General features: G+C 55.5%; 65 protein-coding genes and 1 pseudogene (1 of these 66 only partly in view). 24 read left to right on the top strand and 42 right to left on the bottom strand.

Translation table 11 applies throughout. The annotated features are described in order from the left end of the window. A protein-coding gene (locus AUQ42_RS04590) for a hypothetical protein (protein ID WP_068517923.1) crosses the window boundary here: on the top strand, positions 1-516 show its 3' portion. Its footprint begins 648 nt before the window's first position; the window shows 516 of its 1,164 coding nt (coding positions 649-1,164); the start codon falls outside the window, past its left edge; the stop codon is at positions 514-516. Positions 517-613: 97 nt separating this feature from the next. On the opposite strand, the gene AUQ42_RS04585 is transcribed toward AUQ42_RS04590, so the two are convergent. Genes AUQ42_RS04585 through AUQ42_RS04575 form a run of 3 tightly spaced genes read right to left on the bottom strand, consistent with a single transcriptional unit; the run spans position 614 to position 2,379 of the window. Continuing rightward, on the bottom strand, positions 614-1,273 hold the full coding sequence (locus AUQ42_RS04585) for a transmembrane anchor protein (protein ID WP_068517922.1): 660 nt from the start codon (positions 1,271-1,273) through the stop codon (positions 614-616). Positions 1,274-1,289: 16 nt separating this feature from the next. Next, the gene (locus AUQ42_RS04580) at positions 1,290-2,018 is read right to left on the bottom strand and encodes a HupE/UreJ family protein (protein ID WP_114113502.1); all 729 of its coding nucleotides are present in this window, start codon (positions 2,016-2,018) and stop codon (positions 1,290-1,292) included. A gap of 52 nt (positions 2,019-2,070) precedes the next feature. Further along, a complete protein-coding gene (locus AUQ42_RS04575; RefSeq protein ID WP_156480833.1) occupies positions 2,071-2,379 on the bottom strand; it encodes a hypothetical protein in 309 nt (102 codons plus the stop codon). 301 nt (positions 2,380-2,680) lie between these two features. Here AUQ42_RS04575 and AUQ42_RS04570 point away from each other — a divergent pair, with 301 nt between their 5' ends. The 3 genes from AUQ42_RS04570 to AUQ42_RS04560 all read left to right on the top strand — a co-directional run bounded on the left by AUQ42_RS04570 (position 2,681) and on the right by AUQ42_RS04560 (position 5,477). Continuing rightward, entirely contained in the window at positions 2,681-3,667 is a 987-nt protein-coding gene (locus AUQ42_RS04570) for an ABC transporter substrate-binding protein (protein WP_068517920.1), read from the top strand. 99 nt (positions 3,668-3,766) lie between these two features. After that, positions 3,767-4,546: an ABC transporter ATP-binding protein gene (locus AUQ42_RS04565; RefSeq protein ID WP_068517919.1), complete on the top strand. Its 780-nt coding sequence runs from the start codon at positions 3,767-3,769 to the stop codon at positions 4,544-4,546. A gap of 7 nt (positions 4,547-4,553) precedes the next feature. Further along, the gene (locus tag AUQ42_RS04560) at positions 4,554-5,477 is read left to right on the top strand and encodes an ABC transporter permease (RefSeq protein WP_068517918.1); all 924 of its coding nucleotides are present in this window, start codon (positions 4,554-4,556) and stop codon (positions 5,475-5,477) included. A 106-nt stretch (positions 5,478-5,583) separates the two neighbouring features. On the opposite strand, the gene AUQ42_RS04555 is transcribed toward AUQ42_RS04560, so the two are convergent. The 6 genes from AUQ42_RS04555 to AUQ42_RS04535 all read right to left on the bottom strand — a co-directional run bounded on the left by AUQ42_RS04555 (position 5,584) and on the right by AUQ42_RS04535 (position 11,648). Continuing rightward, complete coding sequence (locus tag AUQ42_RS04555; RefSeq protein WP_068517917.1) at positions 5,584-6,171, bottom strand: HupE/UreJ family protein; 588 nt, start codon at positions 6,169-6,171, stop codon at positions 5,584-5,586. A 143-nt stretch (positions 6,172-6,314) separates the two neighbouring features. Further along, a complete protein-coding gene (locus tag AUQ42_RS04550; RefSeq protein WP_231856681.1) occupies positions 6,315-8,636 on the bottom strand; it encodes a TonB-dependent siderophore receptor in 2,322 nt (773 codons plus the stop codon). A gap of 283 nt (positions 8,637-8,919) precedes the next feature. Continuing rightward, on the bottom strand, positions 8,920-10,026 hold the full coding sequence (locus AUQ42_RS04545; RefSeq protein ID WP_068517915.1) for a FecR domain-containing protein: 1,107 nt from the start codon (positions 10,024-10,026) through the stop codon (positions 8,920-8,922). Then, positions 10,026-10,172, bottom strand: coding sequence for a hypothetical protein (locus AUQ42_RS15765; RefSeq protein ID WP_156480832.1), 147 nt, complete (start codon positions 10,170-10,172; stop codon positions 10,026-10,028). Before AUQ42_RS15765 ends, AUQ42_RS04545 begins: the two co-directional genes overlap by 1 nt. After that, complete coding sequence (locus AUQ42_RS04540) at positions 10,169-10,651, bottom strand: sigma-70 family RNA polymerase sigma factor (protein WP_068517914.1); 483 nt, start codon at positions 10,649-10,651, stop codon at positions 10,169-10,171. The genes AUQ42_RS15765 and AUQ42_RS04540 overlap by 4 nt, the downstream gene beginning before the upstream one ends. Positions 10,652-10,916: 265 nt before the next feature. Then, positions 10,917-11,648 carry an enoyl-CoA hydratase-related protein gene (locus AUQ42_RS04535; protein ID WP_068517913.1) on the bottom strand — a complete coding sequence of 244 codons (732 nt, stop codon included), beginning with the start codon at positions 11,646-11,648 and terminating at the stop codon, positions 10,917-10,919. A gap of 232 nt (positions 11,649-11,880) precedes the next feature. On the opposite strand from AUQ42_RS04535, the gene AUQ42_RS04530 reads away from it, so the two are divergent. From AUQ42_RS04530 to AUQ42_RS04500, 7 genes are all read left to right on the top strand, one after another. Next, positions 11,881-12,267, top strand: coding sequence for a cytochrome c (locus AUQ42_RS04530; RefSeq protein ID WP_068517912.1), 387 nt, complete (start codon positions 11,881-11,883; stop codon positions 12,265-12,267). A 389-nt stretch (positions 12,268-12,656) separates the two neighbouring features. Further along, positions 12,657-13,379: a FadR/GntR family transcriptional regulator gene (locus AUQ42_RS04525; protein ID WP_068517911.1), complete on the top strand. Its 723-nt coding sequence runs from the start codon at positions 12,657-12,659 to the stop codon at positions 13,377-13,379. Next, positions 13,363-14,550, top strand: a complete 1,188-nt coding sequence (locus AUQ42_RS04520; RefSeq protein ID WP_068517910.1) for a PLP-dependent transferase — start codon at positions 13,363-13,365, stop codon at positions 14,548-14,550. Before AUQ42_RS04525 ends, AUQ42_RS04520 begins: the two co-directional genes overlap by 17 nt. Positions 14,551-14,582: 32 nt before the next feature. Then, on the top strand, positions 14,583-15,851 hold the full coding sequence (locus AUQ42_RS04515) for a sugar ABC transporter substrate-binding protein (RefSeq protein ID WP_068517909.1): 1,269 nt from the start codon (positions 14,583-14,585) through the stop codon (positions 15,849-15,851). Then, the gene (locus tag AUQ42_RS04510; RefSeq protein WP_068517908.1) at positions 15,848-16,789 is read left to right on the top strand and encodes a carbohydrate ABC transporter permease; all 942 of its coding nucleotides are present in this window, start codon (positions 15,848-15,850) and stop codon (positions 16,787-16,789) included. The genes AUQ42_RS04515 and AUQ42_RS04510 overlap by 4 nt, the downstream gene beginning before the upstream one ends. A 12-nt stretch (positions 16,790-16,801) precedes the next feature. Beyond that, positions 16,802-17,653 carry a carbohydrate ABC transporter permease gene (locus AUQ42_RS04505; RefSeq protein ID WP_068517907.1) on the top strand — a complete coding sequence of 284 codons (852 nt, stop codon included), beginning with the start codon at positions 16,802-16,804 and terminating at the stop codon, positions 17,651-17,653. A gap of 13 nt (positions 17,654-17,666) precedes the next feature. Continuing rightward, positions 17,667-18,779 carry an ABC transporter ATP-binding protein gene (locus AUQ42_RS04500; protein ID WP_068517906.1) on the top strand — a complete coding sequence of 371 codons (1,113 nt, stop codon included), beginning with the start codon at positions 17,667-17,669 and terminating at the stop codon, positions 18,777-18,779. A gap of 93 nt (positions 18,780-18,872) precedes the next feature. Here the strand turns inward: AUQ42_RS04500 and AUQ42_RS04495 are convergent, their stop codons facing one another. Beyond that, complete coding sequence (locus AUQ42_RS04495) at positions 18,873-19,790, bottom strand: arylamine N-acetyltransferase (RefSeq protein WP_082817730.1); 918 nt, start codon at positions 19,788-19,790, stop codon at positions 18,873-18,875. Positions 19,791-20,181: 391 nt separating this feature from the next. Here AUQ42_RS04495 and AUQ42_RS04490 point away from each other — a divergent pair, with 391 nt between their 5' ends. Together AUQ42_RS04490 and AUQ42_RS04485 are read left to right on the top strand one after the other, a co-directional pair. Further along, the gene (locus tag AUQ42_RS04490) at positions 20,182-21,036 is read left to right on the top strand and encodes a D-amino-acid transaminase (RefSeq protein WP_068517905.1); all 855 of its coding nucleotides are present in this window, start codon (positions 20,182-20,184) and stop codon (positions 21,034-21,036) included. A 153-nt stretch (positions 21,037-21,189) separates the two neighbouring features. After that, positions 21,190-22,062, top strand: a complete 873-nt coding sequence (locus AUQ42_RS04485; protein WP_068517904.1) for a DMT family transporter — start codon at positions 21,190-21,192, stop codon at positions 22,060-22,062. Positions 22,063-22,092: 30 nt separating this feature from the next. Here the strand turns inward: AUQ42_RS04485 and AUQ42_RS04480 are convergent, their stop codons facing one another. From AUQ42_RS04480 to AUQ42_RS04455, 6 genes are all read right to left on the bottom strand, one after another. Beyond that, the gene (locus tag AUQ42_RS04480) at positions 22,093-22,551 is read right to left on the bottom strand and encodes a pyridoxamine 5'-phosphate oxidase family protein (protein ID WP_068517903.1); all 459 of its coding nucleotides are present in this window, start codon (positions 22,549-22,551) and stop codon (positions 22,093-22,095) included. Positions 22,552-22,680: 129 nt separating this feature from the next. Continuing rightward, positions 22,681-22,875 carry a hypothetical protein gene (locus AUQ42_RS04475; protein ID WP_068517902.1) on the bottom strand — a complete coding sequence of 65 codons (195 nt, stop codon included), beginning with the start codon at positions 22,873-22,875 and terminating at the stop codon, positions 22,681-22,683. Then, positions 22,856-23,353: a hypothetical protein gene (locus AUQ42_RS04470; protein ID WP_156480831.1), complete on the bottom strand. Its 498-nt coding sequence runs from the start codon at positions 23,351-23,353 to the stop codon at positions 22,856-22,858. Before AUQ42_RS04470 ends, AUQ42_RS04475 begins: the two co-directional genes overlap by 20 nt. Before the next feature lie 81 nt (positions 23,354-23,434). After that, the gene (locus AUQ42_RS04465) at positions 23,435-24,319 is read right to left on the bottom strand and encodes a TIGR01459 family HAD-type hydrolase (RefSeq protein ID WP_068517900.1); all 885 of its coding nucleotides are present in this window, start codon (positions 24,317-24,319) and stop codon (positions 23,435-23,437) included. Positions 24,320-24,324: 5 nt separating this feature from the next. Next, positions 24,325-25,500, bottom strand: coding sequence for a quinone-dependent dihydroorotate dehydrogenase (locus AUQ42_RS04460; protein ID WP_068517899.1), 1,176 nt, complete (start codon positions 25,498-25,500; stop codon positions 24,325-24,327). A gap of 101 nt (positions 25,501-25,601) precedes the next feature. Then, positions 25,602-25,985 carry a helix-turn-helix domain-containing protein gene (locus tag AUQ42_RS04455; protein WP_101247586.1) on the bottom strand — a complete coding sequence of 128 codons (384 nt, stop codon included), beginning with the start codon at positions 25,983-25,985 and terminating at the stop codon, positions 25,602-25,604. A 210-nt stretch (positions 25,986-26,195) separates the two neighbouring features. On the opposite strand from AUQ42_RS04455, the gene AUQ42_RS04450 reads away from it, so the two are divergent. Beyond that, positions 26,196-27,308: an NADH:flavin oxidoreductase gene (locus AUQ42_RS04450; RefSeq protein ID WP_068517898.1), complete on the top strand. Its 1,113-nt coding sequence runs from the start codon at positions 26,196-26,198 to the stop codon at positions 27,306-27,308. Positions 27,309-27,669: 361 nt separating this feature from the next. After that, entirely contained in the window at positions 27,670-27,951 is a 282-nt protein-coding gene (locus AUQ42_RS04445; RefSeq protein WP_068517897.1) for a hypothetical protein, read from the top strand. A gap of 132 nt (positions 27,952-28,083) precedes the next feature. On the opposite strand, the gene AUQ42_RS04440 is transcribed toward AUQ42_RS04445, so the two are convergent. Then, entirely contained in the window at positions 28,084-28,452 is a 369-nt protein-coding gene (locus AUQ42_RS04440; protein WP_068517896.1) for a DUF952 domain-containing protein, read from the bottom strand. A gap of 37 nt (positions 28,453-28,489) precedes the next feature. Next, entirely contained in the window at positions 28,490-29,407 is a 918-nt protein-coding gene (locus tag AUQ42_RS04435) for a LysR family transcriptional regulator (RefSeq protein ID WP_068517895.1), read from the bottom strand. A 73-nt stretch (positions 29,408-29,480) separates the two neighbouring features. Here AUQ42_RS04435 and AUQ42_RS04430 point away from each other — a divergent pair, with 73 nt between their 5' ends. Together AUQ42_RS04430 and AUQ42_RS04425 are read left to right on the top strand one after the other, a co-directional pair. Next, a complete protein-coding gene (locus AUQ42_RS04430) occupies positions 29,481-30,392 on the top strand; it encodes a PhzF family phenazine biosynthesis protein (RefSeq protein ID WP_068517894.1) in 912 nt (303 codons plus the stop codon). 211 nt (positions 30,393-30,603) lie between these two features. Next, positions 30,604-30,990, top strand: a complete 387-nt coding sequence (locus AUQ42_RS04425) for a hypothetical protein (protein WP_068517893.1) — start codon at positions 30,604-30,606, stop codon at positions 30,988-30,990. Between the two features lie 12 nt (positions 30,991-31,002). On the opposite strand, the gene AUQ42_RS04420 is transcribed toward AUQ42_RS04425, so the two are convergent. The 14 genes and pseudogenes from AUQ42_RS04420 to AUQ42_RS04355 form a co-directional block, all read right to left on the bottom strand. Continuing rightward, a complete protein-coding gene (locus AUQ42_RS04420; protein WP_068517892.1) occupies positions 31,003-31,578 on the bottom strand; it encodes a PIN domain-containing protein in 576 nt (191 codons plus the stop codon). A gap of 6 nt (positions 31,579-31,584) precedes the next feature. Continuing rightward, positions 31,585-32,193, bottom strand: a complete 609-nt coding sequence (locus AUQ42_RS15990) for a helix-turn-helix domain-containing protein (RefSeq protein WP_231856680.1) — start codon at positions 32,191-32,193, stop codon at positions 31,585-31,587. After that, a complete protein-coding gene (locus tag AUQ42_RS04410; RefSeq protein ID WP_068517890.1) occupies positions 32,171-32,659 on the bottom strand; it encodes a 3TM-type holin in 489 nt (162 codons plus the stop codon). Before AUQ42_RS04410 ends, AUQ42_RS15990 begins: the two co-directional genes overlap by 23 nt. Positions 32,660-32,671: 12 nt before the next feature. Next, on the bottom strand, positions 32,672-33,148 hold the full coding sequence (locus AUQ42_RS04405; protein ID WP_068517889.1) for a cell wall hydrolase: 477 nt from the start codon (positions 33,146-33,148) through the stop codon (positions 32,672-32,674). Continuing rightward, positions 33,141-33,455 carry a hypothetical protein gene (locus tag AUQ42_RS04400; RefSeq protein WP_068517888.1) on the bottom strand — a complete coding sequence of 105 codons (315 nt, stop codon included), beginning with the start codon at positions 33,453-33,455 and terminating at the stop codon, positions 33,141-33,143. The genes AUQ42_RS04405 and AUQ42_RS04400 overlap by 8 nt, the downstream gene beginning before the upstream one ends. A 316-nt stretch (positions 33,456-33,771) precedes the next feature. Then, positions 33,772-34,077, bottom strand: coding sequence for a hypothetical protein (locus tag AUQ42_RS04395; RefSeq protein ID WP_068517887.1), 306 nt, complete (start codon positions 34,075-34,077; stop codon positions 33,772-33,774). A 291-nt stretch (positions 34,078-34,368) separates the two neighbouring features. Beyond that, positions 34,369-35,913, bottom strand: coding sequence for a phage terminase large subunit (gene terL, locus AUQ42_RS04390; protein WP_068517886.1), 1,545 nt, complete (start codon positions 35,911-35,913; stop codon positions 34,369-34,371). 156 nt (positions 35,914-36,069) lie between these two features. Next, a pseudogene (locus AUQ42_RS15985) lies at positions 36,070-36,364 on the bottom strand (type II toxin-antitoxin system RelE/ParE family toxin). Beyond that, a complete protein-coding gene (locus AUQ42_RS04380) occupies positions 36,354-36,599 on the bottom strand; it encodes a type II toxin-antitoxin system ParD family antitoxin (RefSeq protein WP_068517885.1) in 246 nt (81 codons plus the stop codon). Before AUQ42_RS04380 ends, AUQ42_RS15985 begins: the two are co-directional and overlap by 11 nt. Before the next feature lie 170 nt (positions 36,600-36,769). After that, positions 36,770-37,081 carry a hypothetical protein gene (locus tag AUQ42_RS04375; RefSeq protein ID WP_068517884.1) on the bottom strand — a complete coding sequence of 104 codons (312 nt, stop codon included), beginning with the start codon at positions 37,079-37,081 and terminating at the stop codon, positions 36,770-36,772. Positions 37,082-37,116: 35 nt separating this feature from the next. Then, the gene (locus tag AUQ42_RS04370; RefSeq protein WP_068517883.1) at positions 37,117-38,214 is read right to left on the bottom strand and encodes a hypothetical protein; all 1,098 of its coding nucleotides are present in this window, start codon (positions 38,212-38,214) and stop codon (positions 37,117-37,119) included. Positions 38,215-38,306: 92 nt separating this feature from the next. Beyond that, positions 38,307-39,755 (bottom strand): hypothetical protein, encoded by a 1,449-nt coding sequence (locus tag AUQ42_RS04365; RefSeq protein WP_068517882.1) that lies wholly within the window; start codon positions 39,753-39,755, stop codon positions 38,307-38,309. Between the two features lie 4 nt (positions 39,756-39,759). Beyond that, entirely contained in the window at positions 39,760-40,209 is a 450-nt protein-coding gene (locus AUQ42_RS04360) for a hypothetical protein (RefSeq protein WP_068517880.1), read from the bottom strand. Further along, on the bottom strand, positions 40,209-42,140 hold the full coding sequence (locus tag AUQ42_RS04355) for a hypothetical protein (protein WP_068517879.1): 1,932 nt from the start codon (positions 42,138-42,140) through the stop codon (positions 40,209-40,211). The genes AUQ42_RS04360 and AUQ42_RS04355 overlap by 1 nt, the downstream gene beginning before the upstream one ends. 122 nt (positions 42,141-42,262) lie before the next feature. On the opposite strand from AUQ42_RS04355, the gene AUQ42_RS04350 reads away from it, so the two are divergent. Continuing rightward, positions 42,263-42,937, top strand: a complete 675-nt coding sequence (locus AUQ42_RS04350) for a DUF3800 domain-containing protein (RefSeq protein WP_068517877.1) — start codon at positions 42,263-42,265, stop codon at positions 42,935-42,937. A 400-nt stretch (positions 42,938-43,337) separates the two neighbouring features. On the opposite strand, the gene AUQ42_RS04345 is transcribed toward AUQ42_RS04350, so the two are convergent. After that, on the bottom strand, positions 43,338-43,916 hold the full coding sequence (locus tag AUQ42_RS04345) for a hypothetical protein (protein WP_068517876.1): 579 nt from the start codon (positions 43,914-43,916) through the stop codon (positions 43,338-43,340). 135 nt (positions 43,917-44,051) lie between these two features. On the opposite strand from AUQ42_RS04345, the gene AUQ42_RS04340 reads away from it, so the two are divergent. Both AUQ42_RS04340 and AUQ42_RS15760 read left to right on the top strand, forming a co-directional pair. Next, positions 44,052-44,453, top strand: coding sequence for a hypothetical protein (locus AUQ42_RS04340; protein ID WP_156480830.1), 402 nt, complete (start codon positions 44,052-44,054; stop codon positions 44,451-44,453). Between the two features lie 57 nt (positions 44,454-44,510). Then, on the top strand, positions 44,511-45,143 hold the full coding sequence (locus AUQ42_RS15760) for a hypothetical protein (RefSeq protein WP_156480829.1): 633 nt from the start codon (positions 44,511-44,513) through the stop codon (positions 45,141-45,143). A gap of 15 nt (positions 45,144-45,158) precedes the next feature. On the opposite strand, the gene AUQ42_RS04330 is transcribed toward AUQ42_RS15760, so the two are convergent. The 8 genes from AUQ42_RS04330 to AUQ42_RS04295 form a co-directional block, all read right to left on the bottom strand. Then, entirely contained in the window at positions 45,159-45,434 is a 276-nt protein-coding gene (locus AUQ42_RS04330) for a hypothetical protein (RefSeq protein ID WP_068517873.1), read from the bottom strand. A 61-nt stretch (positions 45,435-45,495) separates the two neighbouring features. Further along, positions 45,496-46,311, bottom strand: a complete 816-nt coding sequence (locus AUQ42_RS04325; protein WP_068517872.1) for a phage capsid protein — start codon at positions 46,309-46,311, stop codon at positions 45,496-45,498. A 139-nt stretch (positions 46,312-46,450) separates the two neighbouring features. Further along, positions 46,451-47,152, bottom strand: coding sequence for a hypothetical protein (locus AUQ42_RS04320; protein ID WP_068517871.1), 702 nt, complete (start codon positions 47,150-47,152; stop codon positions 46,451-46,453). After that, complete coding sequence (locus tag AUQ42_RS04315) at positions 47,145-47,408, bottom strand: hypothetical protein (protein ID WP_068517869.1); 264 nt, start codon at positions 47,406-47,408, stop codon at positions 47,145-47,147. The genes AUQ42_RS04320 and AUQ42_RS04315 overlap by 8 nt, the downstream gene beginning before the upstream one ends. Continuing rightward, the gene (locus AUQ42_RS04310) at positions 47,405-49,042 is read right to left on the bottom strand and encodes a portal protein (RefSeq protein WP_082817729.1); all 1,638 of its coding nucleotides are present in this window, start codon (positions 49,040-49,042) and stop codon (positions 47,405-47,407) included. Before AUQ42_RS04310 ends, AUQ42_RS04315 begins: the two co-directional genes overlap by 4 nt. Before the next feature lie 2 nt (positions 49,043-49,044). Next, the gene (locus AUQ42_RS04305; RefSeq protein WP_068517867.1) at positions 49,045-49,284 is read right to left on the bottom strand and encodes a hypothetical protein; all 240 of its coding nucleotides are present in this window, start codon (positions 49,282-49,284) and stop codon (positions 49,045-49,047) included. Between the two features lie 300 nt (positions 49,285-49,584). Next, on the bottom strand, positions 49,585-50,076 hold the full coding sequence (locus tag AUQ42_RS04300) for a hypothetical protein (protein ID WP_068517865.1): 492 nt from the start codon (positions 50,074-50,076) through the stop codon (positions 49,585-49,587). A gap of 2 nt (positions 50,077-50,078) precedes the next feature. After that, positions 50,079-50,504 (bottom strand): hypothetical protein, encoded by a 426-nt coding sequence (locus AUQ42_RS04295; protein WP_068517862.1) that lies wholly within the window; start codon positions 50,502-50,504, stop codon positions 50,079-50,081. Between the two features lie 624 nt (positions 50,505-51,128). Here AUQ42_RS04295 and AUQ42_RS04290 point away from each other — a divergent pair. After that, positions 51,129-51,443 carry a hypothetical protein gene (locus tag AUQ42_RS04290; protein WP_068517861.1) on the top strand — a complete coding sequence of 105 codons (315 nt, stop codon included), beginning with the start codon at positions 51,129-51,131 and terminating at the stop codon, positions 51,441-51,443. 36 nt (positions 51,444-51,479) lie between these two features. Here AUQ42_RS04290 and AUQ42_RS04285 read toward each other — a convergent pair whose 3' ends face one another. After that, the gene (locus tag AUQ42_RS04285; RefSeq protein WP_068517990.1) at positions 51,480-52,514 is read right to left on the bottom strand and encodes a LacI family DNA-binding transcriptional regulator; all 1,035 of its coding nucleotides are present in this window, start codon (positions 52,512-52,514) and stop codon (positions 51,480-51,482) included. 149 nt (positions 52,515-52,663) lie between these two features. On the opposite strand from AUQ42_RS04285, the gene AUQ42_RS04280 reads away from it, so the two are divergent. The 3 genes from AUQ42_RS04280 to AUQ42_RS04270 all read left to right on the top strand — a co-directional run. Next, complete coding sequence (locus AUQ42_RS04280) at positions 52,664-53,674, top strand: TRAP transporter substrate-binding protein (protein WP_068517859.1); 1,011 nt, start codon at positions 52,664-52,666, stop codon at positions 53,672-53,674. Between the two features lie 132 nt (positions 53,675-53,806). After that, entirely contained in the window at positions 53,807-54,343 is a 537-nt protein-coding gene (locus AUQ42_RS04275; RefSeq protein WP_197460778.1) for a TRAP transporter small permease, read from the top strand. Further along, a partial coding sequence (locus AUQ42_RS04270) for a TRAP transporter large permease subunit (protein WP_197460777.1) occupies positions 54,340-54,876 on the top strand: 537 nt, incomplete at its 3' end. The genes AUQ42_RS04275 and AUQ42_RS04270, both read left to right, overlap by 4 nt.

The following is a 54,876-nucleotide window of genomic DNA, read 5'->3' as shown; positions in this document are numbered from 1 at the left end:
GGTTTATGGCTGCCCAGCCTGTTCCAGCCGCGCACCATGCGCGTCAAAAGCAGCAGCACCGGCCTGCCCTGGCGCGAAGCCAAACCGATCATTGAAAAAGGCTTCCACGATATCCTGACCGGCACCGCCCCCAGATTTGCCCGCCGCCAGATCGGTGATGCGCTTTGGCAAAAGGCCGCCCAGAACGGAGCCCCGGTCAAGGTCGAGGAATTCTACGTTGAATCCCGCGGGCTTGAGGCCCTTGGTTCCGGCGAATTCATGGCCCAGGCCGCCGCACGATATGGCTTTACCGGTGATTTTGATTTCAAATTGCTGGGCCAGGACAAGCTGGTTGACCTGCTGGGCACGCCTGACAGCCCGACCCTTCTTGGTGCCTTGCTGCCCTTTGCGGTGAACGGCCTTGCGGTTGGCCGCCCCGGCCCGCAAGGCACAACCGAATATGACGGTCAGTTGCTTCCAGATGGCCGGATCGTCGTTAACGGCCTGACAGTCTATCGCACGGCTGATGGCAGTTAGCCTGACTGCGCACCCATCTGAAAAATACAGTCCAATACATTCGCAAAAAAGGGGCAGACACCGTCTGCCCCTTCTCTTCATTCAGCGTCTGTGACAATCAGTAGGTCTTTTTCAATTCCACATAATCGCCTTTGACATACAGCGTTACAGTAACATTCTGTTTGTCGCGGTTACGCCAGAACCAGCCATGATAACCGTCAAATTTGGCGGTGACATTCCCCTCGTCCGACGGCAATGCCCGGCCTTTTTCATAGCTGACTGATTTGCCGCCCGGGCCATCGCCATGAAGATCGAAATTCACAACACCACCTTCGGCTTTCCACATGAAAGGCGCGACGGCACCCTCGGACATAACGAGTTTGTATTCGACGCCCTGCCCCGGTTCCAAAGTGAAGGTCACGGTATCTTTCCACCCATCTGCGGCATCTTGTGCCTTGGCCGAAGAAATGAACAGACCAACGAGTGTCTGCATCAGACTGGACTGGGTATCACCATCAGACTTGGTGCCGAACTGGCTTTCCATTTCACGCAGCATCTGCCGATCTGCTTCGGCTTCCTCTGCCAGTTGGGATTTGATTTCGCCCATATCGGTCAGGCCAAGCATGCTGCCGATGCGCGTCGGATCGATGCCATATTCTGCCGGAAGAATTACCGTGACCAGCAGAACAATCGCGATACCCGCAGCAGCAATGGTCGAACGGATCAATTGTGCACTGCTTGGCAATTCGTCCGCATTTGGTTTGTTTGCGTTATACATTTTGAAATTCCTGTTCTCAGGCTACAAAGTAGCCGGTCAATTGATACCCGATCAGCATGAATCCGGCTGACATCATCGCGACATTTGCGTTATAGGCGTGCCGCCAGAAACCTGGGGATTTCCGCCAAAAGCCCATAACAATCAGGATCATTGCCAAGGCAATTAGCTGCCCGATCTCGACCCCGACATTGAAGGCAATCAGATTTGGCAACAGCCCATCTGGCGCGATGTTGTATTCGAGAATTTTGGTCGCGAGACCCAATCCGTGGAAGAAGCCGAAAATCAAGGTCGCGGCCTTGGTGTTGGGCTGAAAACCGAACCACCGCTGGAATGCACCAAGATTGTCCAATGCCTTGTAAACGACAGACAATCCGATAATCGCATCAATCAGGTAACTGCTGACATTCCATTCAAAGAAGACACCCAGCAGCATCGTCGTGGAATGCCCGACAGCAAACAGACTGACATATATGGCGATATGCTTCATGCGATAGAGGAAGAAGATCACCCCGAACAGGAACAGGAGGTGATCATAGCCGGTGACCATATGCTTGGCTCCGAGATAAAGAAATGGAATCAGATTTATGCCGCTGATTTCCATAATGTATCCCTTGTCGCCTTCGGTGACGGCATGCGCAAGGGCGTCGGTTGCAAATGCAACCAACAGCAACGAGACGGCCAACAATCCTGCTGAACGCGGCGCGCGCGCAACAACAGAACAGGCAGCCCTTTTCAGACTGTTCATCTGTGAACTTTCTTTGTTTGAATCCTAGAAATTCCGAATATTCGAAACCGGATCAAACAATCGGCGGCCGCAGGTCGCGCTGGGCCTGCAACGTCCGGGCAAGCGGGAAGTCTGCCTGCCATGCATTTCCTTCCGGAACCACAAACGCATAGTTCAGATCAAACAACATCACCGTCGGGTGTTCGTGGTCGATCAAATCGTGCGTCGAAGGGATTTTGTGCCTGTCAGGTTCGCCCTGTTCATCCCAGTCATGGCTGTGACCATGTGCAATAATGTCGGCGAAGGCAATTTCTGAAGCATGATCCCCGGCAGGCAAAAACACCGACGGCGCCAGATGCCACTGCTGGGCTACAAAAGCCATAAGCAGCATCAGGCAGACACATAGTCGGCTGTTTGCTTTGCAAATGCGGGCCATATCGGACAGACGATCCTTCATGCTTCACCAGAAAGGTGCATTCTCATTCTTCTACTGTCCGCTCGTAAGAATGCAAAGTGGCAATTTGGTGACCGTGATCTTTCAAATTCCGGTGCGATGCGATTTCACGGCGTCAGCCAGCGTTCTCGTCGACATTCAGTTGACGGCCTGACCGGAACTTCGCATGATCCGCATTCAAGGTCGGCGCAGCGAATGCCGGCCCAAAAGAATCAGGGAGTTTCAGGTAATGAAAATGAACAAATCGGGCCTTCTTTCCGGACTGGTCCTGGCAGGCAGCCTTTTTGCGTCCGTCTCAAGCGTATCGGCCGAGGAAATCAAGGTCGGGATCGCCAATTTCGGCGAACATCCGCAGCTTAATGCCGCGATTGCAGGCTTCAAGGAAGCCATGGCTGAAAACGGCTTTGTTGAGGGCAAAGACGTTTCCTATTCCGAAAGCCACACCAACTTTGACGCATCCCTGGTGCCCCAGATGATCACCAAGCTGCAATCCGAGAATCCGAAACTGATCTACACGATCACCACCCCGGTTTCGCAGATTGCCAAACAGGCGCTGGCAGGATCGGGCATTCCGATCGTCTTTTCGGCTGTGACCGATCCGGTTGCTGCCAAGCTGGTCCCGTCATGGGAAGCCGGTGACGAGGGCATGACCGGCGCGTCCGATCTTCAGGATATCGCAGCGGTTCTGGAATTCACCCGCAAGCTTCTTCCGGATGCCAAACGCCTTGCCCTGCCCTACAACCCGGGCGAAGCCAATGACGTTGCCCTTCTTGAAAAGGTCGAAGCATTGGCACCGGCTGCCGGTTTCTCGGTCGTTGCGGTCGGCATTGATAACGTCAATGACATCCAGCAGCGCATCACATCGGTCGCAGGCAAGGCAGACGTCATCTATACCCCGGCATCGAACCTGATCCAGCCGGCCATTGCCGCCGTGTCGGCCGCAGCGCGCCAGATCGGCGTTCCGATTGTCAACTCTGACAGTTCGGCTGTTGCCAATGGCACCGTTCCGGCCAGCTTCTCGGTTGATTACAGCCAGGTCGGCCTGAATGCCGGCAAGATCGCAGCCGAAATCCTTAAGGGCAAATCACCGGCAGACATCCCGCCGTCCGCCCCGTCCTATGAAACCCATGCACCGATGATTTCAAAATCGGCTGCTGCGGCCTTCGGGATCGAAATTCCGGCTGAATTCAACGATTGCGGCTGCATCGTCGAATAATTTCGTCCAGACCTGAACACACATTGGCGCCGCAAGTGGTCATTCCCTTCGGCGCCAATGCCATTTCGCCATGTCACACATGGCCCAAGGAGAAGACGGATGCTTGAAATCCGATCTGCACGCAAAACCTTTTACGCCGGACAACCCGACGAAAAGGTGGCACTTGATAATCTTGACCTGACCTTGCAAACCGGCGAATTCGGTGTGGTCATCGGATCAAACGGGGCAGGCAAAAGCACGATGCTGAACGCCGTGTCTGGCGCGCTTCCCCTTGATAGCGGTCAAATCCTGATTAACGGGGATGACGTCACCAACACCCCGGTTCATAAACGCGCCACCCGGATTGCGCGCGTGTTTCAGGACCCGATGCTGGGGACTGCGGCCAGCATGACGGTTGCCGAAAACATGCTTCTGGCCGAATTGCGCAGCAAAAAACGCACCCTTGCGCGCGGGCTTAATGCCAAACGGCTTGCCGATTACAAGGAACGGCTTGCTACCCTTGGTCTTGGGCTTGAAAACCGCCTGAACACCAAGGTGGAACTTCTGTCTGGCGGACAGCGCCAGTCATTGTCGCTGATCATGGCGGTTGGCGGATCGCCCGATCTGTTGTTGCTTGATGAACATACCGCGGCCCTTGATCCGCGCACCGCGGACCTTGTCATGCAGGCAACCGTTCGTGCGGTCGACAGCCTGAAACTGACGACGCTGATGGTGACCCACAATATGCAGCACGCTGTCGATTACGGGCATCGCGTCATCATGCTTGATGCCGGCCGCGTCAAACTTCAGATCGGTGGCGACGAAAAAGCAAATATAACCGTGGCAAAACTGGTCGATCATTTCGCGGTCAAGACCGATGCGATGATGTTGGGGGCTTAAGAATACGATGGAATTTCTGTCTTCGACCTTTACCAGCTATGTCGCCCTTGTGCCGGTGACCCTTGCCCAAAGCCTTATTCTGGCCTTTGTGGTTCTGGGCATCATGATCCCGTTCCGCACCCTGCATTTCCCCGATCTGACCAGCGAGGGCGCCTATCCGCTGGGCGGGTGTGTATGCGGTGTTCTGATTGCCGCGGGCATGAACCCGGCGCTTGCGATCATCGTGGCCCTGTTGTGCGGTTTTCTGGCCGGTTGCTGTACGGCACTTATTCACCTGCGGTTCCGCATTCACACCCTGCTTGCCGGGATCCTGATGATGACGATGCTTTACAGCATCAATCTGCGCATCATGGGCAAATCGAACCTGTCGATCTTTGGCTCGGACAGTGTCTATAACTGGGCACCGTTCGTTACCCCGGGCTTCCCGGTCAGCAAGATCATCATTGCCGGGATCATTGGTGCGGCTGTGTTCCTGGCCCTGAACTGGTTTTTCAAAACCGAAAAGGGCACGGCCCTTCGCGCGGTTGGTTCCAACCCCGCCATGGCTGAGGCACAGGGCATTTCGGTCTGGGTTTCAACCATTGTCGGTGTCGGCCTTGCCAGTGCCTTTTCGGCGACCAGTGGCGCATTGATGGTCCAGTCACAAGGCTTTGCCGATGTGAATATGGGGCTTGGCATTCTGATCAACGGTCTTGCCGCCTTGATGATCGGCGAGGCGGTCGTCGGCAAACAAAGCGTGTTTCGCCAGCTTCTGGCGCCGTTTGTCGGGGCGATCATTTATTATCAGCTGGTGTCGCTGTGCCTGGCGGCAGGCATGCCACCTCCCGACCTTAAACTGGCGACCGGTCTTTTCGTTCTGGCCATGCTGGCCCTGCCCAGCCTGAAGCGCGGACGCGGCGGCGCACCCGCACGCGAGAAATTGCGCGAATAGCCTTTGCCCGGTCTGCGTCACTATGCAACCGGTCTGAAAACAAAACGGCCGCCCTTCCCATCCGGAACGGCGGCCGTTTTTCATATCAGGTCATCGCGGACTGCATTCACGCCGCAAGCAGGAAAACGCCCGCTGCTGCGATGGCACCGCCACCGGCACGCACGGCAAATGGGGCGGCCTTTTCGGCCAGTTTTTTAACCGACATGCCAAGACCAAGTCCGATGGCATGAAGTGCCGCAGTCGCAACAGCAAAGCCGATCCCGTATTCGATGCCGCTGGCGGTTGCCGGCATTTCGGTGCCATGGGCATGACCATGGAAAACCGCAAACAGACCAACCAGCGCCATCGCCGCACCGGTCGGCAGATGTTTGCCAAGGGCAATAACCGCGCCCAGCACAATCACCGAACCGACAATGCCAAGCTCAACAAACGGCAGAGCAACATTGGCAACGCCCAGAATGCCGCCGACAGTCATCATGCCGACAAAAGACAAAGGCAGAAGCCAGACCGACTTGCCCCCTTGCTGGGAGGCCAGAATGCCGACCGCAACCATCGCCAGCAAATGGTCAAGACCACCGATCGGATGCCCGAAACCCGATGCAAAACCCGAAACCGTACCCGCCCCGGTATGGGCAAGTGCCGGCGTTGCCGCCAAAACCGCAATGGCAAAGGCAACAAGCGATGAATGCCGCATTCTGAAATCTCCTGTATGATCTGAAATTCGAACTTATGAAGTTTTTAAAAATTATCATACAGATCGCTCAATGCCAATATCCCAAACGAAAAGGGCGGGGAAAATGCCCCGCCCTTTTGCCAGAAGATAGATTGGATCAGCTGTTACCAGCTGTATTTAAGGGTCGCCAGAACCGTGCGGCCATCACCGTAATAGCGGCTGCCAAAGGTATTGGAAGACACATATTCACGGTCGGTCAGGTTGGTGGCATTGACCGACAGGCTGACATCATCGGTCACCGCATAAATGACCGCTGCATCAAACAGCGTGTATCCGCCAAGCGTTTCGGTATTGCCGTCATTACGTGCGCGTTCGCCGGTATAGCGCATGCCACCGCCAAGGGTCAGATCCCCAAACCAGCCCTGCCCCGGAATGGTGTAATCAAGCCACGCGGATGCCTGATGTTCGGGAACGTTTGCCGGGCTGTTACCGATATTGGCGGCCGTAATGTCGTCTTTGATTTCCGCATCGAGATAGGTATAGGCAAGCGTCAGGTTGGTCTGTTCATCAAGTGACATCTTGCCTTCCAGCTCAAGCCCGCGCGAATTGATTTCGCCGATCTGCTTATAGCTGCTGGTGCTTGAATTCCACTGCGACACGTTTTCCTGGGTCAGGTCAAACAGGGCCGCGGTAAACAGCGCATCAAAGGTTTCGGGCTGATATTTCACGCCGATTTCATATTGCGTGCCTTCCTGCGGTTTGACCCCGTCGGGGCGCGACGCCAGACCGGAATAGACCGGCTGGAAGGATTCCGAATAATTGCCGTAAATCGAAACTTCGTTGGTCGCCTTGTAGGTCAGACCAAGGCGCGAGGTGAATTTGTGATCATCGCGTTCGGCCGTGGTGCCGCTGCTGATGGTGTCGGTGTCACTTTGAACATAGTCAAAGCGCCCGCCAACCGTCGCAATCCAGTCATCGGCAATGGTCAGCTGTTCCTGCAGATAGGCACCATAGGTCGACTGGGTGATTTCGGTGTCGGAACTGCTTGTGAATGTGATGCAGGAAAGCCCGCAATAGGACGGGTTGTACGGATCAATTGCCGATGCCGTACCGTCGCGGCGGAATTCGCGGTTCCGGTCACGGTTGAAATCGATCCCCATCAGCGTTTTGCTGTCAAAGGTATCGTTGATCGCCGTGTCATATTGCAGCTGGTTATCGATCCCGAAGCGGTCAAGTTCACCATAAATCGCAAAGGCATTACGATTGCCAAGCGGTGTGCTGTCATTGAGATAGATGGTTTCATAGGTCAGATCGACATGGGTGTAACGCGCGTTCTGACGAAATTCGAGCTTATCGGTAATCTGGTGGGAAAGCGCATAACCGATATTGGTTTCTTCGGTGTCGAAATTGTTGAAATCCGGTTCCCCAAAGAACGCATCGCGGCTGGTTTCGATCCCGATCGGATAGCCATAGCCAAGACCGCTGTCGCGTTCGCTGTAACTTGTCAGAAGGGTAACTTCGGTGCCTGCCTTGGGCTTGTAGGTAAAGGCAGGTGCGATATAAAGACGGTCATCCTGCGAATAATCCTGGCTGCGTTCGGCATCCTGCCAAAGGCCGGTCAAACGGTATGTCCAGTTGCTGCCTTCGACCACAGGGCCGGTAACATCCCCGCCACCGCGCAGGTGATTTTCACCAAAGGTGGTAAAGACTTCGCCGCCAGCTTCGTCTTCGGGACGTTTGGTCGTCATATTGACCAGACCGCCCGGACCATTCAGGCCAAACAGGCTTGATGTCGATCCCTTAAGCACATCGATCTGCTGCAAACCATACGGTTCGGGACGGCTGTTGGTAAAGTTGTAGATACGAATGGGAAGACCATCGCGATAGCTGCTAAGCGACGTCTGGCCAAAGCCGCGAATACGCACATAGTCATAGCGATAATCTGACCCGTATTCCGCGGCCTGGACACCGGCGGTATAGGAAACAGCCTGCTGGATGTCCTGAACGTTGCGGGTTTCCATTTCTTTCTGGGTGATCACGGACACGGCCGATGAATCATCAAGAATTGGCGTGTCGGTTTTCGATGCCGTGCGGCTGCGCGATGCGACAAAGCTTTCGGTAATGGCAACATCCGGACCCGATGCTTCTGCGCCATTCGCCTCAACCCGGATCGGGTCAAGAACTTCGCCCTGTGCGGCCCCGCCGGTATTGACCGCTTCGATCACCACGGTTTCGTCATCGGTGATGTCGTAGCTCAGTCCGGTTCCGCGCAGCAATGCTTCAAGTGCCGTATCTGCACGCATGGTACCGGAAACGGCACTGGCCTGCACATTACGGGCAAGCGCGCCATCCACAGTCACCTGAAGCCCGGTCTGAACACCGAATTGCGCAAGCGCACTGGTCAGCGACTGGGCCGGAATGTCAAAGGCATATTGACCATCAATGCCGTTTGCCGCGACCTGGGCGGTCGCATCGCTTGCAAACATGACGGGCGCCAAGGCGGTCGTCATCATCAAGGCACTGGCTATAACTGCAACACGTCCACGATTACGCAGCGTGTCTGCACCCCCACTCTTCATTCGTCTTAATCTCCGTTTTACGTCATATGCCCCAACCAGACTGAGAATGCAAACGCTTCTCAATGGCGAGATATGAAACAAAACGGATCGGCTGAGTGTTTTTTCAAAAAAAGTTTCAGAAAATTCAAAATCAGCCTGAAAGCCCCGGTTTTACGCAAATTTCCCGGCGCGCCTCATGATCCGGATTTGATCAGGACGGCGACACAACAAGCAACCAAGGGGTAATTTCACGCACCGTTGCCTTTTGCGCACGGGCCATCCCGCGCAGGGCCGATACCGGATCATCAAGGCGATAAACCCCGGTCACTGTCTGACGGGACAGTTCGGCATCGGTAATGACGATGGTGCCGGTATAATACCGGCGCAACCGGTCAACGATTTCGCCCAGCGGCTGATCCTGGGCGATCAGCTGATTGTGGCGCCATGCGGCGATCTGGCTTGCCGGGGCGGTTGACCGGCGAACCTGTCCGTCGCGGCTGACCCGGGCCTGTTGTCCGGCTTCAAGCAATTCCGACACCGGTGGCACGGTCGGGGCATTTTCAACACGGACCTGCCCATGTTCAACCGCGACACTCGACCGACCCGCCGTATCAGACACATCAAATCCTGTGCCCAGCACGGTTACGGTCACGGCATCGGCACCGACGGTAAACGGCTTTTGCAGATCGGGAGTGACTTCAAAAAACGCCTCCCCGCTTAGCAATTCAACAAACCGGGTGGTGCCATCCATCCGCACCTTGATCGCGCTTTCAGGTGCAAGGGTCACTGTGCTGTTATCGGCCAGCGTCACCGTGGTAATTTCGGCTGTCTTGGTGAAATGATCAGCCTGCATTTCGGTTGCAATCCGCGGCCCGATTATTGCTGCGACCAGCGATGCGGCAATGGCAAGCCCGCCAAGACCAATCCCGCGCCAGGATGTATTGCCGCGTTTTTTAAACCGGCTTTGGGCGGCGATGACTTTGGCGGTTTCTTCGGCCCGGGCTGCGATGGCATCTTCGCCAGCAGCGGTTCTGACATCGGCCAGATCGTCTTCGGATGCACGTCTGGCATCCAGAAAACGCTGCCAGTCGGCTTTGCCGTCTTTAGCCTGATCGGCCCCAAGCGGTGCGATCCCCGCCATCAAATCAGCGGTGCGTCTGGTCGCATTCCAGGCATCAAGATGCAGCGGATCCTGCGCGCACCAGGCATCAAATTCTGCCTTGAGTTTGCGGTCCTCGGGCGCTTCGTGCAACCGGATAATCCAGTCGGTTGCTTCTTTTGCTGCCTTGGCTTGCGCCGGGTTTGTCATCCCTGTCATCACACCATTTCACCGTCCGGGCGCGCAATTTGATCGGCCGTGCCACGGACATATCTTGTCAGCAATCGCATCTGATCACCACCCAGACGGGCAGCAATGCGATCTTCTACACTGAAAAGAATGACCGGGTCATGCATTACCTTCATGGCCAACCGCCCAGACGTTCGCGGCAATGGTCAATACCGTCCGCCACCAGCTTGTGGGCCAGCGGAACAGAAATATCGAGGAATTCGGCAATCTCGCGCAGCTTGGCCCCGCCAAAGCGATGCATTTCGCAGGCAATCCGCGTTCTTTCGGGAAGCTCGGCCAGGGCCTGCATCAGGGTGGCATAGTCATCTTTGTAAAGAACGATGGTTTCCGGATCCGGCGTCTGTGCGGGCGAAATATTGGCGATCACTTCATAGTCAACCGCCCCGGTAACACGACTTTCCTGCGCATCGCGCCGTTTGCTATCAAGGGCAAGATTGCGCACGATCCGGTAAAGATACCCGGTCGCGTCTTCCAGAAACCGGCCTTTGGACGCCTCGTCAAACCGCAACCAGGCTTCCTGCACCAGATCTTCGGCCAACACACGGTTGCCGATGATCGAACTGGCATAGTTCACAAGCGCCGGTCTTTGGCGCATGAACAATGTCAAAGATGTTGAATTACCGGCCAAACAGGCATTCCTTTATGCGCAGCCCTTTCAAGCTCCGTTCCCCACGGCTTGAGCCATATCGCAAGTGATACTGATTATCAATAACTTTCACTCGCAACAGCACTGTTGCTTTCAACAAGTTTAGCTATTTCACCAAAAAAGCCGGCCTTTTGCTTGTTGAATGGCAAACGGGTCTCTGGAGGCCCAATTCGTTGATGCTGTTCGCAAACTGGCCTATTTGGCAGTAACAGACTTATGAATTTCCGCTGGATGCCTTGGCCACCGCCGGGATCAAAGTATTCAGGCAGACGACCTCCTTCTCGATCGCGTCGCAGGCAGACAACAGGCTTCCTTCGTTTAACAGGCGACGGCTGGTCTGCAATGCATCGGCAGGTTTTGCTGCGAGGCAAAGTGCATAGTCGCGGGCTGCTGCATGAACATCGACATCCGGTTTTACACATGAAACAAATCTATGGTGTAACGCCTCCTCTGCCGATATTCGACGGGCGCTTAAAAGCCAATCTCGAGCGATCATGTCGCCTACCCTGCGCGCCAGAAGCGCCGTTGCACCAGCTTCAGGAACGATACCGAGATCCGCAAAGGGAAACTTAAACACAGTACTTTCTCCTGCGACAACCCAGTCTGCATGTAACAGCATTGTGGCGCCGAAACCCACGGCTGCCCCGGTTACTGCGGCCACCATCGGCTTGGATTGTTGAGCAAAGGCAGAAATGCAACGACGCACCGCACCGTCTTGGGATTGGGGCCAAAGCTTGGCGAATTCAGCAATGTCGTGTCCGGCGCTGTAATGTGGCCCGACACCCTGCAGTATGACGCAATGCACATTTGTATTTTGGTTTGCGTGATTCATGGCGTTTGCGAGTGCATCGAACATCGCCTCATTAAGGGCGTTACGTTTCTCGGGGCGATTGATGCTTATTGTGCAGATGTTATCGCTGGTATCTGACGTGATTCTGTTTTCCATTAAGGGCCTCCTTCCTGAAACGGTATTTCGCGAGAGCATTGTTTACTTTTACGTAAACGTCAACTTAGATAGAAAACAGGAACCATCGCCCCAAAACAATCGTCAAAATCTGGCATGTGGGCTCAGATTTCTGCCAACCGGCTTAGGAAATTCGTTACCAACCTGTGGTAAAGTCGATTGATATCAACAAGAAAACGGCCCGTTTCAGGCACGCCACAGGGGGAGATCCACCATGCAGAAAATCAGCCTTGTCATCCTTGTGACCGGGATCGTTGCCGCGGGCATGTGGGGGATCAGCGATTATCTGTCACGCAAGGGCGAAGAACATGGCGATGTCACGCGTGGTCAATCCATTGCCGAGCAGACCTGTTTGCGGTGTCACACCAAGTTTGACGGCGACCCGGCCCCGGATCCGGCCGTTGCCGATGCGCCGTCCCTGGCAAGTTTCGGTCTGCGCTGGCCGCTTGAAAACCTGGAAGAAGCACTGGCAGAAGGCATCACCGTATCGCATGACAATATGACGATGCCGGAATTCACCCTGACACCGGAAAGCATCGCCGATCTTCTGGTCTATATGGAATCCTTAAGCCAGGAAGCCCGCGCCAAAGCCGGAAAATAACCGCGCACCGGACCCGCGCTGTCATCCCGCATTTCATCCTGTTCGCCATCCAGATTTGTCTTTTCCGGGCCAAACCCGCCCGATTCCCCGCCGGTTTTGCCCCCAAGGCCATAAAAATCCGGCGCATGATCAAACCTGAATGCGTGTGCGTATGTGCGGATCGACCCTCATGCCCCACCCTTTGAAAACCGCGGCTTTTCTCAATTTCGCGCCTGCACAAACCAGCCGAGAATTAGTCTGCAAATCCCCCCATAAATCACCGGTTGGTTGAATTTGAACTTGACTTGAACCGATTCAACGCAAAAATTGGTCTGACGTCTGATGACTGACCAGATTGAACAGTTCACCCCGGCAGTCCGGACCTGTGATGACAAACAAGAAGGTGTGATGTGCCGCACGCGGACGGAGCGACCATTCGACCCATTGAAACATCGGGACGCCGTGATGCGATCCTTGAAGCCCTGACCGATTTCATCGTCAGTTCCAAACTGGCACCGGGTGACCGGTTGCCGCCCGAACGCGAATTGATGGCGGGCCTGAAAGTTGGCCGGTCAAGCATCCGCGAAGCCATCGGCCATATGCAGGCATTGGGTGTTGTCGAAATCCGGCGGGGATCGGGCACCTATCTGAAGCGGCAAGTCAGTGAAAAGACCCTGTTCATGCCGCTTTCGATCGCCACCCAGCGCGACGGGTTGTTGCAAACCCTTGAAGTGCGCCGCGGGCTGGAAGTCGAAGCCAGCATGCTGGCCGCCAAACGCGCCACCGCACAGGACATTGACGAAATGCGCGCCGCCCTTGATGCGATGGAGGCCGAACATCTTGAATTCGGTACCGCTGGCGAGGCCGATCTGGTGTTTCACCTGTCGATCTACAAGGCATCGGGTAATCCGTTATTCGAACAGCTTCTGGGGCAAATGCGCGAAGCATTCGAAAGCTTCTTTGCCCAGCCGTTCAACCGCCCCGATTTCGCAAGTTCATCCTTTGAATTTCACCGCATGCTGTTTGACGCCATCGTTGCCGGCGATGCCGAACTGGCCCGCCAGCACACCCTTGCCATCCTTGAAGTCGTCGAGAACGACATCGTGAGAATGTCTGATGAAGAACAACAATAATCCGAACAATCACAAGCAAACTGTCAGCAACCCCGAAAGCGTCGTGGCCTATGACGCGGAACATTTCGCAAATGCCGTGGTGCCGCCCATTTTCCAGAATTCTCTGTTCACATTCGAGAATTTCGACGAAATGGTCGAAACCTATGCCGGGCGCAAAACCCGACCGGTCTATTCGCGTGGGCTCAACCCGACGGTCCGTGCCTTCGAAGAAAAGATCGCCGCCCTTGAAAAGACCGAGGACGCCCTTGGTCTGGCAAGCGGCATGGCCGCCATTTCATCGGCTGTTCTGTCGGTGGTCAAACCGGGCGACCGGATTGTGTCGGTCGAACATTGCTATCCCGATGCGTTCCGGTTTTTCGAAATGTTCCTGCGCGACATGGATGTCAGCGTCGATTACGTCGATGGTCGCGACCTTGATGCGGTGCACGCCATTCTGCCCGGGGCCAAGGTGCTGTATCTTGAAAGCCCGACCAGCTGGACCTTCCACACCCATGATATCAAGGCCCTGTGCGAGATCGCGCGCGATCATGGTGCGGTTTCGATGATTGATAACAGCTGGGCATCCCCGGTCTTTTGTCAGCCAGCCACCCTTGGCTGTGACGTGGTCATTCATTCGGCATCGAAATATATCGGCGGGCACAGCGATGTGGTGGCCGGTGTCATTGCCGGAAGCAACGATTTCATCGGCCGGGTGCGATCAACGATCCTGCCCTATCTCGGGGCGAAATTGTCGGCCTTTGACGGGTGGTTGCTGTTGCGCGGATTGCGCACGCTTCCGGCACGCATGCGCGAACATCAACGGTCGGCCATGATCATCGCCCGCAAACTTGCCGATCACCCCAAAGTAACCGCTGTTCACTATCCCGGCCTGATGGATCCGGCCGCCCCGGGACTAAGCGGTTCTTCCGGACTTTTTTCATTCGAATTCGCCCCCGAGGTCGACATTCCGACCTTTGTTGATGCGCTGCGCTTTTTCAAGATCGGTGTGTCCTGGGGCGGACATGAAAGCCTGATTGTCCCCGCACTGGTTACGCGGGCGCAAGTGGGCGGGCCCAATTCGGCGATGCGCTTTGGCGTGCCCGAAAATCTGGTCCGCCTGCATATCGGTCTCGAAAGCGCCGACGACCTCTGGTCTGACCTGGCGACCGCAATCGAGGCAAGCCTGAAGTAAGAACACTATCGTTTAAAACAGGGAACTTCACCATGAACTGGAAAACAACGCTACTGGCAGGTGTAACGACTATTGCGCTAACAAGTCAGGCCTGTGCCGACACCACATTGAAGCTGGTCGAAGTCATCACCAGCCCCGAACGCACCGAAACCCTTAAAGGGCTGGTCGCGGAATACGAGGCCGCCAACCCCGGTGTGACGGTTGAAATCACGTCCCTGCCCTGGGGGCAGGCATTCGAAAAATTCGCCACCATGGTTTCGGCCGGTCAGACCCCCGACATTGTCGAGATGCCCGACACCTGGCTGACGCTGTATGCCAATAATGGCGCGCTTGAAAGTCTTGAACCCTATCTTGCGAAATGGGACGGCGCGGAAACACTGAATGATCGCGCTCTGGAATTTGCGCGCTCGGCGGGGAATACCGCCTATATGCTGCCCTATGGTTTCTATCTTCGTGCGATGTTCTATAACAAGAAACTGTTCGAAGAAGCCGGTGTGACCGAAGTCCCCGAAACCCTCGAAGATTTCCGCGCTGCGGCCCAAAAGGTATCGGATCTTCCGGGCAAATACGGCTATTGCATGCGCGGCGGGCCGGGTGGTCTGAATGGCTGGGTGATGTTTGGCGCGGCCATGGCCGGTTCGAACGACTTCTTTACCGAAGACGGTCAAAGCACCTTCAATTCCGATGGCTGGAAAAATGGTCTGGAATATCTGGTCGATATCTACAAGGACGGCCTGGCACCCAAAGACAGCCTGAACTGGGGCTTTAACGAAATTGTGGCCGGTTTCTATTCGGGCACCTGTGCGATGCTTGATCAGGACCCCGACGCCCTGATCGCCATTTCAAGCCGCATGAAAGAAGAAGATTTTGGCGTGACCACCATGCCCAAAGGCCCGTCGGGCAAGGCATTCCCGACCATCGGTTATGCCGGCTGGTCGATGTTCTCAAACAGTGAACATAAAGACGAAGCCTGGAAACTGATTGCCCATCTTGAATCCAAGGACAGCAACCTGACCTGGAACAAGCGCATCGGTGCCCTTCCGATCCATAACGGTGCCGAAAGCGATCCGTTCTTTGCCAGCCCGCAATTTGCCGGATGGTTCGCCGAACTGTCCGACCCGGACGTTCACCCGACCGTCATGCCGACCCATCTTGAAGAATTTGCCTTCTTCAAGGACAGCCTGGTCATCCGCACCAGTCAGGAAGCCATGCTGGGCCGGATCACCCCGGAAGAACTGGCCAATCAGTGGGCAGAATATCTGACCCCGGCACAGAAAAACTGGATGCAGGCAAATCAGTGACCACTGTAACCCAAACCGGAAAACTCCCCGTCGAAAGACGGGGGGGCTTCTCACGGAAGATTTCCGGGATCATCGAACCATATCTTTATGTCTCGCCGGCCCTTGTCCTGATCATCGCGGTGATGTTGATGCCGCTGATCCTTGGACTGAGCTACGCGTTCCGCGACATCCGCATCCTTAATCCGTTCAGCGGCGGTTTTGTCGGCACGGCCCATTTCGAAGCCCTGATTTCCGATCAGGCTTTTCTGGGCGCGCTTGCCAATACCGCATGGTGGACATTCGGATCCCTGCTGTTTCAGTTCAGCCTTGGCCTTATTCTGGCACTTTTGCTGAACCGGCAGTTTCTGGGCCGTCGGCTGGTGCAGGCACTGGTGTTCCTGCCATGGGCGGTGCCGACCTTTTTGTCGGGTCTGAACTGGGCATGGATGTTCAACCCGGTGGTCGGCCCGCTGCCGCACTGGATGACGTCGCTTGGCCTGATGGCCGAACCGTTCAATATCCTGTCTGATCCCGACCTTGCGATGTGGGGGCCGATCATTGCCAATATCTGGTTTGGCATTCCGTTCTTTGCCATCACCATGCTGGCCGCCCTGCAATCGATCCCCAAGGAACTCTATGAGGCAGCGTCCATTGACGGCGCAACCACCCGACAGCAATTCATCAGCATCACCCTGCCCTTCCTTGCGCCCACCATTGCCATCACGCTGATGTTGCGCACCATCTGGATTGCCAATTTCGCCGATCTGATTGTCGTCATGACCAATGGCGGCCCGGCAGATTCCACCCAGATCGTTGCCTCCTACATCTTTACCCAGGCCTTCCGACGGCTTGATTTCGGCTATGCCTCGGCGATTGCTGCGGTGCTTCTGGTTCTGTTGCTGGCCTATGCGCTCAGTGTGATCGCGCTGCGCCGTGCCATGACCCATGCCGATAGTTAGGAACTCCGCCCCATGACCCTGACCGGACAAACTTCAGCGCGCAAATGGCTCTATTGGGGCAGTCATTATCTGATGATTGCCGCCTTTGTGATCTTTGCGCTGTTTCCGCTTTACTGGTTGCTCAAGGTTTCGGTGACGCCCAACGACATCCTTTATACCGAAGGGGTCCGTATGTGGCCGTCGCGCACCACCTGGGAGAACTACACATTCGTTCTGACCCAAAGCAACTTTCCGCACTATTTCCTGAATTCCGTGATTGTCGCGGGCACGACCGCCATTGTCACAACGCTGGTGGCCGCCCTTACGGGATATGCGTTTTCGCGCTTTGCCTTTCGCGGCAAGGTGATCATCGTCGCATTGATGCTGATTACGCAGATGTTCCCGCTGGTGATGCTGATTGCGCCGATCTTCAAAATTCTGGCCCCGCTTGGCCTGACTGACAGCCTGACCGGGCTGATCATTGTCTATACGGCGTTCAATGTGCCATTTGCGACCTTTTTGATGCAGTCCTTCTTTGACGGCATCCCCAAGGATCTTGAAGAAGCCGCGATGATTGATGGCAATACCCGGTTTGAAGCATTCCGCGCCATCATCCTGCCGCTCACACTTCCGGGTGTGGCGGCGACGCTTGGCTTTGTCTTTACCGCCGCCTGGAGCGAACTTCTGTTTGCCCTGATGCTGGTCAGCAGCGAGTCCGCATCGACCTTCCCGGTCGGGCTTCTGTCATTCGTTTCAAAATTCAGTGTCGATTTCGGCCAGATGATGGCTGCCGGTGTGCTGGCACTTATTCCCGCCTGTCTGTTCTTCCTGCTGATCCAGCGTTATCTGGTGCAGGGGCTTACGGCTGGCGCGGTCAAAGGATAAGAGGACGTTTCATATGGCTTCCATTCAAATTGCAAATGCGCGCAAAAGCTATGGCGCGGTTGATGTTTTGCACGGCATTGATCTTGAAATCTCGGACGGGGAATTCATTGTCCTTGTCGGTCCGTCGGGCTGTGGCAAATCGACGTTGCTGCGCATGATTGCCGGGCTTGAAGACATCACATCGGGCGATATTTCGATTGCCGGAACCGTGGTCAATGAATTGCAACCCAAGGACCGCGACATCGCCATGGTGTTTCAGTCCTATGCCCTTTATCCGCACATGTCGGTGGCCGAAAATATGAGCTACGCCCTGACCTTACGCAAAACCCCCAGGGAAAAAATCGCCGATGCGATTTCAGGCGTTGCAGAAATTCTTGGCCTGACCGCCCTTCTGGAACGCCGGCCCAAGGCACTTTCGGGTGGGCAGCGTCAACGTGTTGCCATGGGGCGTGCGATTGTGCGCAAACCCCAGGCGTTCCTATTTGATGAACCACTCTCAAACCTTGATGCCCGGTTGCGTGAACAGATGCGTACTGAAATTCGCAAACTGCATCGCCGCCTTGGTGCCACATCGGTCTATGTCACGCACGATCAGATCGAAGCCATGACAATGGCCGACCGGATTGTCGCCATGCATGACGGCATCATTCAGCAGGTCGGAAGCCCGGTCGAAATCTATGACCGGCCGGCCAACATCTTTGTTGCCAGCTTCATCGGCTCACCAGCCATGAACTTCCTGGAAGGAAGCTATGAACAGGTCGGGGAAAACAGTGCGGGCATCCGCCTGACTGACGGTGCGCTGGTACCGGTTTTGCCCGCGCGCGATGCCCAACACAATCAGCCGGTGACACTGGGTGCGCGCCCGGAACATATCACCATCGTCTCTGACGGGGAAAACGGCCTTCCGGCCAAGGTTGAGCTGATCGAACCGATGGGGCTATCGACCCTGGTCCATGTGACGCTGGCAGGCAAACCGATCAAGATTTTCACCATGGATCGCCCGGACTATGCGGTTGACAGTTTCATCCATATCGCCTTTGACATGACAAAGGTCCATGTCTTTGACAGCGCATCGGAAAAACGTCTTCCCCCGGCAAGCGAACCGCATGGTGATCATCGTGACTGAAAGATAAATTGAAATATAAACAGGGCGGGGAGCCGACAACTCCCCGCCCTTGATCATTCACAGGCGGCATAAACACCGCACACTCGTTTATCCCTAACCGTGATTGACCAATCTTGCAAAGGCCCAGCGCCATGCCGGATCAGGCGCAATGCCAAAGATGTCCTGTAAAGTTTGCGGGATGTCACCGACACTAAGGGTATGTTGCTCTTCCTCGCCGGTGACAAGCCGGATGGTCAGGCGATTGTTCAGAAGTGTGAACCGCGCAAACGGTGCGGATCGCGCCACCATCAGAGTTTTGCAAAAACCGCTTTCCGGGTGGTCGGATGCGTACCAGTTCATGACCTCGTAATCGATGTCGGCCACCGGTGCGATATCGATCTCATGCACTGCCTTCCACACACCATCACGTTCAAGTTCGACAAAATAGCTGTGCTCACCCTTGGTCACGCGATAGGTGTCATGCGGGGCGACCTGTGGCATGGCAGTATCAAGCAGCAAGGGCGCGGTCGGCACACATCCGCCAAGACCAACATCGGCCAGCCATGCCTCGCCATCGATGGTCACCCGGTTGGCCATGTGGCAGCGCGGACGTGGCAGATCATTTTCGCCATATCCCCACAACACCCGTCCGGCTAGACCTTCGACCGCAAAGCCAAGGCTGCGCAGCACCCGGCGGAACAGGGAATTTTGTTCGAAACAATATCCGCCCCGCCCGTCATGGATCAGTTTCTGATCCACATCTTCGGGCACGATGCTGATGGGTTTGTCATTGAAGACATCAATCGCTTCGAACGGGATATTGGCCGGATGCAGGGCATGCAGGGTTTGCAAGACTTCAAGGGTCGCTTCGCGCGGGCCGTCATAACCGATCCGGGCGAAATAGGCATCAAGATCGACTTCCTGAACCGGTATGCGGACCGGCTTTGCCCAACTGGCATTGACCCGGCTTTGCAAACGGTTGTGATCATTGGCGGGTGTGACGTCGCGGCGTATTGGCTGGGGACTGTTCATCAATCGGCTCCATAATCCTGATGATATTTTCATCTCATGGAACAGGACGATAGAACCTCAACCAATGTTAAGGTCAAAAGGAAAAAATTGTCTTTTTGCTTTTTGGCTTCGAAATCGAACAATCTTCGACAATATGACAATATTCGGGACCACATCACAACAATGACCGGCCATTGTCGCCCCATACAAGCAACAATCAATCAATTAGACGCATGATCCACAGCTTTTGCACGACAGCGCCCCTCATCCTGTGATAATCAGTAGCTAAATCGATTTTAGACGGTCGCCGGGACCAACCCGCCACGGAAAATGTCCGGGCAGACCGATGGAAACGTCGCCATATCAAACAAAGACGGATAGCCATATCCGTTCCTGACCCAGGAAAGTTGCCATGCGTACTGTTTATGTGAACGGCGAATTTTTGCCGGAAACCGAAGCCAAGATTTCGATCTTTGACCGATCCTTCCTGTTTGCCGATGGCGTATATGAAGTGACCTCGGTGCTTGATGGCAAACTGATTGACTTCATGGGTCATATGAAGCGTCTTGAACGCTCGCTTTCCGAACTCAAATTTGCGTTCAAGCCTGATATCGATCAGCTGCTTGAAGCCCACCGCGAGCTGGTAAAACGCAACGACATCACCGAAGGCCTGATTTATCTTCAGGTCTCGCGGGGGTCGGCTGGTGATCGTGATTTCGCAATCAACCCGGAAACCACGCCGACCATCGTTATGTTCACGCAAAGCAAATCGCTGATCAAATCAGCCCTGGCCGAACGTGGACAGAAAATCGTCACCTTCCCCGATATCCGCTGGCGCCGGTCCGACATCAAGACCGTGCAGCTGCTTTATGCGTCGCTTCTCAAAACCGAAGCCGCATCCAAGGGTGCCGACGATGCATGGATGGTTCTCGATGGCTTTGTCACCGAAGGATCAAGCAACAACGCCTATATCGTGACCCAGGACGGCACGATTGTAACCCGCGAACTTTCGACTGACATTCTGCACGGCATCACCCGCGCATCGGTTCTGAAATGTGCCGAGGAATTGCAGCTTAAAGTCGAAGAGCGCCACTTCACGATTGAAGAAGCCCAGAATGCAAAAGAAGCATTCTCGACCTCGGCCTCGGCCTTTGTCTGCCCGGTGGTTGAAATCGACGACAAGAAAATCGGCGATGGCGTTCCCGGCCCGATCGCCAAGCGCCTGCGCGAGATTTACATCGAAGCCAACCGCGCCACAGCACTCTGATCGGCTCTTACATCTGCGTCCCAACGCAAACGCCGCCTGTAACCGGGCGGCGTTTTTCTTTGTGGCCTAACCTGCCCTTTTCCCCTAACACTCGAAGACAGATGGCAAAACGCCCCAACAAACATGCCATCAAAAGGGAAAGCGCCACCAACCATGAATGCTCAACAGCCCCAACATAACATGACCGGCATCATCCTGATGTGTGCCGGTGTCGCCCTGCTTTGCATCAATGATGCCTTGGCCAAGGGATTGATGGATCATTATTCGCCGATCCAGATCATCTTTATGCGCAATTCGATTGCGCTTCCCTTTGCTACTCTGCTTGCCATCAAGATGGTCGGGTTTGGCGGGCTTCGGTCCAACCGGGTTGGCGTGCATTTCATGCGCACCGTCATCTGGATCACCGCCACCATCATGTTCTTTACCAGCATCCATCTGATGGGCCTGGCCGAGGCAACGGCTCTTGCCTTTGTCGCCCCGCTTTTCATCACCGCCATTTCTTCGGTGCTGATTGCACGCGTTGGCTGGCGGCGCTGGCTGGCCGTCATGGTCGGGTTCATCGGGGTTCTGGTGATTGTCCGCCCGGGTGCGGCAACGTTTGAACCGGTGTCGCTTTTACCCGTCGCCACGGCCTTTACCTATGCACTTTTGATGCTGAGCGCCCGGTTGCTTGATGCCCGCGAAAGCATGTGGACGCTTTTGTTTTATCTAAGCTTCACCAGCACGATCTTAAGCGGTGCGACCGTCTGGTATTTCTGGACCCCGATCCGGGTCGAGGATATCGGGCTTTTCATCGCCATTGCCTTTGTCGGCACCGGCGGCATGACCATGATCACCCAGGCCTTCCGGGTTGCCGATGCCCCGACTGTTGCGCCCTTTGACTATACCGCCCTTGTCTGGGCAACCGGGCTTGGCTGGTTCTTCTGGGGCGAAACACCCGATCTTCTGACCTTTGTCGGGGCGGCCATTATCACCGCCAGCGGCATCTTCATCATCTTCCGCGAAAAGCGCGTGGCAGAGCATTGAACAAGGAAAAGCCCCGCCTTGGCGCACCTGCTAATCGCGGGGCTTTACGCCGTAACTGATCATCGCACCAGCCCGCATGGCGGCTTCGTCCATATCGGGATTAAAGCGATAGCTGGGTGCCAGGATTTCCTTGGCCTTGATGACGCGCACATCGATCAATGATCCGACCCGAAACGCATCGCCTGCCATGCCTTGCAAGATGGCATGACGATGGTCAAAGCCCTCATCACGCGGGCGCATCAGCACGGCCTCGCCATAAAGCTGCCAGCCTTTTTGCGAAAACACATCGACAAAACTGACACAAACACGCGGATCGCGTGCAACATTCTGAACCGATTGCGGGGATGCGATATTGGCAATGATGAGCCGGTCTTCACCATAACAGGCAAAGATTTCCTTGGGGCTGACCGACGGCCCGTCCCCGGAGCTGGTCGCCAACCAGCACAGGACCGAGCGGTTGGCATAATCACGGATTTCATCACTGAGCATCGGGCATTACTCGCACGTCTTTATGACCGGTTTGCCTGCACATTTTGACAGCTCAACCGCGTACTGACCATAAAAACAAACCCGCCTTTCACCAGAAAAGCGGGTCAAGCACATCCATGTGCACAGGGATTAGTAATTGGCCTTGAACGGCGGCTCTTCACCACGCTCCGCCGCAGCAGCCGCAATATTGCGCAGAAGTGCGCGCTTGCTTTCGGTGCGGTATTCCCCGGAATTGCGCGCAACATAATCCTGCCCGGAATAGCCAAGTTCGGCTTTCTTCCGCTCAATAGATTGTCCAAGCTCTTTAAGAGTTGTTCTGCGCATTAACGTAGTTTTCCAGAAATAGCAGTGAAAAATCACCACCTGTTTCGTCCGATATTCTGCGATCAAGATAAGCTTTATCGACAGTTTCCGCAAGCTTCAGCAGCTCTGCGGCCTGTTGCAGCATATCGTCACGCATGTTTGGCGGCGCATTATACTGCCCCATTCGATCAGCGATCAGGTCTTCAAGTGCAATGAAGCTGACATTACCACCACCTTCAAGATCAATGATCAGAACGCGGTCCTGATCTGCATGACCTTCCATCAGTTGCCTGCCAACAACTTCGACCCCAAAACCGAATTCCTGATGCTGAAATCCGCGTGCAAACGCGCCAAAGCCAACACTGCGCACAAAGCCTTCTTTTTCAAGGGCCACCTCGAAGGTTTCCTGCCAGGGCGTGATGACATCAATATCCCCGGACACAATCGCGCCCTGGGTATAAAGCTCCACCGCGGCCCCACCGACGATGACGGGCCGCATATGACCTTCGCCTTCAACATGATCGAAAGCGCGTGATAGCAAATTCAGAACTCTGACATACGCTTCACGATAAGCCATATTTTACCAGCAAAAATCCCCGATCGCATAGGTGATGTGACGGCCCGTGGCCGCCAGAAGCGCATCAAGCTTTTCACGTTCCGGCAGGGTGCCGCGCGGCGCGTCCAGTTCGGCGGCGTGGATGCCACCGGTGACAAGGGCGACATCAAGTCCGGCATTGTTTGATCCGGCAATATCGGTCGATATGCTGTCGCCGACGACAAGCAATTTCGCATCTGGGCCTTTGTCAAACATTTGCAGACAGAAGTCATAGGCACTGGCGAACGGCTTGCCTTCCCAGCGGACATCACCGCCCAGTTCTTCGTACCGTCCGGCAATGGCACCGGCACAAATGATGCGTTCCCCACCCCGGATCACTTCGCGGTCCGGGTTCGGGCACAGGACCGGAAGATTGCGGGCCTTAAGTGCGTGCAAAAGGTCTTCATATTTCGAGACCGGATCGTGGTCCTCGTTCGGGCCGGTGATCAGGACCCAGTCGGCGTCTTCGACCGTTTTGACGATTTCGACATCCTGATGCTCAAACATCGACATATCGCGCACCGGACCGACCATCAAAACCTTGCGGCCCAGTTTCGCATACCAAGGATCGGTACGATCAACGAGCTGGCGATAGGCGATCTCGCCCGATGCCACCGCCGGACCATAAAGATCCCGCGCAATGCCCATATCTTCCATCCGGCCGGTCACCACCGACGAACGACGTGGTGCGTTGGATAACAGGGCAACCGGAATACCGGCATCCTTGAGCGCCTTCATCGCCGGGATCGAGCTTGGATAGGGATCAACCCCATCATGCACCACCCCCCAAAGATCAAGGATCACGGCATCATATTTGCCGATCACTTCCGAAAGGCCATTGATCATTTCATAGGGGGCGGCTTTGCTCATTCCGGTCAGTCCTTTTTATCTTCTTTGTTGCCCGATTTGGCATCAGTTTTGGCATCAGTTTTGGCTTCAAGTGCTGCCTTGGCGTCGCGGGCTTCATCCACCGGGATGCCCTTGCCCGAAATTTCCGGGAAGGCCGCACCAACCGCGTCCGCAACATTGGCAAAGCCATCCTTGCGCAGCCTGCGGGCAAGGTCTTCCTTGATCTCGGTGACAAGCTCAAGCCCGTGATAGACCAGCGATGAATAAAGCTGCACCAGCGACGCACCATTCAAAATCTTTTCATAGGCATCCTTGCCCGATGCAATCCCGCCAACCCCGATCAACGGCACCTTGCCCTCGGTCAGGCGGTAAAAATCGGCAAGAACCTTGGTCGATGGTTCCATTAATGGCGGGCCCGAAAGACCACCCTTTTCATCCTGGTCATAGGAATTAAGCCCGACCGGCCGGTCAATCGTCGTGTTCGAGACAATCATGCCATCGATTTTGACCTTGAGCACCACGCTCGCAATGTCGGATTTGTCTTCATCGGTCAGATCCGGTGCGACCTTAAGCAACACCGGCACACCCTTGGCGAATTTGTCGCGTGCCTTCAGCACCGATTTCAAAAGCTTTTCAAGCGGAGCCCGACCCTGAAGGGCACGAAGACCCGGTGTATTGGGCGATGATACATTGACGACAAGATAATCGGCAAAGGGGCCAAGTGCCTCTACCCCCTTGGCGTAATCATCGGCGGCGTCTTCGGAATATTTGTTTTTGCCAAGATTGGCCCCAAGGATGCCACGGCGCGCACGTTTGCGCAGCCTGTTTGCCACGACCTTCGCCCCGTCATTATTAAAGCCCATGCGGTTGATTACCGCCCGGTCGGAATAAAGACGGAAAAGGCGCGGCTTGGGATTTCCCGGTTGCGGCAAAGGTGTCACCGATCCGATTTCAACAAATCCGAACCCGTGTGAAAGGGCGGCATTGGGGACCTCGGCATTTTTATCGAACCCCGCGGCAAGCCCGACCGGATTGGCAAATTTGCGCCCGAAAACTTCGGTTTCAAGGATCGGGGTCGCGTCCGTTGCGTCATCCGCACGCGGCACCAGATTGTTTTTCAAGGCCCATATGGCAAGACCATGTGCGGTCTCTGCATCGATCCAGCGGACAATCGGCAAAACCAGTGACTTGTACCACCCCACGCGACAGGCTCCTTTTGCGTTTGACAACCTGTCCTGTTCTTACGCGCCCCGGCCCCGATGGGCAAGGATCAATGCAGCATCAACCATACCGGCCGGGTTGGTCAGACGCCCTCATTCATCCGTTCATCAAACGCCGCACGGGCGGCTTCGACTTCGGGCATCTTTTCCTTGGTCCAAAGATAAAGCGCCTTGAACGGGCCAATAAGGGTACGGCCCAGCGGGGTGATTTCATATTCGACCGCCACGGGTGATGTCGCAATCACATTGCGCGCGACAATGCCGTTGCGTTCAAGTTTGCGCAATGTCTGGGTCAGGGCCTTTTGCGTGATGCCTTCCAGCCCGCGCTTGATCGCGTTAAAGCGCAATGGCCCATCGGCCAGAACCGCCAGGATCATCATCGACCATTTATCGGCGATCTGGTCAAACAGGCCGCGACACGGGCAATCGGCGCGGAATTCCTTGATCGAGCATTCCTTCATTTCCATGACCTGTCCTTTTCCCTTCCCTTTTTTTGCTTGTTCTTCCCGGATTACCCTTCCGGCACCGGTTTTTGCGGTTCAACTTTTTGCGGCTCAACCGGGGATGTGCGGTTTCCTTGAGTATACCTGGTTTCGTTCAGGTGCCTCATTGACACCAGGTATATATCATATATCTAGTCACCATCATAGACTTTCAAAAGACGGAGACTTCCGCACATGACCAACACAGATGTTCTGTTTCAGCCCTTCAAGCTTAAAACCCTTGAACTTCCCAACCGCATCGTGATGGCACCGATGACCCGCACCAAGGCCGAAAACGGCATTCCCGGTGCGATCAATGCCGAATATTACCGCAAGCGCGCCGAAGGCGGCGTTGGCCTGATCCTGTCAGAAGGCACGGTGATTGACCGTCCGGCATCGCGCAATGATCCGGGCATTCCGTTTTTCCATGGTGATGCGGCAATTGCCGGCTGGAAATCGGTTGCCGATGCCGTTCATGCCGCGGGCGGCAAAATGGGCCCGCAAATCTGGCACACCGGTTCAACCCGCGCCTTTACCGAATGGGAACCCGATGCCCCGGTCGAAAGCCCGTCGGGCCTTCTGGCGCCGGATCAACCGCGCGGCAATGCCATGACCGATGCCGATATTGCCGATACCATTGCCGCCTTTGCCAAGGCCGCGCTTGATGCCAAGAATGCCGGTTTTGACACCTTTGAAATCCATGGCGCACACGGCTATCTGATTGACCAGTTCTTCTGGTCGGGGACGAACCTGCGTACCGATCGCTTCGGCGGCAAAACCATTGCCGAACGTGCAACCTTTGCCGGCGAAGTCGTGGCTGCGATGCGTGCCGCCGTTGGTCCGGATTTCCCGATCATCCTGCGCGTCAGCCAGTGGAAGCAACAGGACTTCACCGCCCGCCTTGCCACCACGCCTGATGAAATGACGTCCTGGCTGGCCCCGCTGGTCGAGGCCGGCGTCGATATCATCCACGCATCCCAGCGTCGTTTCTGGGAACCGGAATTCCCCGAAATTGATGGCGAAAAGGGCCTGAACTTTGCCGGTTGGGCCAAAAAGCTTACCGGCGCACCGACCATTTCGGTGGGCTCGGTCGGGCTTTCATCGGACTTCATCGGCGCGTTTTCGGGCGAAGCATCCGAAAAATCCAACCTGGATGGTCTGGTCGAACGCATGGAACGCGGCGAATTTGATCTGATTGCGGTTGGCCGTGCGCTGATCACGGATGCCCAGTGGCCCAACAAGGTCGCCAAGGGTGCCTTTGACGAGCTTGAGGATTTCAATCCTGCGGCCCTGGCCGAACTGGTCTGATCAAAACATCCCCCGACCCCGCATATGCGTATCCCCCATACGCAAAAAGAAACCGGGCAGCGCCATCATCGGCGCTGCCCGGTCTTTTTGAATGCAGCCATCACTGCGGCTTCCATCCATCGGATTCGTTCTTCTCACCCCTGTTTCGGGGCCTGACGGCACTATACCTATCCTCATCGGCATCACCCTATACCATCACAAAACCCGCAGAAAACTGCGTTTTTTGGACGAACTTTAATTTTTATAAATATACATTGGTATAGTTTTCTTGATCTTTGGGATAGTATTTGGTATTCCATAGATCAGGAACAGCAATCATCACAGCCGTCGGAACGGGCTGGGAACCGATAAAAAGAAGTTGATGGACATGAAGACAAACATGGCAAACCCGGAAAATACCAAAGAACGCAACCGCGTTTATCTGCCGGAAAACCGGCATCGTTGGGCCTCCAATGATGAGGTCGAAAAGCCGAGCGTTATGCTGCGTGGCCCCAACATTCTTGTTGATGACGACACCAAATATCAAAACCGCCTGAAAAGAAGCCCTTTTCCCAATCTTGCGGCTTTTACTCTGTCGGGTGTCACCGTGCTGGTGATCCTGGCCGGGGTCTGCTTTGAAGTTTCGACACTGCTGAACGGCTAGTCCAACACCAAAATAAAAACGACCAAAGTAAAAACGATACGACGCAAACTGAACACAAGACAGAACGGGCAGTGCTGATCACAGCACTGCCCGTTTGCTTTTGGCGCATTTTCACGCCCTATGATCGTCTGATCACTGCGTCTGTTGCAGATGTTCGGGCAGGATGTGAACACCGTTCGCATCAAGGGGCAAATCATCAACCCGCGTTACATGGGCAACGCCCAGTACATCATAAAGATGGGGGAACAGCGTACCACCACGGGCCGGTTCCCATTTAAGCTTGGCCTTGATCGGTGCGACCGGCACATGCAAAAGCTTCAACCCGTCGCGCTTGGTGTAATGCAGCGCAAGTGTTGCCGCCAGCGTATCAATGGTCGAAAAATGGATAAAGCCATCGGCAATATCGTGCGGCGCACCGGCATACTGCCCGGATGCCAGGGCTTCCGCCCATTCATCCGATCCCAGCACGCGGTAAATGATTTCATGTTCTGTATTTGTCATGCGCGGAATTTAGGCAGGCCCGCCCAAAACGGCAAGCCTATTTCATCTGACTTCTAAGCCAGCCCAGAAGCGTCGCATAGCGTTCTGTTCCGGCAAAATCGGAACCACACACCAGCCAATAGGCCGACTTCATCGCAACCGATGGCCCGACCGGCACAAGAAAGCCCTGGGCAATATCGCCCTCGACCAGCAGGGTCCGACCAAGCCCGATGCCCATTCCGTTGATTGCCGCCTGCAACACCAGATCGGCACGATCAAAGGCAATGTGACGCGCATCCGTCTCAATGCTCAGCCCCGCCTGATCCTTGTAATAGGCCCAGCTGAAATCGGTATCATCACGCTCCCCCGCGACGTCTTTAAGAAATGTGGTCGATGGCAAACCGGCGATCATTTCAAGGGTCGCACCGGGATCACAATATCCCGGCCGGGCCACCGGCAGTATTTCAGCCTTTTTAAGCAGGGTCGAATGCAGCCCCGGATAAGGCCCGACACCAAAACGGATGGCGGCATCAATTACGCCCGCCCGGAAATCAGCCGGGCGGTCATTGACATCAAGGGCGATTTCAAGCCCCGCCTCCGCCGCACGTCCCAAATGCGGCAAGACCCATTTCATCGCCAGCGACGATGACACCGACAAGCGCACCGCCCCCCGGTTTTCGAACTTTTCGAGCCGATCAAACGCCCCGTCCCAGACCGCCATCACCTCAATCGCCGCAGCACAAAGAATACGCCCATATGCCGTCGGGGTGATCTGGCGCGTGGTACGCTCAAACAACGAAAAGCCAAGTGCCTCTTCCAACAGATTGACCCGATGACTGATTGCCGATTGATGCACGCCCAGTATTTCGGCCGCCTTGCTGAAACTGTTTTCCCGCGCAATCGCCGCCAAAAGCGGGGCATTCTGATTGGCCTTGGCCATCAGGCCCGCACGCGATTTTTCATGAGGTTTCTTCATTTATATATGAATTCATAATCTGTGAATTGGTGCCTAAAATCGGCCTAACAAAGATTCTAGCAGGAAAAGAGTTATGAGCATACATCAAGAAATTAACCGGACCGTTCCGGTTCAGATCGTCAATGCCTTTGTCAAAGATGGCGCGGGCGGCAACCCGGCCGGGGTTGTGCTGGATGCCGACCGCTATAGTGACGATGAAAAGCTTTTGATCGCACAAAAGGTCGGGCTTTCGGAAACCGCCTTTGTCTCGAAATCCGAGACCTGCGGGATCAGACTTGATTTCTTTACGCCGACCAAACGCATCGCCCATTGCGGTCATGCCACCATCGCGACCTTTTCCTATCTGGCCGAACTTCAACGCTTTGGCGATGGCGAAACATCCAAGGAAACTGTCGATGGCCCGCGCAAGATCATCCTTGATCGCGGCATGGCCTATATGGAACAGCTTGCACCGACCTACACCCCTGCGGCCAACTGGTCTGATAAGGGTGTCACACTTTGCGATGTTCTGAAATCACTCGGCCTTGCCAGTGATGATCTTGATGACCGCGCCCGCCCTGTTCTGGTCAATACCGGCAATAATTTCATCGTGCTGGCGGTCAGGGACCAAGCAATCCTTAAAAATATCACCCCCGATCAGGACGCCATCAACGCGATCAGCGAAAAGCTTGATCTGATCGGCTATTACATCTTCACCACCGAAACCGATGATGCGGATATCGATGCCACCACCCGCATGTTCGCCCCGCGCTATGGCATTGCCGAAGAAGCCGCCACCGGCATGGCCGCCGGCCCGCTTGCCTGTGTGCTTCATGATTTTCTGGACATAAAAAAGGACACCTTCCTGATCGCCCAGGGCGCATTCATGGCCCAACCCTCACCAAGCCAGATCAAGGTTACCCTTGACCTCAAAGACGGCCGCATCACCGGCCTTCTGGCCGGCGGTCAGGGCAAGGTCATGAAAAACCTCAACATCACCCTTTGATCTGCCCGCCATCCCGGGTGCTTCTGCCTCCATCGCCGAAGCACCCGAACTTTACCTGTGGGTAAACAAATTCCAGAAACCAAGCCACAAACAGCAAATCTTTACCCACAGGTAAACTTGATAGCGACGCCAACAGCCCAAGACAGGACGTCATCGTTGACGATGTCTCACGCCGCTGCGACGATTGGCTGACACAATGCGGATAAGCATGATGGATGATGAACTGACATTACCGCCGGGCATCGGCCCGCATAATGACCGCGAACTGGAATTGATGCTGGCCGGCAGCAAGCCGATGGCAATGTTTTCAGACGCGCTTCATGTCAGCGACTATTTCCCCGACGCCGATTTCGCCCCGCATGTCGCCGCAGGCACCATCATCCGCGTCGAAGAAATCATCCCCCGCCCGCCCTTTGAAATGCGCTACCTGTTCTTCGCCCTGCCCGGCGAAGAATGGCGGATCGAAGAAGCCCTGATCATGTCGCGCAATTTATGCGATGGAACGGTTATCGATCATGACGCCGATTCAGCGCGGATGGGGGAGCTTTTGGGGTATGCACCCGAAGATATTGACACATTTCTAAAGCACACCAGATGAGCTGGGTGACGATCACCAATATTGCTCATATTCCTTCATCAGAAGCGCGGTTTTCAGCAAACCTTGGCTTTCAGCAGTTTGAATGATCACGCTCGTTGACAAAGCTGGGTTTTTGAAACGTTTCCGCATTTTTCTAAGGGCTGAGAAAGCTGTGTGTTCATGCAGTGTAATCGTATCCGCAATGAAATCATCGAGTGATTTCGGTTCGATTGAGAACCTGCCAAGTTCTTCTGCAGGAAAATCTTTTAGATTATCTGTCACCAGAACTTGAGCATGTGTTGCCACCGCCGCAGCCAGGACATGGCGATCATCCGGGTCAGGCAGGTTTATGGCCGGAATAAACCGTTCGAAGTCAGCTACGCACGCATCTTCGAAAGCGCTTTCTACACTCTCACGCTCCTTCGCGGCATCAACTTCGCCATTTGTGATTTTCGCGATTGCCCGCTCCATCTCATCAAGGATCATAGAACTCCAACGCGGGCGAAACAGCTCTGTCTCTGCAAGACTCAGCAACAAATTTCGCTTGAACACACCAGCCAGAACACATGCATCCAATAGGGCTGTAAAATGGTCTGACCGGTATGTCATGGCGGATTAATATCCCTTGAGGATCAAATCTGCGTCCCTCTCTGCCATCTCGGACAGAGCAGCGGCGCGTCGAGCGTCCCGGACTTCCTTGTAAGCAAACAAGTCCTCTGCCTTGATCCGGCGATGCCGTCCAACGGTCGTATGCGGGATATCGCCCGCTTCAAGCAGCTTGATCAAATAGGGCCGGGACACATTCAGCAGATCTGCCGCCTGTTGTGTCGTCAGTTCTGCCGACAGCGGAATCATCTGAAAACCCTGACGGCCAGAAACAAGGCGCAACAAATTCATCAGGCTTTCGGTCAGGGCCGGACTGAGGGTGATGGTTTCCGCCCCGCCCTCTCCACGCATCACAGTCAGCTTGGTATCCTCGCCCTCCTTTGCCTGAGAGGCAATAATCTGGCGAAGCTGGTCTGCTGTTGCGCTTTCGATCTGCGTTGGCAAGCGGCCACCAAAATCATCTTTTCGTATTGCCGACATTGCGCATTCTCCATTTCCCGCGACATCCCCCTCCTCCTCTGGCCAAAGGGGGTGCCCAATATATAAGGCACTACCCTTATAAACGCAATATTCGAAACAATCGAAATATTCGAAATCACGTAATCTTCTTATCCGCACTCCTTTTCACCACACTCACCCCCAACACCCCAAGCGCAATGCCCCAGATCGGGCTGGTATTCACCAAGGCGGCGATGATCGCCGGGGCCTGGAGTGGCGTTAAGATGATCGCATAGGCGATGGCGCCCATGGTCATGATCCAGGTGAGTGCGACGGCATAGCCAAAGCTTGGCCGCCAGCGCCGCACGAAGGCATCTTCGCTGGCGACTTCGGTTCGGATGGTGCGATTGACCGATTTCAGCGTTTCGGTATCGCGGGCCAATTCGATTTCGGCCATGCGTTCGGTGTGGCGGTTGGCTTCAAGGATTTGGGCCGGTGTGACGTCGCCTTTGCTGACGGCTTGTTCGACCTGTTTAAGGCCGTCGGCGGCGGTTTTGGCGATCGGATTGTCGATATGATCAAGCCCCGCACCCACCGCCTTGATCAAAAGCGGCAGGCCGATCTGGGCAAGCAATGCCGGGATCACGTGATACCTCCCCTATCCAATATTCTTGTAAAATATGTGATGGCCGATCTCTGCAACCGGCACCTGCCCGCGCGCCCAATAGGGATCAACCGCATGGGTGTGGTAATGCGTCGCCCCGTCGGTCTGATCGGCAAGGTCACCCGTCACCGCGCGCTTGGCAATGCGTTTGCACAGCCGATAGGCCGGATCGCGCGGATTGATCGCCAGCAATTTCTTGCGGTTGGGATCACTGGCGTTCCAGCAGGAAAACTGACCGGGCTTGAGGCACACCGATCTGATGTCATTACCCCACCAATAGCGCCCGCGTTTGCGCGCAAAGGCCACACGGTTCAGGATCACTGATGCCACCGCCTCCATCCCGGCAAGGTCTTCGCCGCGGGCCTCGCCATAAAGGGTGCGGGCAAGGATTTCGGCATCCGGTAATGTTTCGGGCAATGTGTCAGGAAAGGCTTCGGGTTCAACAATCGGGCGGGTCATAAGATCAGTCATGGACCGGTTCCTTTTTAAGCGGGCTGTCAAGTTTGGCCTCGATCCGGAGCAAATGCCCCGTCAGGCGTTTTTCAATGTCTTTGAGATACGGGATCGAGACATAGTTGCGCGCCACATCAAGCTTGAAGTCGGCAAGATCGGCGCGCAGATCGCCGCAATCGGCATCATGGCGGCTGCGCTGATCCTCGATCCGGGTCAGCAATTCCGATCGCATCCGCCAATGCAGCCAGAACAGGCTGGCCACTGCCGGAATTTCGACCGCGGTGATCCACCAGATCACGTCGACAGGCTGGGCAAGCTCGGTCATGTTCCGGGGCCTCGTGATTTCGATAAAAAAAAGACCCGCAAACCGGTTGGTTTGCAGGTCAGTTCAAGGAGGTCATCACGACCGGGGCAACACCTCCGGTTTAGATGATCGGCATAAAACTTGTCTAGGCGGGGTGCACCGATCAGGCCGCACCATCCATGCGCAGTCTCTGTCCCGTTGTGGCATCACTCGGGCGCCATCCGGCGCCATTCCTGTGCGTGTGCCAGTACCAGTGCCAGTAACCGTACCAGTGACCGTGCCCGGGTCCCAAGCCAAGGAAGGCCGTTGATCACGGCCCCGAAAGGCAGAGGCAGTCCTAGGCAGCAGGTCCCTTGATCTTTGCTTCAAGATCCTGCCAGGCCTCGCCGGAGGCCACCAGGCAACTTGGCCCGGACGGATAGGTAAACAGGATCGTCCATGTCTGCCCGTCCGGTGCCTTGAGCACCTCGATCACGCCACCGTTCGAGGTCACGCCAACCGCAACCGGTTCCTCGGAATATTTGGCACTCAGGCTGTCGATAACCTTGCTGCGGTCACCACAAACCGGAGACGCCTGTGTTTCCGGGATCGCAACTGCAACGGCACCTGCCATTACAGCCATCAAGCTTAGTTTCTTCCACATGGTCAGGCCTCCTGACAGTCAGGTGCGCCCACAGGGGCGTCTTGTTGTCCTGGACTGCTAAATTGATCAACAAATCGATCTGGCCGTTTCCGGGTTTATAAACTTGTTTTGCGCGGCGCACTCTACTCTTTGGTATAGGTTTAAAAACTCTCTACTATTCTTTCATATAATAAACGTAGGGATCAAAGCTGAAAATTCCATGAATATTTCACAAATGTGATACACCGCCGGGCTAACTACTTGGCATTGCGAGAAAGTTTTTTTCTCCCGTCAGGGTTTCCAAGCCATCATTCACGGATTGAAACGGTTTTCCGCCCGGAAAGCCCCGCCATTTCGCCGCCAGTCGGCGCGAAGCAGCGGCATATCGACCCGCGGCAAACGAACCGGTTCGGCCAAAATGCATCCCGCCACCGCATCAAGCCCGTCATCATGGCCAACACTATTTTGACCGGCACTGTTATGACCAGAACTGGCGGGATGCCATTCGCGCAACTGTCGCAGGAACGGCGTTTTGACCACGGCCGCCCCGACATGAAGCAGCCCCGCCCCCATCACCGCGCCAAAGGCATCCTCGATCCGGGTCACCTTGTTGGTGGCTTCATAATGTTCTACGACGCTTGCCGCCCAGCCGATCGCTTTAAGTTCGCGCCGCAGGATATTGGGCAAAAACCGCCCGATGCCATTGGTCTCGATCCGCACTGATGGCAGATGGTTGCGCGCCATGAATGCCCCGACCTGTGCACAAAGCTGACTTGCCTCGTCACGCCACGGGGCATCGCCTTTTTGCCCGCCCTCATGCGGGCTTCTTGCCCGCAACCAGGCGATATCATGAAGCCAGTATTCCCCCTGATCACAAATATAGACGCAGGCCACCACCGCCCCGTCGCCCTTGGCTGCGCCAAAGCTCGGATCAAAGTGGCAGGCACTGGCGACCATGGTGCGATCCCCGATGCCAAGCTGCATCCGGCCATTGGCATATTCGATTTCGGCCAGATCGTCGTAATAGTGCAAACGCGCCGGATCAAACGGCCCGGCATTGGGGGCAACCATTTCCAGCATCATCTGGCTTTGAAACTTGTGGGCTGGCGTGCGCGCCCTGATCGCGGCGATTGCCGCCTGATCAAACCGTTCGGGCCAGTTTGATGCCCCATGCTTATTGACGATGGGCAGCACAAAACGTGAGAAACCATTTAAAAATGGCGCGACCTCGCCGGTTTCCGGGCGCATTTCATCGGCATAGATCGAATAGTAACTGTGCGGGGTTCCGACATAAAGCTGTGCGCCGCCGGGCGACAGGACATAGGAAATCTCGGACAGTTTTTCGCGAAGCTCGCTTCGTTTATGGGCGGTATCGCTGTTTTTGGGAACTTCGACATCATCACAAATCACGATATCGGCGCGCGATCCGGTGATATTGCCGCCAATGCCAACAGCCTGCATGGACGGATCGCGCAACACACCGGGCCGCGCCACGGTGAACCGTTCACTGCCCCAGTCGGTCAGACGGTCGGGCACAAGCCCCGCCAATAACGGGTGGCGTTCGACAATGCGTTTGACGTTGCGCACCATCTTTTTGGCCAGATCAAGGTCGGCCGCAAGAACCAGAATGCGCAAATCGGCATCGCGATAGAGCAACCAGGCACAAAACAGCCCGACAATCGTTGATTTCCCGGAATTGCGAAACGCCATCAGCAACATCTCGCGCCGCCCGGCGTTCCAGCACTCCTCCAGCCAGTCGGCCATTTTCCGATGATGGGATGGCAAGCCAAGCCCCAGAACCTGATCCCAGATCCAGACGAACTCGGCAAAGCGGGCAGTTTGAGTACTTGGTATCATCCCGCCCTCCTGTCGGCACTATAAATCAGCGCGTCTATCGCGCGCCCGGAAAACAGCCATGACCAATCACGCCGCCAGTTCAACTAGCCGGTGACCTTGCCTCTCGGAGGCAGCAATATCTGATATTTCTGAGTAAAACTGACCGGCAATCAAAGGTCAAAGATGCCGGTTTACATCCATCCGCCCATGCAGAACGCGGACAACCTCAATGGCATCACTTGCCTGCCGGTAATAAATCACATGTGCCCCAACCGGGGTTTTGAAATAGCCGTCTCGCACATCGCATTTCTGCCCGATGCGCTTTGATGCAGCCAGCTCAGAAAACACCCAGGAAATCGCGGATATATTTATCGGCCTGCGCCACCGACCAGCGTCGATGCGTATATCGCCAGATATCTTCAAGATCGGCCTCCGCCCGCGGTGTAAGGCGATATCGCGCATCAACCGCCATGCTCGGTCTTCATCCGGGCCAGAAACGCATCCCCGTCAAACGGTTTGGCGGGCCCGGATTGTTCACCCTCGATCAAGGCTTCTTGCAAGGCTTTAACTTTCGCCTCATGCTCTTCCAAAAGTCGCAATCCCGCCCGCACAACATCACTGGCAGACCCGTAACGCCCCGACTTGACCTGTCCGTCAATAAAACCGTTAAAATGCTCACCCAGCGAAACTGATGTATTGCGCGCCATGATCGACCTCCTCGATACCAATATGTATTATATATTGGTATCAGCCGTTTCTGCAATCGCGATATCATATCGCGCGCGTGGAAATCACCCCGTCTCGCTCCCGCGACGGCGGGAGCCCATCTTGCCTCGTCCCTCCAATCCCACGAATGCCCCGCAAGCAGGGCAGATGATCACGATGGCCTAAGTGTGCGCCGGGCCTCGGCAATCAGGTTTTCGACCACGCTGCCACCTTCCGTATCGCCAGATTCATCACCTCCCGCCTGCTCCGCCCCGTCACACGCCCAGCGCAGCAACTTGATCAGGCTTTCAAGATGCCCAAGGGCGGCTTTGCAGGCCGCCTGATGGGTGGAAAATTCCTTGGCATCCATGATGCCTGCGGCCTCGCCCGCAAGGCGCTGATAGGCATCCCGCGCCTGTGCGATATCATCGGGGAGCTCTGCCAAAAGGCGGGCGCGAAGCACCGCAATAGGATCGGTCTTCACAAGACACCTCATGGGGTTATTTTTAGAAAATTTGCTTACACCACCGAAAGTTCAGACAATCGCGCATCCGAAAGCCTGACCGGCCAGTAGGCCAGATTGCGCAAATGACCATTCAGATGCTTGTCCGTTCCGCCAAAGGATCCCAGCACGATATTGGAAAAATTGCACGGCATGGCAAAGCCCGACGGGGTTTTCAGAACGCTGCCGCCAAGGGCCACGGCGATAACATCATCCTCCCACGCCAGCGCAATGCGATGGCGGGTATCTGGTGACAGCGTCCCGTAAAGCGACTGAGTAATGATCGGCACACCATCCCTGCGCAAGGATATGCGCAACTGACCGGCATCGCTGTCATAGCCAAGATCAAGATGATCATCATTGAGACTGCCGGAATAAAGCTGCACGATCCGCCAGATGCCCGCCCATGCCGGGGCAGTATGCAGATCAAACACCATTGTCCCGGCCCCTTGGGCAAACCAGTCAGCCGGATCAAGCGTCACATTATCGGCGGCCCGAGATGCCGGGATGCCGTTACTGATGATATCGGATGTCGGCGCGGGCCCGGCTTCAAGCTGCGCATTCCAGATCAGCACCGATGCCGGAAGGTTCGAGATCGCCGTACTGATTTTCGGATAGCGCGTGGTGCCCGATGCCGGTTCAGAGATCCACACACGCTGCCAGGTTTCATCAAGACTGATGTTATGGCTTGATGGCCCGTTGATCCCGCCAAGGGTGACATCAACCGTTCCCGAAACCGCCCGCATCCAGATGGCAAAGCAATAGACATCCCCACTGATCAGCGATCCAACATTCTGATAAAGGCCATCGGCCCCGCCCGGAAGGTCAAGCAACATGGCGTCCGAACTGCCATCCGGGGCGGCAACCGCACTTGGCGCAACACTTACACCGGCGTTCTTTTCCCAAAGTGCATTGGAAAAATCCCGGGAATAGCGCAGCAAGTTGGTTGCCGCCCCCTCAATCAAAAGCCCCTTGCGCCGGCCAAGCCGGTCATGATCAAACCCCGGCTGATCATTGCCAAGGGTCGTGATCAATCCGTTTTCACCGCCAATCATTTTGCTTGATGCCCGCGCCACCGTCATGGCGGCCGCAAGCGGCTGATACCGCAATCCCATTGGATGCATCTCCTTGAAATCAAATCAGGAATTTCTGCCCGGCCCCCAGGCAAACAGGTAAGCAGGCAAGCAGTCACGCCATACAGGCTGTGCTACCCGCCAATGCGGTGCAAATGCCACCAGCTCAGAAGATCACTGGCCACGATCATGCGGGTCACATCATCGCTATGGCGCAACCGGATCCTGAGCCCGCTTGCCCCGCCCGGGGCAATGCGCACCACACCGCCAAGCCGCAAGCTGTGATTGGCGCCGCTTCCGGTCGCGGTGATGTCATTGGATTGCAGATGGATGTTCCAGTCCGTGCCATTGAACCGTTCGAGTGACAGGGTGGTCATCACCGCTTCGCTGGTGACCGGGAAACTTACCCCGACATCGATATGGTAAAATCCCGGCGCCATCCCGGTCAGACCATGACTGGCGGCGTCATAAAGCCCGTGGCTGTCTTCGACCACCTGATCCCACTCAATCAGGAAGGCACCCCCGGCCGGGATGCTTTGCGATGCAGTGCGCAACAGTTTGACGACCGGTCCGCTTTCGCGCACCGGACAGGCAAACCACCGCCCGCCGGTGATCCCGTCACAGACAAGATCAACCATATCACCCCGGATCGGCAGCGGATAAATCCCGCCTTCTGCCCCGCCATGGACCGGTGCAATCACATCCCCGCTGGCCGCTGCGATATCGACCTGTGTGCCATCCCCGTTAAACAGGCGATAACGCACCCCGTTGCGCGCAATCGATGCGTCGGGCAATGTCACCCGCGCCCCGTTTGACAATCGCACCAATGCGCCGGTTTCACGGATATCCATGATCCGGTTCAAGGGTGCATCAATCACCGGCTGGCGGCGCTCATCCTCCCAGCTCAGGGCATTGCCGCTGCGAAAATCAAGATCAAGCATCGCACCGGCATGATCACGCCCAAAGGATGCCAGGGCTGTTTGCGACCGGGCATCGGCGGCCTCCGCCCGATTGGCCGCCGCCTGGGCAAGGGTCGCGTTGCCGGCCACATTGGCGATATCCCCGGCATCCGGGCCATTGACAAGACCATCCCCCTCGTCATTCCAGATCAGAACACGCCCCGGCGCGATCGCCGGAAGTTTCGCCGATGCCTGATCGCGATCGGCCGCATCAAGGTGCAAGGCCGCCGAAAGCGCCCGGTCAATATCGCCGATTGCCACGGTCACAAAATCAAGATCACGGTCAATCGCATCGCCGCGCGGTACCGACATGGCGTCATAGGAACTCAGGCGGCGCAACCGCAAGGAGCGTGCAATATCGACCCGAACACCCGATGCCGGTGCGGTTTCAAATTTGACGATACCGCCCGCCCCCCTGGCCGCCCCCCTGGCCGCCGGCGATCCCGCCCCTGTCCCGGATCGGCCAAGGGTGACGTGAAACCCGGTCTCGACAGTTTCGCCATCAAGGCTGATTGCGACATCGCCGCTGTCAAACACGTCAAAATCGAATGGAAATTCATCGCGCGCCCCATCGCCTTCGAACTGGCGTGATGCGGTCATCTGATTGGTAAAGACCGTTCCCATATCCTTATCCCCCCAACCCGTCACGCCGCGCGAACCAGGCACTCAGCCGGGCGGTCGTATCATCCTGTGCGGTGCGCAAAAGCGACTTTTCGCGCCAGCTGGCACTGGCATTGATCTGATTGCGTTTGCGACTGGCCTCGGACGCATCTGCCTGCTGATCTTCACGCGCGGCCTTTTCATAACCGGCCAGCACCGCACTGGCAGATCCGCTGCCACCGGCCATCAGTCCCGATGCCCCCTGTCTGGCGCGCAGGGTCGCCTGCCTGCGGCGCAGGGCATCTTGGCGATCGGCATCCTTTTGTTTCTGGTTTGCGTCAATGTCGGCCAGTTCTGCCTTGCGATCAGCATCAAGCATGGCAATCCGACTTTGCGTACTGGCCTGATTGGCCTGGATCTGTTGTCCGGTCTGCAAGGCCGATGCCGCCATCGGCACGATTGATGTAAAGCCACCCATCAGTCATTCACCCCCATTTCCGATGCACATCCCAGCAATAAAAAAGGCCGGGGAAAATCCCCGGCAATCCGCCATAAACCCGAATGGATGGTTCCCCCGCTTCCGCGCCGCCATCCAAGACTTCGCAATGCGATATCCCCGCTATAAAGCCCGTCCGGATCATCCGGCGACACCGGCGACACCGGCAATGCAACATCGCGCAGGCCCCGCCCCGTATCCACACGAAGCTGCCCGCTTTGTTGCAGCCGCAAGGTCAGCGACACCAGACGCACCGCATTGCCGCCGTGCGGGCGGCTGCCATCCGATGCCGCCGGTGGCAGGGCAAAGATTTCATGGGTAAAGGCCAAACCGGCATCAAGTGTCGTGACCGCCCCGACATCGCCGGGCAAAGTCACCGTGCCGCCCGCCACCGCAAGCCCGGGGATCAGAACACCATCGCCCCAGGCATTGATTTCCATCCCTTCAAGCGCGCCGAGCTGCCCCCAATGCCGGCGCGGTTCTTCGCCCGCTTGGACCGACTGGCTGATTTGCAGATCAAACCCGCATGCCTCATCAAACAGGGCCAGAAAGTACCGATCCCCGCGTTTCAGGCTGACATAAACATCCCCGCCCGAAACCGCGACCGATGTAAAATCACACCCCGCCACCTGCTGTGCCGACCAGGCGGTAATGGTCTCGGACCGGTAAAGGGTCAGGGTGGCAAGCGATCCATCTGCCATCACCACATGCAACAACCGTCGATTGGCATCAAAGGCCTGATCAATCGGGTCTTTGACCAGATGACGTGACAGCAATGCCAGATCGGTCGATCCATAGGCCTGCTCGACATCGGTAAACAGGAATTCGCGAATTTCGCGCCCGCTGCGCCCGGCAAATACCGTCGCCCCGTCAATATTAACCAATGGCACGGTGCGATGGCTTTGACTGCCGATCCGGGTTTGACGGGTGACCTGAATATTGGCCGGTGTCAGGGGATCCCCCGTCACCATCCATTCCGATCCGCTGGTAAAGACCTGAAGATGGCGACCGGCAAAAATCCCCGTAATCGCATTGACCTGATCGGCCAGAAGGGCGAATTCAATCGCCTCGTCATCCAACCCCTCGCCCAGTTCGAAATTGAACAGATCCCCCGAATGCGACATCCACAGCCGGTTGGGCAAATCACGTGACCCGCCAATCACCAGCCGATCCTGATGGAATGTCACGCTGCGCGGCCAGCCACGCACATCCGAAAAGGCCTGCTCGGCAAAATCCACCGTAGCATTGCTATCCGCCAGACTGCCCTTAAGGGTCATGGTCGCGGTTTGGGCGTCGCCAACGGCGGTTATTTCGCCCTCGATCCCGGCAATCCGCCACAGGGTTCCGACATGGTTGGCGTCAAACATATCCATGCTGGCAACAAGGGTCACCGATCCGCTGGTGGCGGATGGTGTGATGGTCGCTGCCGGGTCGATGAATTTGTAAAACGGCTGGCTTGTGACCAGATCGGTTGCCCGCCAGGCCCAGGAAGTTACCTGCCAGCTTCCGGCCTGTGTGCGGCTGATACGCACCGGCGGAGCATCGGGATGAACCACCAGAAGCGTATCGGCACTTTGCGTCCAGTTCAAAAGATCATGATGTTCCGGCCCGAACGGGGTTTCAAACCATACGGTATTGACCCCGTTTTCAAACACAAAGGCCTTCTGATCGCCAAAGGCCAGGATATAGGTCTGCTCGGTATTGAATTCGAACTGAACAAGACGCACCGGCCCGTCAAGTTCGCCAACAAGGCGCGTGCCCGGACGGCGTCTTACCCCGCCGGACGGCTCGATAAACACATTGCGCAAACGTGCCGCCCCGTTGGCATAGGCATTCAGATCCGAACGCCCCCACAATTCCGGTGCCAGTTCCCCGGTCGAAAAGGTGTTTTTCTCAAGAACCCTGCGGGCCATCCCCCCCCCTTTTTTTAGCTAAATAAAGGTTTGTCAGCGTTAGAGCTGGAACGCATTCCTCTTGCAGCACAACCTCAACTTTTGCGATAGTATCGCTGACAACTCAACATCGAAAAAGCGACATGACATTCATATATCTTGACGAATCTGGAGAACTCGGCTTTGCAAAAAGCTCAAGCAGATTTTTTGTCATTGCAACACTTGCAACGGATAATCCCAAAAGACTTAAGAACCGTGTTCGGAAAGTTAAGAAGAAAATTTTTGACGCTGGTTGGCCATCAGAAAGAGAAATCAAAGGAACATCTCTTTTCGGCTGTCATCGAGACAGGTATCTTCCCCAGAAAATCAGGGATGATAAAGACAAACATATTGAGCAATTTTTGAGAGCAGCCTTATTTGACGAGAGTAAAGTTCATTACTCAATTGTCAGAAAGTCTCGCATTGCACAACATATCCGAGATGCGGAGTATGGAATTGCATACAATTTCTACACAGGGAAACTTCTTACTCGTGCTTATGAGTACTTCCAAGGAGATATAGATCTTACTGTAGATCAGCGAAACAAGGAGACTCATCACAAGCTTCCTTTCGACGGATACGTGAAAACTCAAATTATTACAGAGTGCAACCATTCGTCGAAGTTGACTATTTCACATCGCGAGTCACATGACGTGATTGGTTTACAGGCCGTTGATTTTGTATCGTGGGCAATATTTAGGAAATTTGAACATGACGATGCGCGCTTTTTTAATTTGCTCAAGCCGTACATTGGGTACTGTGACAACTGGTACGCTTGAACATAACGCAAAAAAGGAAGCAGATATTCTGCTTCCTTTTTTAAAGTGTCCGACCCTTTGGGCGACCAAGATACACTCAGCTTATGTCCTAAAACACGCTTACAAAGGCCTTACCGGACGCCATTTAATTAAGCTCAAAAGTCTTGCCTGTCAACTATAGGATGAATCAAAAAAGTGCGAAACATCTACTTTTCTTTTCGCACAAACATGACCGCTTAATTGTTGTTAAGGGAGAGTTTACTGCACTTTTCCCGCCGTCAAATCGTTGCAAAATGAAGCCCTAAAACCACTATGGCACACCTCAAAACTCAGATTTTTTCGTCAAATAAGACGTTTTTTTTGAACAAATAACACACCTAGTTACCTAGCATCCCTATGCCTTTCAACTCCAAAGTAACTATCATTCACGGGCCGATATCAGTGAAAAATCATCAATCGCATGCGGGGTGGATTGCTGGGCATCGGCAAGGCGGGCTTCGCGAAACTGCTCTTCCGATCGCTTGAACAGATATTCCGCCCTGGCACTGCTTTCGGTCAGTGGCAGGCAAAATTCCGCTGCCAGCCGCGCAATCAGGGCCAGATCAAACCACGGTGGAAAACTGCCCTCGGCCAGTCGGGCAACATAGGAAAGATGCGCCGTTTCCCCCGCACACAGCACGGCCCGGTCACGCAGTTCGAACCGGGTGATTTTCCCACCCTCATTTTCGAGTGAAAGCAACCGGATGAAATCGCGTGGCAGGGCAAATAACGCGCTGCCATCGCCAGGATCGCGCCCGTCATTCGCCGTTGCCAATCGCGCAAGCCACGAGCCGCGCGCGGCAAACCGCCACGGATAGCTTGCCAGCATCCCGTCGCGGATCGTCGGATAGAGCAGCCGGGCAATTTCGGCCTCGGCACTGTCTTCGTCAAAGGATGAGACCGGACTTGCCCCGATCATCACCATGGCGCGCGCACAAAGCGCGATATCACCGAGTGCCATGTTGTTTTCCTCCTCTGTGTCCGGTTAATTTCAGTTGCCGTTCAAATTGATTTACTGTCAAAATCAGGCCAATCGGTCGCCCAAAGCGATCATGGTCAACGATCCGTAAGAATGGCCGCCTTTGTTGGAGCCCGCATGTCCCGTTCTTCGCTTGCAGCTGGAAACCTTGCCGTCCTGATTGCTGCTATGCTGCCCGTATCGGGTTTACGTGCAGATGAAACGCGTAATATGATCCGGCGCGATGCCTATGCCGGTGACGCCATGTCACAGCGCATCTATGCAATCATGTTGTCCTATGAATATGCCGAGGAAGGTGGCCATCTCGATGCCCGCGAATGGCGCGAAACCATCGAACCCGAAGTTTCCTATGAACAGCGCAACCGCGCCATAAATACCGCGCCCAAAAGGCCGAAGCCGAAAACAGCCGGAACTGAAACAAGGCTCGGAAAACCGGGCCCCGCAAGTAAGCTAACTCAACTCCCTATTGACTCTGGACCTGAACGAACACCAATTTTTCAAAAGTTAGAGGCTCTCTGATGAAAAGATTGAAATTGTTAGCTCAAACAGAAAAACCACAACGTCAAAATTATTAGAATGGAAATGCAACAGATGCACGGAAACCTCTCACAGGGAGAAGATGTCAGAGATTTTTGGGTTTGGTTAGATTTTTCGAATTTCTTAGTAAAACACCACGTTTGTACGATTGGGTCTTTTAGTTCTGCTGGAATTTTTAGAACTAACGACGGTGAACTCCCCAATGCGCCTTTCATCCTCAATCCCCCATTTACTGGTGACTTTAGCCCCTTCACGCTTGGAGTGGTGTGGGCTTATCTGCACGAATACAACTTGGAAAACCAACGTGCGGCACTTTACCCTCAATATCCAAGCCGCTTGAATGCTGTTTTCCTGCTAAATTCCGAGGAGGATGCGCAACTATACAAAGACGCTCATCCAGAGCATGTTGGAAATAGAGTACTTCGTAAAGTTAAGACACGGGGACCTTATGTCTATTCCATTCATGATGCGGCTTGGATTGACTATTTACGTGGCCCTGACGGAAAAAGTGACCAAACGATCAATCATATTTCTGACGCCTATTGGCAGGGGCTTCCAGCAGAAGCCTATGAGCTAACGTCGTTAGGAAAGCAATGGAGCAAGCCATCCGTCAGGGAAGTTCTTTTCATAGGAAGAGTAGAATTTTATGATCGTTCCTTACCTAAAGAATGATTTTGGTTTCTTCTTTTAATCGGTATTGGACGTGCCGACCGCGGTCATGTCGCGGACATCAACGCCCGCCGCACCGGAACTTGCCACCACGAACAGGCCGCCCGACATGGTGGCGTCGCGATTGGTGTTGGCGATGATGAAATCACCGACGCGCAGCATGTCGCGCGCTTCGGCAAAATAACCCGATGTATCAACATCGGCGGCAAGATCAGGGGTGATGTAGTGCCAAAGGGTAAAACCGTTGGCATAGGCCAGAACACTGAGGTTTCTGGCTTTGAAACCTTCTGCCATTCAGGGGCTCCTGTGTTTTTCAATGGTAAGAAAAGTTAAGGTTGCTAAAGCACCTGACGACCTATTCCTTGGCCTGCAGGCAGGTCACGCCATCCCCGTCAACAAGGGCTGCCCCCTGGCTCATGGAGTTATTGACGAAATGGGCCGCATGATCGCCATGCCAGGTGATATCGGACTGCACTTCGGACCCGATGGCATGGCCAATCGCGGTACGGTGATACCAGAAACAGGACCGAATACCGCTTGCCACCGGAAGGCCCGAATGCGGCATCCACAGCGTCCCGAGCCATCGTTTGGCCTGCGTCCCCTTCCAGGGAAGGTCATCATCCCCGATATAGTCGGCATTGGAAAATTCATCGATCTGAAGCAGTTCCGACCACTGTTTCCAGCCGACAATCGCATAACGCTGCCCATCATCGGGGACATCGCGTTCGCCAAGGCCTTCGAATGCCATCATGACTTTTTCAAGTGTCATGCCCTCGGCATTATCGGGGATCAGATCATCGGTCTGCACCAGGGCATTGATGATCAGTTCGTCGGTTTTGCGGCCCAGCGCATAGGCCCCGGCATTGGCCAGAACCATCTTTTCATCATGGTTGATTTTAAGTTCATCAAGCGCATCAACCCAGTCCCCGGCATAGTAATCACGCAAATCGCAGCGCACCGCTTCGTGATCGACATTCATCACCGGCACCTTGCCGTGGCGGGCCTTGGTGGTTGCCGTACCCTTGCCGACTTTCTGGAAAACCGTGGTTGCGCCTTTGACCGCGTTCTTGACCCGCACCGTATTGCGCAGTTTCGAGCCCATGCGCTGATAGGCCTGATGCACATCGGCCTGAAAATGATCAATAAAACTTTGATCGATCGTATCGCTCATTATCACTAACCCCCTGTATCAAATGTGAGATATCCCAAAACAGGATCCGTGGAATTCGTGATCGGGACACAGAGCCCCGATCACCAAAGGCGTCTGCCCGTGATGTTGTTTTCACCCCCCTGTCAAAGCAGGTAACGGATCAGGTATTGTTAAGGCGGGCGAACCCCGCCTGGACTTCGGCAATCAGGGCCGGATCACGATCCCGCCAATAGCGCGGATCATTCATCTTGGCCCGGATTTCCGAGCGCAGATCGGACGGATCACCATCGCCGGCACCCTGCCCCAGACGGGCCTCACCGGCCTGTGTCATCATGCGATGAAGGGCCAGCACCCCGTCACGGGTCTGACAGAGTGTATCAAATGCGGCATCGGGCAAATTGGCCCGCCCCCATTGTTCGATCCGCGGGGCCAGCTTTTGCCATTGCGCCGCACCGCCAAATTGCTGGGCAAGGGCCGCGCGATCGGCTGCCCGCCGGGTTGCCTGATCCATATCGGCCATCATCGGACCCAGGATTTCACCAGCCAGATCATAAACCAGCTGGGCCTGATCATTGCTGAACCCGGCCGCATGCAACCGCGCATTCAGATCGGCATCCACACCGCCAAGCACATCATCGACCGAAATCACATAATCCTCGGCACTGGCAGGAACATCCGGAACACCTGACCCATCGGGCAAATCTTGCGGTTCATCCCCCAATAGCCCCGTATTGGCCGCGTCTGTTTGCGGGCTCAAACTTTGTGATGCGGAAACGTCGGTTGCGCCGGAACCGGCATTCGCACCGTTATCGGAAACATCATCCCTTTCGGGCATCCGGGTGTGTGATGCTGCGTCAGTCATCTGCGATTTCCCCTTTTATATCGGTCCTGGCAAGACGTTTGATCTGCAAGACCAGTGCCCTTTGTCCTTCGCGCATCCAGATCGCACTGGCCGGGACATCCGGGCCAAGCGCGGTTTGCAGGATCTGACGTTCAAGTTCACGAATGACCTTTTGCCCGGCATCACTGGCAAAACACGATTGCCAGTGATCGCGCCCATCTTCGGTCATTTCGTCACCTTGTGGTTCGAACCAGTCCCAGCCATTGATGCGGCTCATGCCAGTTCCTCCGTCACAAGCGGGGGTAAGGCAGGCTTTAACAAATGGTCGGGCACGCCAAACTGATCGGCAAGCCAGCGCACCATGACCGGCAGATCAACCTCGCCCAGCGCATCGGGGCCAAGGGTTGCGATCCGCGATAACCAGTCAAGCGCCTGGCCCGCCTGCACCCGTCTTGGCAATTGTGCCAATGGTGCGGAATGGCGCAAAACCACCACATCGCCGTCAATCGGAATGTCGGGCAGTTCCCCGGTTCGGGTCAGGATATAAAGTGCCCGCCGGATCAACGGATAAAGCAGTTCCACCTGCAACCGGCCATAGGTCGCCCCCAGAAGTCGGGCATTTTCCGATGCCCGTTCAAGCACCTCGGTCGCGGTCATGCCCGGTTGATCCACTTGTCCCAACCGGTCGGCCAGAAGGCATCGACGAATGCGATCGCGCAAATCCGACAACACCAGATCGGACACATCAAACCGGCCCGGCGCATCAAGCGGCTTAAGGCCCGCCGACCCGACGGCCTTGGGGATGATGCTTCCGGGGATCAGTCGAATGGTGGCGGGATTAAGTACCCCGTCATCATCAGCCTGCCAGATGCCGGTCACCGCGATCGACGCGTTTTTAAGCACCAGCTCAACCACCTTGTTCGCGGTCTTGATATCAGGAAGCGCCTTCATCACCGGCGATCTGCCATAAATCTCGCCCGGGGCCTTCATCCAGCGAAAGGCGATATAGGGCGATACATCAAACTGCCCGCGATAGATCAGGTCACCGTGCGATGCGCTGCCTTCTTCGCGAAAGACACAAATGTCGTATCCCGTTTGCCCGTTTGCGGCCGGAATAACCGCCTCGATCACGGCAAAGCGTTTCAGGGTGTCGGCATCGTCCCGGGCGGTTTCGCGTTCGGGCATATTCACCGCATCCGGCCAGTTGGTTCTGATTTCGTCGCGGGTCAGCGACAATTTGCGAAATACCGCATCCATCTTGCCATCTGATCGTTCTTCAAACGCCAGATCGCGCAACGGTACTGCGGTAAAGCGAAAGGCCGACGGGCTGTGCAAATCGGCCTTTTCAAGGCGCAGGCACGCCGTTCCCACCGTCACCAGATCCAGAAATGCCTGATGCATTTCGACCGCAAAGTTTGACCGGTCAAAATGCCCCTGAAGAATACGGACCGCACGGCCAAGCTGTTCGGTCAGAACCTGTCGATCGTCACCGGGAACATTGCCGCCCGGTTCCAGATCAAACCAGCCACCGGCCGGCGGGGTGATTTCGGCCATCAGGCTTGCGGCAAGCTGTTCGACCGCGTCGGGTGCAGTTGCATCAAACACCCGGTCAAGGCGCTTGCCCCCGCTTGTCTGTTCGGCCGCGCCATTGCGTTGCGGCAGGGCAAATTCATAACATTCCTGCCAGTGGGAAAACCAGTTGCGCCGTCTTGCCACGGCCTTCTGATACCGGTTGCGCAGGCCGGAAATACTGATCTGTCCGCCGCCGTTGTTACCGGCATCCGAACCGGCCCCGGACATATGACCCAGGCGCGGGTCATCGGCCAAACCGGCATTCGCGGTTACGTTGCTATGTGTGGCTGACGGTACCGCGCGGGCCCGCCGTGCTGCATGTCGCGATCTTTTTGCCATCCCTATTCCCCCAACAGATTTTTGCCACCGCCAAGCCCGCTGACCCGGTCATTCAAAAGACCGCGAAAACTTGTGGTGATCAGGCTCGAACGCCCATATCGCCGCCGTTCAAGGGCTTCCTTGCGCGCCTCGCTGGCCGCTGTTTCGGCACTGGCTTGCGTATCGGTCCCGGTTTCACTGCTGGTTGCTGCGACCGGGTTGCCAAACGCTGTTGGCTTTGGCGTTGAAAACAGGCTTCCCATTGCGGTCTCCGGATTTTGAAGTTTGGTGATGGTTGCAAACGTGCATGTTGCACCGTCCCCGCCTTTGCGGGGGTGAGCGCGCCCAAAACAGCTGCGCGAAGGGAACGAAGACCCGCCCGCAAAGGAACAAGGCCCGATCCAGAATCTTGTGACCAAAATCTTGCGGCCAAACACAAAAACGCCCGCAAGGGTCGGAACCCTGCGGGCGCAGTTCTGGCGTTGATTTGTCTCTTATAGCACCATAAAAAGAACAAATCAAGAACATTTTTCAGAAAAATAAACCTGACCCGTTCCGGCTGCCTACTCACCTTTTTGCAATAGATATCGATAAAGCTGCCAGGGTGTGACAATCCAGAAGGCCGAAATGCCCAGCAATCGCTTGACCAGCTCGACACAGCTCATCGGGCCGAACCGGACCTTGCGCGTGACGATTTGCGGGTAATGCGCCCAGATGCAATGATGCCCGATCCCGCGGTAATAGGCTGCCGGATCAAAGATCGGGGAATAGCACCAGCTTTCGCATTTCACCCGGTGGCTTTGCGGATCAAGACAGATCCATTCCCCGGCCCGCAGCCCCGATACCAGAACGAAACAATGGCGAAACCCGGGTTTCAGCATCCGCAAGAACCGCTTTTCCGGGGCATCGGCAAACACCACCAGAACCGATACTTCGCGCTCGGATGTGGATTGGCTAACCCATTGATCAAGTGGCGTTCCCGCGTCTGCGCGCCCGTCAATTGACGCCCCGGAAATACCGGCCGTCCGGGCCTGTTCAAAAATCAGATCCCGCATGGTTACAAATCCCCGCCCAGTTCGACCATCACCTCGTCATGATGGAAATCCTCATCCCGGCGGCGCGTCACAATGCCCCGGCTGATCAGCACATTTTCAAGCGCCGCCATGCCATGCCGCCACAAGCCATCCTTGCCCTTTTCGCGCGGGTCACGGGGATCGGGTTCGCGTTCGACCAGCCCGAAATATTCCAGAACCTGCAAATGCCGGTCGGTCAATGTTCCGGCCTGTTTAAGACGCATCACCGCATTATAGACATCATCGGGATCGCATGGACGGACCACCTCGCCGGCATCGGCCACCACGCGCGCCCCTTCGATCCGTGCGGTTTGACATCGCACGAACCAGAACCACGCCTGCCGGGCACTGGCAAAGGGCGTAATTTCACGTTCTGACAATGGTTTGGGAAAAAGTCGTTGTTCGGTCACGTCGCCCTCCTGCTTGCTGAATTCTCCTTGCAACGCCGACCATGCAATCCCCCGGGTGCTGTCCCAGACCCGTGCCGAACCCTGATCGGGCCGTAACCGGCCTGAAAAAGGCAAAGACATCCCATCGCACGCACAAGACGTGCGCGTCGCATCGATGGATACAGGTTTGTGATTTCCCCACAGACGGTCAAACCGCCCAATTCCGGCAACGGTTCAAGCCCGTTGCATTTTCAAAGCTGCCCCTGTCCGTCAGATCGACAGTTCAGCCCCTATTTCTGGATGCAGTTCCGGTGTTGATGCACAAGCTATAATCCCTTTTTGTTCTCATTGTAAAGGATTAATTTCCTATTCAAAAGAACAGACTCCACTACCGGATCGGAAATAGCGACGCCCGCAAGTCCATCAACCTGTTGAAATCAAGATGAAATTTCCCGCTCCGCCAAAAACCCGAAGAAAGGCAAGGAAAGGCATCGTATCGGACATTCGCACAAGACAGGTGCGGCACAATCAGTCAAACCCGGCTTGCGGATCTGCAAGCTTGGGCTGGCCGTCGCCTTCTAAATCTCGATTTGGTGTAGCTTGTATGCGACACTTGCGTGGGAAACCATGTCAGGCGGGGCAGTTATGAAAGCATTCGTCTTTGTTGTACTTCTGGCTTTGGCAAGCTGCACCAGCCAGGCCATGAACGGTTACATTGGCGGTTCGATCACAGAACCGATTCTTGATTACGGGCCACCGATAAATATTCTGGAACTTGACGACGGGCGACGCGCCTATCAGTGGAATGTGATCACCAGCGGCTATGTGCCGGTGTCAGGATCAGGCACAACAACCTATGTCCCGTATTCGGATTCGTGTATCCACACATTGACCGCACGGAAAGTCGGGGACGACTACATTGTCGACGGATATCGCAGGACCAGCTTTTTCTGCGATTAGGTAAGGGCCAGCAATTTCACGCGGGATCGCTTGCAATCACGGCAGGTTTTCCTTAACCACCACTTCCATGGTCAGCTTGGCGACGTCGCGGTCGGCCGGATGGCCGGCGCGCAGGTTTTCAAAGATTCGCAGCACATTCTGAACAATCACACCCGGGCTTTGGGTGATGACGACATCCATGATGTCTTCAAGCAGGAAGCGGCGTGTATCGGGTGTAAGCCCATGACCGATAAAGACAATATCGCGCCCCCGGCCACTTTCGCGCAAGGCGCGCGCCACCCCGTCCGACGCCCCGCCGACGTTATAAATCCCGACCAGATCGGGATATTCTTCAAGCAGGGATTTGGTGTGCAGATAGTTTTCACTGCGATCATCATGGCCTTCGCGGGCTGCGACCACGCGCAGTTCGGGAAATTCTTCTTCCATCAGGCTTAAAAAGCCCATTTCACGTTCTTCATGGGCGCGATAGGTGCGGCTGGCCGCAATCATTGCCACCCGTCCACGTTTCTGGCCGTTAAAGCGGCCCAGCAAATACCCGGCGGTGCGCCCCACCGCACGGTTATCGAGCCCGACATAGGCCGCGTGCGGCACGCCCGAAATGTCGGAAACCACCGTGATCATGTGCTTTCCGGCATTCTGAAGTTCGGACACGGTTTCGCGCACCAGCGGATGATCAATCGCCATAAAGGCAATGCCATCGGCCTTTTCGCCATGTTGGCGGAGTGCCTCGGACAGAAGTTGCGGATTGAAACTGTCGATGAAAAAGCACTTTGCGCGGATGTTATAGCCCGTCGTTGCCTCGGCCGCGGCCTTGATCCGGTCGCCCAGCAATTGCAGATACGGGTTCGTGCCCGACGGCAACAAAAACACCACGCGCATCGGTTTGGGCCGGAACACTTCGGCCATGTCATTTTCGGGCAAATAGCCAAGTTCGCTTGCGGCCTGCAAAACCCGTTTTGCCGTGCGTTCACGCACCCCCGGACGTTTGTTCAAAACGCGGTCCACCGTTGCCGGTGAAACACCGGAAAGGTCAGCAATATCCTTGATTACAGGCCCGGTTGTCTTTGGCATTCCATCCTCAAAAACATCAAAACACATCATTTTATGATGTTTGATGAGGCAAAATGTTTCACGTATTCTGCAACTATTCAAGGGAAAACAAAAACACACCCGAGCAGATTCAGGTTAAAAGCACTCATAGACCATCACGGGAGGAAACCATGGTCATCCGGAAAAAGTTTCGCCATCTCGCCACGACCCTTGCGGCTGCCGCATCCTTTACGGTCATGGCACATGCCGTACAGGCGCAGGAATATGAACTGAGCTACGGCCACATGAATTCCCCGACCAGTGTTGTCGGCATGCAGGCTGACTGGCTGGCCGAAGAAGTCGCCAAAAACACCAATGGCGCGGTCAAGATTGATGTCTATCCGTCATCCCAGCTTGGCAAAATCCAGGAACTGGCCGAAGGCGTTTCGATGGGTTCGATCGCGCTGTCGCACAATACGGCTGGCGCGATCAGCTCGCTTTACGAGGATTTCGGCGTTCTTGATACCCCGTATCTGTATCGCGATTACGATCACTTGATGAAAGTGGTCGATATCAATTCCCCGGTGATGGCCGACCTCAATCAGGGTCTGATCGACAATACCGGCATGCGGGTTCTGTATGCGTTTTATTTCGGCACCCGTCAGCTGACCGCCAATATGGCGGTAAAGACGCCTGATGATCTGTCGGGTGTGAAAATCCGCGCCATTCCGTCCCCGGTTTACCTGACCGCGGTCGAAGGTCTGGGTGCGGCACCGGTTCCGGTTGACTGGTCGGAAGTCCCGACCGCCCTTGCCACCGGCATCGTTCAGGGCCAGGAAAACCCGGTAAACGTTGCGGTTGACCACAAACTTTATGACGTTCAGACACATATGATGCTGACCGGTCATATTTCGGCGGCCGAAATCGTCGTGATCAACGAAGACCTGTGGCAGAGCTTCCCGCAAGACATCAAGGATGCCATCAACAAGGCGGCCGAAACCGTCCGTCAGAAAGCATCGAAAATGATCCTCGAAAACGAGGCAAGCGACCTTCAGAAGCTTAAAGATGCCGGCATGACCATCATTGGTCCGGATGACGGACTTGATGTTGCGGCCTTCCGCGCAGGTGTGGAGAAACTGGTCCACGAGCGCTTTGACGAAAAATACAGCAAGTATTTCGAAGAAATCGCTGCTGTAAAATAAGACGATCAGGGCGACGTCAGGGAACCTTGTGTTCAGGGGTGTCGCCCGCCCTTTTCCCGCTTTTATTCAGGTATCGTTATGCCGTACAGGAATTCCCCGATCTACCGGGGACTGGACCGCATCTGTCGGATCATGACCGCTTTGTCCATGCTGATGCTGGGTCTGATGGCAGTGCTGGTGGTCGGTCAGGTGATCTTGCGCAATCTGTTTGATCTTGGCCTGCCCTGGGCGGATGAACTGTCGCGCATTTCCAATATTGCCCTGGTGTTCTTTGCCGTTCCGGCCCTGATGCTGCACAACCGCCATATCGCGATTGATCTGCTTTATAGTGCGCTGCGCCCGGCCGGAAAGGCGATCCTGCGGTTTTCGAACTATGCGCTGATCACCCTGTTTGCCGCGATTTTCACATTCGGTCTTTACAAGTTTCTGATCCGTGCGGGCAAATTTTCCACCCCGTCGCTCAAACTGTCGAACTATGCGGTTTATGCCCCGGTTCTGGTTGCGATTGTGCTGCTGCTGGTGATTGCGATCTATCGTCTGGTCACGCGCACCGAACCGGCAACCGATTATGAAACCGAAGATGCAAGCAACCCGATTGCCGATGCCATCGCCGAAGAAATGGCCGATCACGTTTCGGCGAATACGCCTTCTGGGGATTCCCGCAAATGATGAGTGCAACCCTTCTTATCCTGTTTCTCGCACTCATGATCATCCGGGTGCCGATTGCGGTCTGTCTTGGCCTGTCATCGGCGGTTGTCATGATCCTGTTCAACCTGCCAATGGCGGTATTGGCCCAGCGCACGGTCAATGCCCTTGATTCAACTCCGCTTCTGGCCGTGCCGCTGTTTATCTTTGCGGCCAATCTTTTGAGCCTGTCAGGGGTCACCAACCATCTGTTCGAACTGGTGCGCATGATGGTCGGCTGGATCCGCGGTGGCACCGCACAGGTCAGCGTTCTGGTCAGTCTGATTTTCTCGGGCGTGTCGGGTGCGGCCCTTGCCGATATCGGGGCGCTTGGCGCGGTTCAGATCAAGATGATGCGCAAACAGGGCTATTCCGCCGAATTTGCATCGGGCATCACCATGGCGGCCGCGACCATCGGCCCGATTTTCCCGCCCAGCATTCCGATCATTATCTTTGCATCCGTTTCCAACGTATCGGCGGTCAAGCTGCTGATCGCCGGGATCGTGCCCGCCGTTCTG

It is taken from the genome of Thalassospira sp. MCCC 1A02491, assembly GCF_001613785.1.
Lineage (GTDB): Bacteria > Pseudomonadota > Alphaproteobacteria > Rhodospirillales > Thalassospiraceae > Thalassospira > Thalassospira povalilytica.
This window is presented reverse-complemented; position numbering and strand designations above follow the sequence as displayed.

Bases quoted from the DNA above. Each gene is read 5' to 3' on its own strand.
- AUQ42_RS04355 (WP_068517879.1), bottom strand. From the start codon at position 42,140: ATGGCCCGCAGGGTTCTTGAGAAAAACACCTTTTCGACCGGGGAACTG.
- AUQ42_RS04585 (WP_068517922.1), bottom strand. From the start codon at position 1,273: ATGTATAACGCAAACAAACCAAATGCGGACGAATTGCCAAGCAGTGCA.
- AUQ42_RS04345 (WP_068517876.1), bottom strand. From the start codon at position 43,916: ATGGCACTCGGTGATATCGCGCTTTGTGCGCGCGCCATGGTGATGATC.
- AUQ42_RS04580 (WP_114113502.1), bottom strand. From the start codon at position 2,018: ATGAACAGTCTGAAAAGGGCTGCCTGTTCTGTTGTTGCGCGCGCGCCG.
- AUQ42_RS04275 (WP_197460778.1), top strand. From the start codon at position 53,807: ATGACCGCTTTGTCCATGCTGATGCTGGGTCTGATGGCAGTGCTGGTG.
- AUQ42_RS04535 (WP_068517913.1), bottom strand. From the start codon at position 11,648: ATGGAAAACAGAATCACGTCAGATACCAGCGATAACATCTGCACAATA.
- AUQ42_RS04305 (WP_068517867.1), bottom strand. From the start codon at position 49,284: ATGGGAAGCCTGTTTTCAACGCCAAAGCCAACAGCGTTTGGCAACCCG.
- AUQ42_RS04540 (WP_068517914.1), bottom strand. From the start codon at position 10,651: ATGCGCCAAAGACCGGCGCTTGTGAACTATGCCAGTTCGATCATCGGC.
- AUQ42_RS04465 (WP_068517900.1), bottom strand. From the start codon at position 24,319: ATGAGCAAAGCCGCCCCCTATGAAATGATCAATGGCCTTTCGGAAGTG.
- AUQ42_RS15760 (WP_156480829.1), top strand. From the start codon at position 44,511: ATGGAAATGCAACAGATGCACGGAAACCTCTCACAGGGAGAAGATGTC.
- AUQ42_RS04575 (WP_156480833.1), bottom strand. From the start codon at position 2,379: ATGGCTTTTGTAGCCCAGCAGTGGCATCTGGCGCCGTCGGTGTTTTTG.
- AUQ42_RS04565 (WP_068517919.1), top strand. From the start codon at position 3,767: ATGCTTGAAATCCGATCTGCACGCAAAACCTTTTACGCCGGACAACCC.
- AUQ42_RS04475 (WP_068517902.1), bottom strand. From the start codon at position 22,875: ATGCGCAGAACAACTCTTAAAGAGCTTGGACAATCTATTGAGCGGAAG.
- AUQ42_RS04550 (WP_231856681.1), bottom strand. From the start codon at position 8,636: ATGTTTGCAAGCGATGCGACCGCCCAGGTCGCGGCAAACGGCATTGAT.
- AUQ42_RS04450 (WP_068517898.1), top strand. From the start codon at position 26,196: ATGACCAACACAGATGTTCTGTTTCAGCCCTTCAAGCTTAAAACCCTT.
- AUQ42_RS04370 (WP_068517883.1), bottom strand. From the start codon at position 38,214: ATGGGATTGCGGTATCAGCCGCTTGCGGCCGCCATGACGGTGGCGCGG.
- AUQ42_RS04360 (WP_068517880.1), bottom strand. From the start codon at position 40,209: ATGGGTGGCTTTACATCAATCGTGCCGATGGCGGCATCGGCCTTGCAG.
- AUQ42_RS04325 (WP_068517872.1), bottom strand. From the start codon at position 46,311: ATGAGCGATACGATCGATCAAAGTTTTATTGATCATTTTCAGGCCGAT.
- AUQ42_RS04555 (WP_068517917.1), bottom strand. From the start codon at position 6,171: ATGCGGCATTCATCGCTTGTTGCCTTTGCCATTGCGGTTTTGGCGGCA.
- AUQ42_RS04570 (WP_068517920.1), top strand. From the start codon at position 2,681: ATGAAAATGAACAAATCGGGCCTTCTTTCCGGACTGGTCCTGGCAGGC.
- AUQ42_RS04435 (WP_068517895.1), bottom strand. From the start codon at position 29,407: ATGAAGAAACCTCATGAAAAATCGCGTGCGGGCCTGATGGCCAAGGCC.
- AUQ42_RS04365 (WP_068517882.1), bottom strand. From the start codon at position 39,755: ATGGGAACGGTCTTTACCAATCAGATGACCGCATCACGCCAGTTCGAA.
- AUQ42_RS04420 (WP_068517892.1), bottom strand. From the start codon at position 31,578: ATGACATACCGGTCAGACCATTTTACAGCCCTATTGGATGCATGTGTT.
- AUQ42_RS04310 (WP_082817729.1), bottom strand. From the start codon at position 49,042: ATGGCAAAAAGATCGCGACATGCAGCACGGCGGGCCCGCGCGGTACCG.
- AUQ42_RS04300 (WP_068517865.1), bottom strand. From the start codon at position 50,076: ATGCGGGATCTGATTTTTGAACAGGCCCGGACGGCCGGTATTTCCGGG.
- AUQ42_RS15765 (WP_156480832.1), bottom strand. From the start codon at position 10,172: ATGAAGGTAATGCATGACCCGGTCATTCTTTTCAGTGTAGAAGATCGC.
- AUQ42_RS04520 (WP_068517910.1), top strand. From the start codon at position 13,363: ATGAAGAACAACAATAATCCGAACAATCACAAGCAAACTGTCAGCAAC.
- AUQ42_RS04560 (WP_068517918.1), top strand. From the start codon at position 4,554: ATGGAATTTCTGTCTTCGACCTTTACCAGCTATGTCGCCCTTGTGCCG.
- AUQ42_RS04490 (WP_068517905.1), top strand. From the start codon at position 20,182: ATGCGTACTGTTTATGTGAACGGCGAATTTTTGCCGGAAACCGAAGCC.
- AUQ42_RS04400 (WP_068517888.1), bottom strand. From the start codon at position 33,455: ATGACCGAGCTTGCCCAGCCTGTCGACGTGATCTGGTGGATCACCGCG.
- AUQ42_RS04440 (WP_068517896.1), bottom strand. From the start codon at position 28,452: ATGACAAATACAGAACATGAAATCATTTACCGCGTGCTGGGATCGGAT.
- AUQ42_RS04315 (WP_068517869.1), bottom strand. From the start codon at position 47,408: ATGAGCCGCATCAATGGCTGGGACTGGTTCGAACCACAAGGTGACGAA.
- AUQ42_RS04485 (WP_068517904.1), top strand. From the start codon at position 21,190: ATGAATGCTCAACAGCCCCAACATAACATGACCGGCATCATCCTGATG.
- AUQ42_RS04405 (WP_068517889.1), bottom strand. From the start codon at position 33,148: ATGACTGATCTTATGACCCGCCCGATTGTTGAACCCGAAGCCTTTCCT.
- AUQ42_RS04425 (WP_068517893.1), top strand. From the start codon at position 30,604: ATGGATGATGAACTGACATTACCGCCGGGCATCGGCCCGCATAATGAC.
- AUQ42_RS04545 (WP_068517915.1), bottom strand. From the start codon at position 10,026: ATGACAGGGATGACAAACCCGGCGCAAGCCAAGGCAGCAAAAGAAGCA.
- AUQ42_RS04320 (WP_068517871.1), bottom strand. From the start codon at position 47,152: ATGACTGACGCAGCATCACACACCCGGATGCCCGAAAGGGATGATGTT.
- AUQ42_RS04395 (WP_068517887.1), bottom strand. From the start codon at position 34,077: ATGTGGAAGAAACTAAGCTTGATGGCTGTAATGGCAGGTGCCGTTGCA.
- terL (WP_068517886.1), bottom strand. From the start codon at position 35,913: ATGATACCAAGTACTCAAACTGCCCGCTTTGCCGAGTTCGTCTGGATC.
- AUQ42_RS04500 (WP_068517906.1), top strand. From the start codon at position 17,667: ATGGCTTCCATTCAAATTGCAAATGCGCGCAAAAGCTATGGCGCGGTT.
- AUQ42_RS04515 (WP_068517909.1), top strand. From the start codon at position 14,583: ATGAACTGGAAAACAACGCTACTGGCAGGTGTAACGACTATTGCGCTA.
- AUQ42_RS04455 (WP_101247586.1), bottom strand. From the start codon at position 25,985: ATGGAAATGAAGGAATGCTCGATCAAGGAATTCCGCGCCGATTGCCCG.
- AUQ42_RS04530 (WP_068517912.1), top strand. From the start codon at position 11,881: ATGCAGAAAATCAGCCTTGTCATCCTTGTGACCGGGATCGTTGCCGCG.
- AUQ42_RS04330 (WP_068517873.1), bottom strand. From the start codon at position 45,434: ATGGCAGAAGGTTTCAAAGCCAGAAACCTCAGTGTTCTGGCCTATGCC.
- AUQ42_RS04470 (WP_156480831.1), bottom strand. From the start codon at position 23,353: ATGCGGCCCGTCATCGTCGGTGGGGCCGCGGTGGAGCTTTATACCCAG.
- AUQ42_RS04505 (WP_068517907.1), top strand. From the start codon at position 16,802: ATGACCCTGACCGGACAAACTTCAGCGCGCAAATGGCTCTATTGGGGC.
- AUQ42_RS04380 (WP_068517885.1), bottom strand. From the start codon at position 36,599: ATGGCGCGCAATACATCAGTTTCGCTGGGTGAGCATTTTAACGGTTTT.
- AUQ42_RS04480 (WP_068517903.1), bottom strand. From the start codon at position 22,551: ATGCTCAGTGATGAAATCCGTGATTATGCCAACCGCTCGGTCCTGTGC.
- AUQ42_RS04285 (WP_068517990.1), bottom strand. From the start codon at position 52,514: ATGCCAAAGACAACCGGGCCTGTAATCAAGGATATTGCTGACCTTTCC.
- AUQ42_RS04430 (WP_068517894.1), top strand. From the start codon at position 29,481: ATGAGCATACATCAAGAAATTAACCGGACCGTTCCGGTTCAGATCGTC.
- AUQ42_RS04445 (WP_068517897.1), top strand. From the start codon at position 27,670: ATGGACATGAAGACAAACATGGCAAACCCGGAAAATACCAAAGAACGC.
- AUQ42_RS04290 (WP_068517861.1), top strand. From the start codon at position 51,129: ATGAAAGCATTCGTCTTTGTTGTACTTCTGGCTTTGGCAAGCTGCACC.
- AUQ42_RS04495 (WP_082817730.1), bottom strand. From the start codon at position 19,790: ATGAACAGTCCCCAGCCAATACGCCGCGACGTCACACCCGCCAATGAT.
- AUQ42_RS04340 (WP_156480830.1), top strand. From the start codon at position 44,052: ATGTCCCGTTCTTCGCTTGCAGCTGGAAACCTTGCCGTCCTGATTGCT.
- AUQ42_RS04350 (WP_068517877.1), top strand. From the start codon at position 42,263: ATGACATTCATATATCTTGACGAATCTGGAGAACTCGGCTTTGCAAAA.
- AUQ42_RS04280 (WP_068517859.1), top strand. From the start codon at position 52,664: ATGGTCATCCGGAAAAAGTTTCGCCATCTCGCCACGACCCTTGCGGCT.